A 40,385-nucleotide genomic window follows, 5' to 3' on the forward strand; every position below is an offset into this window, starting at 1 on the left:
CTTCGACCTGTTCGGCCTGGGCGACTATGCGGGCGCGGCGGAGCTGCTGGCTGCCGCCGGCCACTTCGACACGCTGGGCCCGGACCATCCGATGGCACTGTGGGCGGGGCGGTTCGCGGCGATGGCGGCGCGGCGCTCCGGGCGTACGGAAGCATCGGCCTTGGCCGCCGCCAACGTGGAGCGTTACCGGCAGAAGTTCGGCGACCTGAACGTGGAAACCCTGGGTGCGATGGTGTCGCTGGCGAACTGTGCCCGCGACGCGGGCGACCTGGACGAGGCGCATCGGCTGCTGGAGCGGGTCGTCATCCGTTACCACGCCGTGCTGGGCGATGAACATCCGTTCACCCTGGCCGCCGGCGCTGACCTGGCCGGCGTGGTGCGGGCTGACGGGCGGCATGCCGATGCCCGCACGATCGGTGAGGAAGCGCTGGCGGGCTTGCGCCGCAGCGTCGGCGCCGACCATCCGTTCACGCTGAGCTGCGCCAACGGGCTCGCGGCCGACCTGTTCGCCACCGGCGCGGCGCAGCGGGGCCGGGAGATCGCCCTGGACACGCTGACCCGGTCCCGCGCGGTGCGCGGCGCTGACCACCCGGACACCCTGGCCTGCGCCTTCAATGTGGCGTTGGACGGCCGTGACGACGAGTCGGCGCACGCGGCGGTCGAGGAGTTGCAGAAGGTCTACGGCGAGGGCCACCCACTGCTGAGCCGGGCGCTGGCAGGCGCCCGGCTCGAAACGGAGATCGAACCTCCGCCGCTGTGACAGCTCAGTTGGCGACCGCGGACTGCCGGGCCAGCAGGTCGGTGAGGTCACCGGCCGGCATCGGCCGGGCGAAGTGGTAGCCCTGCGCCTGGGCGCATTCCAGCTCGCGGAGCCGGGAAGCCTGGGTGGCGTCCTCGACGCCCTCGGCGACCGGCGACAGCTTGAACGTCCGGGCGATCTGCAGGACGGCCTCGGCCACCGAAGCGCCGTTGTTGCCCTCCATCGCCTGCACGAACGACTTGTCGATCTTGACGACGTCGACCGGCAGGGTGCCCAGGTGGCTCAGCGACGAGAAGCCGGTGCCGAAGTCGTCCAGCGCGATCCGGACGCCGAGAGTCTTCAGCGCCCCCAGCACCCGGGCCGATTCGACCAGGTCCACCAGGGCGACCGACTCGGTCAGTTCCAGCACGAGCAGCTCCGGCTTCAGGCCGGTGCTTGCGAGGACGCTGCGGACCTCCTCGACCAGGTTCGGGTTGCCGAGCTGGCTGGCCGACAGGTTCACGTTGAGCTCGAAGCCGGGGTTGTCGCGCTGCCAGACGGCCGCCTGCCGGCAGGCCTCCTCCAGGACCCAGCCACCCAGGCGGGGCAGCAAGCCGAGGGACTCGGCGATGTCCAGGAACGCGATCGGCGGGATCATGCCGCGCTCGGGGTGGTTCCAGCGGATCAGCGCCTCGACGCCGACCGTACGCTCGCCTTCCAGGTCCACGATGGGCTGGTAGTGCACCTCGAACTCGCCGGCGTCCAGGGCGCGGCGCAGGTCGGCCTCTTCCCGGCGGCGGGCTTCGGCGGCGGCGAACTGCGCCGGGTCGAAGCGGCGGGCGACGTTCTTACCGTCTTCCTTGGCCTGGTAGAGGGCGAGGTCGGCTTCCCGCATGACCTCGTCCAGGGCGCGGCCGCTGCCGCGGGTGATGGCGATGCCGGCGCTGGCCGGGATGGTGAGGACGAAGTCGCCGATGAGCAGCGGCTGGGCCAGGTCCTGCAGGATGCGGTTGGCGACCGTGTCGGCGATCTGGTCGTCGGTCAGGCGGGGCAGCAGCACCACGAACTCGTCGCCGCCGAGGCGGGACACCGTGTCGTTGGTCCGGACGTTGGCGAGCAGCCGGGACGCGGCGGTCCGCAGCAGCTCGTCGCCGGTGGCGTGGCCGTAGTTGTCGTTGATCTCCTTGAACCCGTCCAGGTCGAACAGGATCACGGCGGTCATCGTGTCGTCGGCGTCGGCCAGCGCGTCGGTGGCGTGGTCCAGGAAGAGCTTGCGGTTGCCGAGCTCGGTCAGCGGGTCGCTGTTGGCCTGGCGGGCCAGGACGGCACGCTGCCGGGTCAGGTCGCGGACCAGGTCTTCGGTGGAGCGGGCGCCGAGGAACTGGCGGCCCAGCATGATCGCGGCGACGGCGACGGTGAGCCAGGTCAGTGCGTGGCTCACCGCACCCTGCCCGTGCCAGAGGCCGGCCATCAGGACGGCGACAGCGACGGGGGCGTAGCGCACCAGCGGCCAGCGCCGGGTCAGCCTGATCACGCCGGCGCTCGCCGCGATCACCGCGGCCCCGCCGGCGAGCCGGCCGGCCGTGCCGGCGTCCTCGAAGAACGGCGGCCAGGCGAGCAGCGAGAGCGCTGCGACGATCATGGCGTCGTCCACGCCGCGACGCACGCGATCCATGGTCATGCCGGTCCGATCCATGATTCACCTCCCACGGGCAGCTTGATCGGCCCTGGGCTCGGCGACTTTAGGAAAGCCAGCGCAGGATCGCCAGCGGGTCGGGATTTTCCGCGCGCACCGCGTCCCAGGTCGCCACGGCCAGCTCCGGCGCGGCCCGCAGGCCGCTGGTCAGCAGCATCCCGGCCCAGGCGGTCCGGTCACCCGGATTTCTCCGGTACGCGCTCAGCGCCGCCGCCGCATCCCCCCGCACGTACGCGAGATCGCCCGCAGAACCCGCCAACGGCAGCCCGCGCAGCAGCCGGTGCGACAGATCCAGCCGGGCACTGGCTTCCAGCGCCCGTTTCGGTGCCCGGCGCAGTTCCGCCGTGACCGCCGGGGGGCGTTCGCCGCGCCGCCACGCCCGGGCCAGAGCCGCAGCGTCCGCCGGGTCCACGTGCAGGTTCCGCAGCCGCCAGCGCAGGTGATGATCGGTGTTGGCGCCCTCGGCGAGCCGACGAATCCGCGCCGGAACCGGCTCGTCCAACCAGGGCCGCACCTCGGCACGCAACGCCCCGATGAACCGAGCGCCCGCCGGGGTCAGGTCACCCAGCTCGTCCGCCGCGGCGGCCACGGCAGACCGCCACCGGGCAAACTCGAAGCAGGCCAGCGGATCATCCGGCTGGGTGCGCCAGAACCGGGTCACCGTCAGGTACGCGTACCCGCCGTGTAGGACGCCGGACGCCGGTCGCGGGTCGTCGCGCCACGGCGAATAGCCGAGGGTGCCCGGGGCGGCGAGCAGGTCGAACAGATACAACACGCCGTTGAGGATGCTGTGCTGCGTTTCGTGCAGCAGCCCCACGGCGAAAGCGGCCGGGTCGGCGGGCTCCGAGATGGCGACCGCCCCGAAGGCATCGGCTGACGTGGCGCTGATGCCCCGGGCCGCAGGGTCTGCCCGGACCGGGACGATGCTGTCCAGCACCCCGGTGAGGACCTCGGCGTCGGGGCGTACCCGCTCGACCAGCAGCCGCCACGCCGCCGCGAACGACTTCTGCCAGCGGGCGAGCTCGGCCGGGGTGAGCGGGTCCGCCGGCTGCAGGCCGAGGCCCTGGCGCAGCGGATCGGTGTCCTCCAGCCGCACCGAAATGCGCAGCCCGTCATGCTCGGCGCGCAAAACCCGGCCCGGATCCCGGCGCGGGTGCGGCGTCAACGCGAGTGCTGCCAGCTCCCGCAAGTGGCTGACGCCGGCCCGATCCGGTGCCTTGCCAGCCCGCAAAGCCGTCAAGCAGCCGACCGCCCACACCCCGAACAGCGGCCGGGCCAGCAGGTCGCGGACCCGCTGCCCGGCTGTGCGCTCGGCGGCGGCAAGAACAGCGAAGTCGTCCGTACGCGCGGCCGCGGCGATCTCCCGCAGCAGGAGGAGATGCCGGCTCAGCCGGGCGCGGCGCAGCTCGTCGAGGGCGGCCCGGTCCGGTCGTCCGGCGCCGAGAGCGGTCAAGGCGGCATCGCTGAGCTGGTGCCGGCGGGGGGCCGGCAGCGCGGTGGATCCGGTCATCGCGGCGTGATCATGGTCTGCGGCGTGGTCATGCGGATCGTGGCTCAGCCATGTGGTGCCGCTACAGGGCCGAGTTGAAGCCGGCGATGGGCTCGCCCGGCCGGGCAAGGTCATCGGCGAGCCGGCGGAGACAGTAGGCGAGCGGACTCTCCTGGGGAAGATCCGCGCCGACGCCCGCCGCGAGATCGGTCAGCGACAGGCTGGAGACGTCGAGCATCGCCGATCGCCACTGCGTCACCGCACCCGTGCCACCCGTGCGCCCGTCCACGATCGCCCGCCTTCGTTCGAGGTATTCCTGCCACGATCGGTATTGCCGTCACATTACGGCGGTCGCCGGGTCGGGTGATGTCCGGGCGTGTCCGCGGGCGGGGTCGCCCCCGATACGGTGGCGTGTTCTCATAGAACGCCAACACCGCGAAAGTCGGCAACGGAGGACAAACAGTGCTGGGGCAGGACACCGGAGAGACGGGGAAGCGGGTGCTGGAGCCCGCCGAGGACGAAGTGGTCGAGGAGGGTGCCGCCGAGGACGCGCCCGAGTCACCGGTGATGCCGGCCCCGCCGTTCCCCACCTTCCAGAGCCGACCCACCCTGCCGCACCAGGTGCCCGGCGTGGGTTTCGAGAGCGGACGGGACAGCCGTGCCCGCTGAGGACTCCCGGCCGCAACTCCCGCGGCGTGGTCCCGCGCCCGCCGTCGATCAGATGGACAACGCTGAGCTGGCGCGGATGATCGAGGCGGAACACCCGTACCGGGGGAAGGCGCTCTTCGAGCTCTCGGACCGGGTTGCGCACGACGACGACGCGGCGACCAAGATCGCGATGCTGAGTCGGTTGACGTCGCTGCGGCAGGCGCGGCTCTTCGACCGGGTCTCGCTGGCCTGGTCGGCGATCATCGCGCTGCTGGCAGCGGAGACGCCGCACGCCCGGGCGTCGGCCTATGAAGCGTTCGCCGCGCTGGAACCCGCCGAACAGCGGGACATGCTCGACTACCTCGAAGTGACCGCGATCGAGGACGCCCACCCGCGCATCGGCTGAACCACGGGCTGCTTGCTGCTTGGCCTGCGCTTCTTGCTCGGGCGGGCCGAGCCGGGGCTTCTTGCTCGGGCGGGCTGAGCCGGGGCTTCTTGCTCGGGCGGGCTGAGCCGGGGCTTCTTGCTGATCGGTGCCGGCGCGAGCGTGGCTCGCGCCGGCGGGCGGAACTCAGGCTTCGACCTTGACGTCCTTCCAGAACGCGACGCGGTCCCGAACCGCCTTCGCGTCCGGCTTGGGGTCGGGGTAGAACCACACGGCGTCCGCGGTGGTGTGCTCGCCGGACTCGAGCGTGTAATAGGAGGCCTTGCCCTTCCACGGGCAGACGGTGTGCGTGTCGGAGGGGCGCAACACGTCCTCGCGCACGGAAGCCCGCGGGAAATAGGTGTTGCCCTCGACTACCACGGTGTCGTCGCTCTCGGCGATGATCTCGTCGTTCCAGATGGCCTTCGGCATACTCCGAACGTAGCGCGCCGACCGCGAGCCGTGGCGATACGCAGGCTTTATTCGCCTCCCGGGGGTGAAACGCCGTCGGACAACCGGACATTGCCCGCGCACCGTACGAGGATCTAAGGTCGATCCGCCCGCTGACCCCCACCTCTCGGAAGCGCCGCCATGATCGGTTCAATGACCCTCCCGGGCGTCCGTGAACAGGCCCGACACGCGCTACTGCTCCTCGGCGCGCCCGCACCGGCCCGGCTCATCGTGGACGTGCACACCGCACTGTTCGACGGTGACCTGTCCATGCCCGGCCTCGCCGCCGTGCTGCGCGAAGAGGAACGGCGCTACGACCCGCACGCGTTGACGGCGTACCGGATCTGCCCCGCCCTGCACCACGACCTGACGGCGGCCCGCGGGCTGATCACGCTGGCCGGGTGGCCGCTGGAACGGCGGCTGGTGTCTCCGGCCGCGAGTCGGGCGCACGCGCTGGCCGCGGTCGTGCGTGTCGCCGAATTCGTAGCCATCCGCGCGCAGGCCGGCCCGGCTGCCGTGGATCTGCTGCGCCGGCTGGCCGACACCGTGCCCGGTGGCCCGGAGGCCTTCCTGATCCACGACCCGCGAGCCCTCGCAGACGCGGCCCGATCGGCACTCGCGGACCTCGCCACCAGCTCCGTCAGCGCTGTGGCCGGTGCGGTGACCGACGACGGCGCCGGTGGTGCGGTGGGGTCGAGGACGGTTGGTGTGGTTGCTGAGGCGGTGATGCGTCGGTGGGAGCGGCTGGACGAGCGGCAGCGGCTGTTCGGGGTCATGAGCCTGCCGCACCAGCGGGGCCGCGGGTGACGGCGCTCGACAGGTTGCGCGGCGGGCTGCCCGCCAAACGGCACAATGCCCGGACCATCGCCGCGCTCACCGCCAACCCGGGCTGCACTCGGCGGGCCGTGCTCGACGCCGCCGGGGTGGACAAGCCTCGGCTGGCGGAAAGGATCGGCCACCCGGGCAACTTCGGGCAGTCCCGGTTCGCGCTGGCCCGCGGCAACGGCTTCGAGGCCATGCTCAAGGCGGACGACTGCGCACTGCTGATGTCAGTGCTGCGCGACGCGCTCGACCAGGAGACCCTGCCGGACGCCGCTTACACCGATCTCGGCGCGGATGACGACGCGACATTGGGCGCGCGCCACGGGCGTACCCGGGAACTGCTCGCGGCCGCTGCCGGCGCAGCCCTGATCGACCACCCGTTGCTCACGCTCGAGGTGGCGGGACGGCAGGTATTCCTCGAGCCAGACCTGATCGCCTTCCAGGCCGGTGGTCGGCTGCACGTCGTGGAGATCAAATCCTTCGCGATCGTGGACGGCCAGGCGGACAGCGCCAAGGTGTCGGCCGCTGCCGTGCAGGCCGCCGTGTACGTGCTGGCCCTGCGCCGCCTGCTCGCCGAGCTTGGACATGACCCCACCCTGGTCAGCCACAACGCGGTGCTGGTGTGCCCGCGCGACTTCTCGTTGTCACCCGCCGCGGCGCTGGTCGACGTCCGTAAGCAGCTTTCCACTTTGACCCGCCAACTCACCCGACTCGCCTCGGCCGCCGACTTAGCCTCCGCGCTGCCCGCCGACCTGTCCTTCGATACGACCCTGCCGCCGGAGCAGCTGATCGCCGCCCTCGGCCGGGTCGAGGCCCGCTATGCGCCCGAGTGTCTGTCGGCGTGCGAACTCGCCGTCTATTGCCGGCACGAGGCCGCGGGCAGCACCACCGCCCTGGGCCGACCGGTTCGCGACGCGCTCGGCGGCATCGACACGGTCGCCGAGGCACTGGCCCTGGCCGCGGGCACCCGCCAACCCACCGAGAACCAGAGCGAAGCAGCGGCGCTGCTGCAAGCGGCCGACCGACTCCGGTCCGAGGCGCTGGCCGCTCGCCGTCCCGGTGCCGAGTCGGACGATCGACGCCGAGCCGAGGCGCTGTCTTGAGCACGCTGACCGCGCTGGCTCGGGCGCAGGCGTTCGCTGCGGGGCGGGCGCAGCCGGTGGCGACCGTGCGGCACCTGCACCTGCATGACCGGCCGCTGGTGCTGATTCCGTACGCGATGGCGGGTGAGGCCAACGCGCCCCTCGCCGCGCTGGTCGGCACCGCCGAGAACGAGCCGGAACTGCTGGTGGTGGCGCAGCCCCGCAACCGCGACGACCGGTTCGCCTTCGCGGCTCGCCTCGCGGACATCCTCGTGCCGTACGTGGACTCGTTCACGGTGACCACCGAGGCGGTGGCGATCGACCGCGGTCGGGACGTGCGCTACCGCTACACCGACGCGCCGCAGGTGTGGGTGCCCAATCCCGGCGGCGTCGACTTTCTACGGCTGTTCGGCCGGTCCACCCGGTTCCGCAGCGTCGACGGCGAGTACGCGGTGCCCGCCTCGGTGCCGTTGCTCGGTCGCTGGCTGACGTTCTTCGCCGGGACTGCCGAGGTGGCGGGGTCTGCGCTGCTGCTGAACGCCGTACAGTCGCTGGCGTCGCATTGGGTGACCGGGCAGAGCAGTGCCGAGGACGCGCACCTGGCCGCCCTGATGGCCTGGCTGGATCCGCCGGCGGGCCGGACCGTCTTCGAAGCCGCGGCAACGGCCGAGGATCCGGCGTTGACCCCGCCGCCCGGCCCGGCGACCGATCCGGCCTTCGACAATCATGTGCTGGCGCCGCTGCTGTCGTCGGCGCAGCCGGACGTCGCAGAGCTGTCCGGCGTGTTACGGGCGCAGCTGATGCCCACGTGGGCGCTGATGTGGCGGGCGTTCGACCTGCTCCGGGCGTTGCCGCCGGGCTCGCGGGTCGGGGCGCGCTGGGACAGCGACCGCGACGCATTCTCGGCATTCGCGCAGCACCTCGCCGAGGGCGGCCCACCGCAGCCCCGCCGGGACGGTGCCGTGGCAGCTGCCGCCCGACTCGCCCGGCTGGAGAACGCCGCCACCCGGTACGCGGTCCAGCGGGCCTTCGACGATCCGTTGGTGATGGCCGAGCACCGGCTGACCGGCGCCGCCTTCGCCGCCGACGTCACCCTGGCGAAGGCTGACCGGATCGACGACAGCGGCAAGCGGCCGGTGCTGCGCCCGCGCATCATGGTCGCCACCATGGAACCGGTCCGGGTGGCGCCGGGCACCGCACTCACCAGCCCGGCCCGGCCGGCCCAGAAAGCGACGGTCATTTCGGTGACCAGCACCGCGGATCGCACGGAGGTGCTGCTGGAACTGTCCGGGGGGATGGGCCGAAAGCTGGTCGCCGAGCCGGGCAGTGTGCCGGAGGTGGGGGAGCGGCTGCTGCTCACCACGCTCAGCGAGGCCTACCGGCCGGGTGGCGCGTTTCCGGAGCCGGACCAGACACCGTGGACGCACGGCGGGCCGCCGGTGCCCCGGGAGCCCGCCGACGAACCGTGAGACCTTACGGAGCGGGGTCGGTGGCGGTCGTGACCCGGGCCTCGCCCGCGAGGGGCTTCCACCGTTCGGTCCAGCGCTTACGGACCACTTCGAACGCCGAGTCGTCCAGGCCGTACGTGGAAATCACGACCTCCTGGTAGCCGGTTGCTGCGCAGTCCAGCTCCTGCCGCCCGGCGACGACGACGAGGTGGCCGTCGGAATCCACCAGCCAGGCCACCCGGCGCCCGACCCGGGTGGGGGTGCCGCCGGCCATCTTCAACGTCTGCCGGCCGGTGGCCGTACCGGTCAGGTAGATCGTGCGGCGCGCGCCCTGCGGCTGCTCTTCGAGCAGGTAGCGCAGCTGGATCAGGAAGGACCGCCAGCCCTCCTCGATCGCGCAATACCGGTCGGAGGCGGCGGCGGGTTTTCCTTCCCGGACTGCGCGGATCGCGGCATTGTCATCGTCGCCGGTGACCTCCAGATAGGACCCGTCGGCCCAGCCCATTCGCTCCGGCGCTCGGAAGGCCGCCTCGTCTACGAAGATGTGCTTGATCTCGGCGTCCAACCCGTCGTAGTCCCAGCCGAACCAGCGGCGCAGCACGCTCGGTTGGGTGACGGCCTCCCAGACCCGGTCCCGGCCTACTTTGACGGATATCTCCACACTGTACGGCTTAAGTGTTGTTTCATCGGTCACACTGACTATCTTGCGGTAGTCCCGCGATCACGCCAAGCGACCCAGGTCGATGGCCTGCCCGCCATCCCGCGTCGAGCCCGGAGCGGATCGTGCGAGTCGTCTCCGCCCGACCCAACCCCGCCCACGCGCCCGCGGCGCGAAGCTCCCGGGTGACCGTCGCCGCGTCCAGCAACCCGGCGCGGACGAGACGACCGAGTGCGAACGCGGCCCGATTCAGGGTGTCGTTGCGCGTGCCGACCGCGGCGTACGCGACCCGGTGCGTCGCCGCCTCCAGAGCGGCTGCTGCGTACCGATCTGGATGGGCTACGCAAAGGGTGCTCTGGGTGGGCGGGGTCGGCCCCGCAATGAGCTCACGCAGCGGCGCGGGAGCCGCCGGCTGCTCGACGTCCGGTCGCACCACCCAGCGATACCGGGCGCCGCTGGCGTGCCGAGACGGCGGTGCGATCACATAGCCGCCCTGGCCGCGCCAATCGACGCCGGGCAACAGGTGGACCCGGTTGCCGAAGCCGGCCGGGCGGAACCAGAAATGCCAGCCGCCGCCACCGCTGCGGACCTGCGGGCCGGCCGGCAGCTCGCCACCCAGCAGGTGCCGAAGCGCGTGCCGCCCCTGCAGCGAGTCGACGTCGGCCACGTCCATGGTGACGCCGGTGTGCAGCCCGATGTTCGCCTCCGGCCAGCGCCCCCACCACCGCTCGATCCGCTCGGGATCCACGCTGGCCTCGGTCAGGCCGTGCCGCAACCGTGGATGCTTCCCGGGCCGATCACACCGCGCCCGGCCGCACGAGCACGAGCCGCCGGGCGCTGGCGAATGCACCGGCAGGACGGGAATCCCGTGCCGGGCGTACGCGAGCGCGGCGTCGACCATCATTAGCACAAATGTACTAGGTTGCGACCTGTCGGGCCGCGCCACGTTCGCATGCACCAGTCTGACCCGATCAACGACCCGGCACCGACCGCCTTGCGCGCAGCCGGTGTTGACCTTGACCCTGGGGAAAGCCCCAGGGTGGCCCCTGGCGGCCTGGCCCTGGCGGCCTGGCCCTGGCGGCCTGGCCCTGGCGGCCTGGCCCTGGCGCACATTGGCGACACCCGGGCGTATCTGCTGCGCGGCGGCGAGCTCCTTTCGTTGACGCAGGACCATGCCTGGGTCCAGGCATCAGGTCGATGCCGGGAAGCTCGGCTGTATGACCAAGGAGAACTGGACAACATTGCCTGCGTCGTCGCTGACGTCATGGCCGGCTGAGATCGGGCCGGGACGGTGCCCGCCGGGAGGACCGGCGGGCACCAGACGTGCCCTAGGGGAACTGCATGCGACGGGGCCGCGGGATGACCGGCGGCGGCAGCGGCAGGTCGTCGAGGTGGCTCCAGCGCAAGGCGCCGTTGTCGGTGGACTGGAGCTCGCCGAGGCAGGCGCGGAGCAGGCCCAGGTGCGGTGCGCCGGCGAAGCCGGCGATCACCACCTCCGGGGTGGGGGTGATCCGGGCGATCGCGGCGCAGATCTTGGCTACCTCGCGCTCGTCGACGGCGTCGAGCGGAAGGGGGGCCTCGGCCTGGGAACGGCGCCACGGCGGGCCGAATCGGCGGAGGAGTTCGCGAGCCAGCCGGCCGAAGGAGCGGCCGACCGTGGCGTCGCGCATGGAGTCCCGTGCGGTCTGCCCGTAGCACCAGGGAACGACCACGTGCCCGTTGATGACCACGAGTTGATACACCGACTTGGGGACGCTGATGATCTCAGCGCCGGGCAGGGTGCCGAGGAAGAGGACGAGCTCTTCGTACGGCAGGGGCCAACGCGGGTTGGCGAGAACTCGTTCTGTCGTCTGTGTCGTCGCGGGGTGCGCATTGACTTCCCGGTCGATGGCCGTGCTGAAGGCCTCGGGCACCCGGGTCCAGAGCTCGGCGGCGACTTTGTCACCGAACTGCTCGACGACCCACTCGCTAGGACCGACAAGAACGTCTGGACGCATTCGCTACCACCACCGTCCGTGTCGCTGGCGCTACGTCTGGCTAGAAGAGTTCCACCTCCGGAGATCGACAGGAAGGGTCTTCCGCCGACATCTCAAAAACGTCCGTGAATGAAACTCGTCGGAAATCGGTAATCTGCCGCCGCGGCGCCGGAGCAGCAGGTCCGCGACCCGCGAACCTGCAACTCGCACGGCGAACCGCTCGTGCAAGTTGCAGGTCAGCTCGCGGATCAGTCCGCTATTTGACAGTGAACCCGGCCCGTATTTCGTGCGCATTGCGCGGATGCGAACATCAGCGGACGGTGATCATTTCTGACCCAGCCCGGCCAGGTGCGCCAGCACCGACTGATTCGCCTCCCAGCCGTCCGGGAATTTCACCGGCACGCCCAGATGCACCGGCTCGGTCGACGGGTGCGCGTCCAGCAACTCGGCGATTCCGGCCCGTGCCACCACCACACACGCGTGCCGGTGCCGAGACGTCAACACGCACAGCCGGCCGGACTCCAGATGGAAAGCAGTGGCGTCCTGCCGGCCGGAGAGCGGGTGCAGCACCACGGTCAGGTCGTACTCACGGCCCTGCAAACGGTTGGCCGTGTCGACCGTGATGTCCGTGGCATCCGGCGGCAGGAACGAGCGGATGGCGGCCACCTGATCGCGGTGCGCCGCGCCGATGGCGATCCGCTCGGCGGTCAGCGGGTGCGTGCCCGACTCCGAGCCGGTGACCCCGTCCCGGGCCAACGCCCGCACCGCGAGATCTGCGCAGGCCGCAGCAGCCTCCGCGTCCGTACGCACGGTGAACCGTGCGGGCAACTCGTGCAGCCCCCACCCGGTCGTCGCCGCCATGTCGAGGACCGCATCAAGCTCTCCCGCCGCGGGTGCGCCGAAGGCCAGCGTGCGATCGCCCGGCTCGGTGCCGGCCCGGAAACCGGTGAACGGATAGAACGCCTGCGCGACCACGGGCGCCGCGGACGCCGGCAGTCGCCACGAAACCGGCAGGCGGTGCACCGGCAGGTCGGGGTTGTGTCGCAGCAAGACCGCCACGGCGCTCCGCATCGGATCCCAGGACAGGCCGGTCCACCGGTCCACCTCGACCGTGGAGAACGGGTCGAGCTGCCCGGGGTCACCGACGAACAGCGCCCGCTCGAAGCGCGGCGCCACGCGCAACAGCGCATCCGAGCGCATCTGGTAGGCCTCGTCCACGATGGCCCACGGCCAGGTGCCGTCGGTGACAGTCGCCCACTTCGCCGCCGTGCCGATGACGACCCGGGAACCACCCAGGTCGGCGACTTTCGGCGCGACCCGGCAGGCTGGATGCGACCGGACCCGCTCAGTGGCCGCGTAGTCGACCGCGGACAGCCGCCCCACGCTTACCTCGGGGGAGGCCTTGCCGAGCCGGGCGATGAGATCGTCCACCTGCTCGTTGGTCTGCGCCACGATCATCAACGGCTCGCCCTGCGCGGCAAGGACCCCGGCGGCTTTGACCACCAAGGTGCTCTTGCCCGCCCCCGGCGGCGAGTCGACCACGATGCCCCGGTGCGGTGAGGTCGCGAGATCGTGCAGCACGGCATCGACAACGCTGGCCGCCGCAACGGCGGGGCTGTGCAGCGGTGGATCGACGACTCGCGTCGCCGCGGAGGCGGGGCTGTGCAGTGGTGGTGAGACGGTCACGGCGACCACCGTATCGCTGGCGTCCGACACAATCCGCCAGGCGCAAACTTCACCTGAAGTAGGGATTGCCTCCTGCATCGGCACATGTCGCAGAGATCCAGCTACTTTGAGTGAATGACCGTATTCACGGGGGCCGAGGTCGCGGAGGACGGTGTGTACCGCCCGATCCTGCGCCCTCGCCGGGGCGAGCTCGCCGCCCTGCACCACCTCGACGCGGCCGCCGCCCGCCGGGTCACTCCGCTCGTGGAGGCCGCACCCACGGAACGGCTGCTGCCCCTCGTGCGCCAACTCCCGCCGCGGACCGGCGCGATCGCGGTGGACCTCGGCGCCGTGCCCGACCCGACGGACCCGCTGCGGTCGCCGCCGCTCGATCTCGCCGAGGATCTGGCGGCGCTGGGGGTGGCGATGTTGCCGGTGCTGCGGGCGTACGACAGCCGGCGTCGACTGGTGGAGAACGGGCTGGCCGCGCGCATGCACCTGATGCGGGCGGTGCTGCGGTTGCAGCCGCACGTCGACGTGCGTACCGCGGCCGACGCGACCGCGACCACCGGCCGGCTGCTGGCCGGGGCGGGGCTGGAAGCGGAACACGTCGACCTGTTGATCGACCTCGCCGAGACGGCCTGCGCCGCGCACGCCGATGAGTTCGAGGAGCGGGCGCGCCACGTGCTGCGCTGGGCGCGGGCTACCCCGTGGCGGTCGGTTACCGTCGCGGCCGGGGCAATGCCGCCCAATCTGGACGACCTGCCCACCGACGAACCGGTCACGGTCGGCCGGCTCGACGCCCGGATGTGGTCCCGCCTGTGCGAGCCGGGCGTCGGCTACGCGGACTACGGAGTGACGTCACCCGTACGCCGCTATGGCATCAACCACCGCCAGCTGCCCACGCTGCGCTACACAGCGGAGCGTGACTGGTGGATCTACCGCTGGGCCCGACGCGGCGGTCGCAGTGACGACCGCTGTGCTGACCTGTGCCGAACGCTGGTCTCCTCGCCGCACTGGCCCGCCGCGGGCGCCCGCTTCTCGTGGGGCGATGCGGAGATCGCCCGCCGGGCGCGCAGCGCGCGTGGGGGCGGCAGCCCGGCAAGCTGGATGGCGTGGAGCACGTCCCACCACATCGCGCACGTCCTGGAGACCCTGGACCGCCCGTCAGCCGCCTGACCGCTCCCACCGCGAGACTCCGAGCAGAGTGTTGCCGGGCTACGGGGATCTGCCGTCGAGCAGTGCGGAAATGCCGAGTCCGAGGACAGAAGCGCCGACGCTGAGGAACAGCGCCGCAAGGCGGTGGTGGTGCGGAGAGCGGTCCCGCGGCTTGCGGGACCGGCCGAAGTCGTGCCATCCCGGGGAGCTGGCGGCGGCGGAGGTCACCTCGTCCGACCACGGTGCGGGGTGGTAGTCGGTCGAGCCGTAGGCCGGGCTGTTGTTGATGGAGCCGCGATATCCCGGCCCGCCGTTGCCGGACCCCCCGGGGCCGAACATCGCGCCATTTCCATGCATGACGCGCAGCGTAGATGACTGGCACCACGCGAGTGACCCCTGGAAAAACACGGTTGGGTCACGGCTGGTCGGCGACGCCGTGCGCGTACCCGACAGCGGTGGGGTCGGCATCCGATAGCCTGCGAAGAATGCCCGACCAGGAGTCGCCCACCGTCATTCGGGACCGGGCCGTCTCGGTCGCGGACTATCTGCTCGGCGTACGGGCGCACCTGGAACGTCCCGCCCGCCTGGTGCCCGACCCGGCGTGGTGGCTGCACGAGCTGCCGGAGCATCCCGCCTGCGGGCGCGGTCCCGCCGGGGACGATCCGGCCTGGCTGCGAGTGGGCCTGCCCGACCTGCCCGGACCGCCGCCGGTCCCAGCCGAGCTGCGCCGTCGCCTCAACGAGATCACCCCGGTTGCCGAACCGGCCCTCGGCGCAGCGACCGGGACAGAAGGCGCAGCGGCCGGGACAGAAGGCGCAGCGGCCGGGATCGAGGGCGCAGCGGCCGGGATCGAGGGCGCAGCGGCCGGGATCGAGGGCGCAGCGGCCGGGATCGAGGGCGCAGCGGCCGGGATCGAGGGCGCCCCGGCCGGGGCGGAGCAGGACGGTGGATTCGCCGCGTGGCGGGACGAGGTGTGGCGGCCGTGGTCGCTGCTGAGCCACCGCGCGGAAGACGCCTGGGCGCTGCACCGCCAGCTCTTCGACCTCATGCACCAGGCCGACATGGCCGCGGCCACGATCGAGCTGGTGTGGGGTCACGGCATCCTCGACACGGTCGTCGACGGGCAACGGGTGCGGTATCCGCTGGTGGCGACGCCGGTCGTCATCGAGTACGCCCCCGACCAGGCTTTACTCACCGTCTCCCCGCAGGGGCCGTCCCGGTTGCAGACCGACGCCCTCGCCGGGCTGGACGAGCGCTATCTCGCCCAGGTGGTCGCGCTGGCCGGCCCGGCGGGCACGATCGAGGTTGACCTGTGGGACGACCTGGAGCGGCGCGAGCTGTTCGAACGGGCGCTGGGCCGGCTCGGGTACGACCGGACCGTCGTCGCGCCGGGGGAACCCGCCGCGGGACCGCACATCGTGGACACCTGTGTGCTGTTTGCCCGGCCGAAGCAGCGTCTGCTGCGCGCCTTCCTCGAAAACCTGCGTGATCGCCTGCTCGCCGGTGACTTCGCCAGTATCGGTGCGCTGGGCGCGATCGTCGCGCACGAGCCGAGCCGGCTGCAGCTGCCGGGAGATCGGCCGGAGGACTGGCAGCGGGTGGGGGAGCGGCTACTCATGCCGTTGCCGACGAACGAGGCGCAAGAGTCGATCGCGCGTCGGCTTGCCCGGCATCGCAGTGTCGCCGTGCAGGGGCCACCCGGCACCGGCAAGACGCACACTATCCGCAACCTGATCTGTCATCTGCTGGCGAACGGCAAGCGCGTCCTGGTCGTCGCGCAGAAGGAAGACCCGCTGCGGGTGCTGCGTGACGGGCTGCCCGCGGACGTACGGGCACTGTGCCTGGCGGTGCTCGGACGGACGACCGACCAGTTGGTGCAGCTGCAGATCGCCGCCCGCGAGCTGTCCGACCGGGCCGCCACCCTGGACAAGTCCGCGGAGGCGGTCCGGGTGGAACGGCTGACCGGCCGGTTGGCGGAGGCGGAACGGGAGCTCGAGGATGCGCTGGCCGGGCTGCGGGCGATCGCGGCGAGCGAGTCGGCCACCTTCCGGATCGGGGATGCCGAGCTGGCACCCGCTGACGTGGGTGTCTGGTTGCGCGAGCGGGCGGCCACGCACGGCGGCATTCCGGACGCCGTTGACGCGTACGCGCCGCCGCCCCTCGCCCCGGACGAGTTCGCCGTGCTGTTGGAACTCGCCGCCACCCTGTCGGCCACCGACCGGGCTGCTGCGCTGGCGGACCTGCCGGAAGTGGCCGAACTGCCCGCAGCGGCGGAGGCGAAGCAGCACCGGGCGGACCGGGCGTCGGCTGCGGACCGGGTCGCCCGGCTGGCAGCGGCCGGGATCGACGTGGCTGCGGTTCGGGCGCTCGCCGAGACCGGGCTGGCCGAGCTCCTCGACGGTTTGCGCGATGCGGTGGCGTGGCTGCGCCGGCGCGAGGGCACGTGGACGGACCGGCTGGGCCGGCTGCTCGCCGACCCGCACTGGGCGAGGGTGTGGGCGGACCACGTCACCGCCACCGAGGAGCTACTGCGCTCGTTGGCCGACCTGGCGCGGCGACTCGCCGGGCATCGGGTCACCGTGCCACCGGCACTCGCCGTCGAACCGAAACGCCTGCTCGCCGCGCTGGCCGAGGTCCGTGAGCGGTTCGCCGCGGGTAAGGGCCTCAGCCGGCTGCTGCAGGCGTCGCTGTGGAAGCTGGCCGACGAGATCCGGGTCGACGGCGAACCGTTGCGCACTGTCGACGACGTCGACCTCGCCAGCGCCTGGGTACGCCGAGCCCAGGCACAGCGGCGGCTGGGCGAGCACTGGGCGGACTGGCTGACGCGCCTGGCGATCCCGGCGCGCGAGGGCGAGCCCGAGGTGTGGGCGGGTGGCCTGCTGACGGAGGCGGCACAGTCGCTGGGCTGGGATGCCCGGCAGTGGCCCGAGGTGTCGGCGCGCCTTGCTGTGCTCGTACCCCAGGAAGAACTGGATCTTGATCCGGCCCGGCTGGCGGACATCGCGGCCCTGTTGGACGACGGCCCGGTGGTCTTCGCGCTGGACCGGCTGGCCGCTGCCGACCGGGCGGTGGCGGACGGCCTCGTCCGCTGGCCGCGGGCTGCGGCGGCCTGGGCCACCCTCGACGGCTGGGACGAGCACCTCGCGGAGGTACGGCGGCTGCGGGCGTTGCGACCGCACGTGACGCGTTACCTGGAGCTGCATGACCGGCTGGCGGTGGCCGCCCCGGAATGGGCTGCGGAGATCGAGGCGGGGACCGTGCCGGCGGTGTCCGGCAGTGCTTGCGTGCAGGCGTGGCGGTGGCGGCAGGCGCAGACCTGGTTCGACGACGTGGTCGGCAGCGTCGACCCCGCCGTGCTGCACCGCCGTGTCGAGCAGGGCCGGGACCGGATCCGCACGCTCACCGGCGACCTTGTCGTCGCGTCGGCGTGGCTGGAAGTCGCCCGGGCGCTGGACGACCGGCGGCGCGCCGCCCTGGCGGACTGGACCACCGCGCTGCGCAAGATCGGCAAGGGCACTGGGCGCAACGCCGCCACCTGGGCCGCGCACGCCCAGCGGGCCCTGGCCGCCGCGGTCGAAGCCGTGCCGGTCTGGGTCATGTCGGTGGACCGGGCGATCGAGCAGTTCACGGGTGGCGCCCACTTCGACGTGGTGATCGTGGACGAAGCGTCGCAGGCCGACCTGTTCGCCCTGCCGGTGCTGTCGCTCGCCGACCGGGCCGTCGTGGTCGGCGACGATCAGCAGATCGGCCCCCAGCTCGGCTTCATCGGTGCGGTCGCCGGACTGATCCACAGCCACCTCGGAGACGTCCCGTCCGCCGAACACTTCGACCCCGAGTCGTCGTTGTATGACCATGCGGTGCGGCGGTCACCCGAGCGGATCCTGCTCACCGAGCATTTCCGGTGCGTACCGCAGATCATCGAGTTTTCGTCCCGCCACTACTACGACGGCAAGATCCAGCCGCTGCGCGCGGACCGCCCAGCGCTGGAGCCGGTCACGGCCGTGTTCGTGGCCGACGGGACACGGCAACCGGTGCCCGACTTCGGTGACGTCAACGTGCCCGAGGCGGAGGCGCTCGTCGCCAAGGTCGCCGAACTGGTGGCCGACCCGGCGTACCAAGGCAGGTCGCTCGGCGTGATCAGCCTGCTGAGCAGCAGTGGGCAGGCCGGCTACCTGCTGGCCCGGTTGCGGGAGAGCATCGGCGAGGACGAGATCCAGGCGCGGCGGCTGCGGGTCGGCGACGCGTACACCTTCCAGGGCGACGAGCGTGACGTCGTCCTGGTGTCCATGGTGGTCTCGGACGCGGACGGCCGTCCGGCCGCGTTCACCAAACGCGACTATCACCGCCGGATCAACGTCGCCGCGTCCCGCGCCCGGGACCAACTGTGGGTCTTCCATTCCGTACGCCCGTCGTCCCTGCTCGCCGACGACGCCCGGGCCCTGCTGCTGCACTACGCGCAGAACCTGGCCGCCTTCGGTGCCGCGTCCGGCGCCGACCAGGCCTGCGAGAACGAGTTCGAACGCGAGGTGTTGCGGCGGTTGGTGGCCCGCGGCCACCAGCCGATGACGCAGTTCCGGATCGGCGACCACCGCATCGACTTCGTGCTCAACGCGCCGGATGGCCGCCGCCTCGCGATCGAGTGCGACGGCGCCGGCTCCGACGGGCCGGAGCAGTGGGAGCGGGACATGCGCCGACAGGCGGTGCTCGAACGCGTCGGCAACTGTGTGTTCGTCCGGATCAGAGGCAGCATCTTCGCCCGCGAGCCGGACGCGGCACTGCGCCCGCTGTGGCGGCGAATCGAGGAACTGGGAATCTAGGCCGCTTCGTCCTTCTCGATGCGGGCCTTGATCCCGGAGTGTTCGGCCAACAGATTCAGCAGGGCCGGGCCGTCGAGCAATTCCAGCGGGCGGCCGGCCACCGCCTCGTGCGCCTCGGGTTCATAGCCTTCCGTAGCCACCAGAATGCCTTTGGTGGCGCCGGAGTCGGCGACCGTGGCGGCCAGGGCGACCGCCGTACCGGCCGGGACGATCCGGCCGCGCACGGCGTGGATCACCACCGGGCCACCGAAGACCGGCCGGGGGTCGACGGCCTGCCAGCGCCCCTCGGCGGCGGCGCCCATCGACAGACCCATGTTGCTGAACAGGTCGGCGAGGGTCTGCTCCCATTCCGCCGGCGCCATCGTCGCCAGGTTGGGCCGGTGGTCGATGTCGGCGAGCACGTTGAACTCCCCGGTGAAGTCCTGGTCGGCCTCGCGGTCGAAGTCGAGCACCGGCCGGACACCGTCCAGCTGGTCGGGCGTACCGGACAGTCCCGCCTGCAGGTGTTTCAGGCAGGCGACCGGGTCGACGCGGCGCAGCTTGATCGCGGCGAAGGTGTCTCGCGGGGTGTGCACCGAGACCAGGCAGGGTCGGACGAACCGGCCGGTCCGCCGATCGATGGTGTCCACGATCCCGTTGAACAGCACCGCGGCGACCAACTCGCCCCGGTCCGCCTCGATGATCTCGTGCACGGTACGCAGCGCGACCATCGAGATGATCTCCGTGTAGCGGCGGCGGATCTCGCCCTCGTCCCGCGGCACCGCCATCAGCTCGTCGCGAACCCGGTCGTAGCGGTACTCCTTGACGACCGGAATGACCTCGACCGGCGGCAGGTGGTACTCGACCAGGAGACGCTGCTCCTTCGGCAGGTACGCCAAGCGGAAGTGCTGCGGGAAATCGTCCGGGTACACCGAGTTGCCGAGCACCATGGCGAAGTACTCCACCACTGACGCCGGCTCCGCGTTGGCTACTGCCGCTGCGAAGCGGTCCACCTCCGTGTTGTACGCGATCAGCTTCGCCTCGTACCGGCGGCGGTTTTCCTCGTACTGCTCGCGGCGGGCCGCCAGTTGTCGGGTGCGCCGCCGTTCGCTCTCGCTCCACTGCGCCTTGGCCTCATCGAAGGCCCGTTTTGCCTGGTTGAGCTGTTGCTGATGGATCCGGTCCCCGCCGAGAATCTTGCCGACGCCACGCGGGGCCGGCGGGGCGTAACTCTGCCAGGAGGGTTCGGGTGCGGCCCGGCCCAGCCGGCCCGGGTCGAACGGCGGGGCGGCGACCGGCTTCTTGAACCGGTCCAGGTCGATGTGATCGTCGACGTCCAGAGTGGACAGCAGCAGCGCGTCCAGGTCGACCAGGCGCGCCCGCAGGTCGGCGTTCGCGGAGGCGGCGTCGGCCGTACGCGCCTCGGCGTAGAGCCGCCGGTGCTCGCGCTGCCGTTCGACGTCGGCGGCGGCCTGCTGTGCCGCGACGATCGCCAGGTCGGCGTTGCGTCGGATCAGTTGGCGTTGCTGGGCAGCGGCTGTGCTCGCCCGAAGCTCGGCGTGCGCCTGCGTCGCGTGCGCCCGCTGCATGTCCCGAATGATGCCCATGCGTCGTCGTCCTCGCTCACGTGTCCGAAGGGCCACCATATCTACCGGCTCGCGATCTCGTTACGGCGAGCATTGCCGTAAATGCGATCCGTGTATGTCGATCGTGGTCATCGGGTAGGTGTCGCACATGGTTCCCCGGCGGGCACAGGTTGTAACTGTCCGTCATGGAATCTCGGCCGAACGGGCCGACCCGATCAACTCCACCGAACGGTCGGATTCACTCCACTGATCGGAGGAAGAATGCCTGTTCATTGTTTTGTTAAGTGGGCTGCATAAACATTGACGTCGCCGTCCCCTGTTACAACGAGCGGTGACCCGTCGTAATAGGCAGGGGTAACGGTGTCCTGAGCGAGGAGGTGGCGGCGGCGCATGACGGCACCCGACGAGCACTTTCCGCGTCCGCGCGCCCTGCGCGACCGGCTCTCCCGCCGTCCCCGGCTCAGCCCCAACGCCGCCCCGCGGCCGGCCCACCTGCCCGAATCGCGCAGCCCCGCCGACGATGAGGCCTCCTTCACCTATCTCGCCGACGGTGACCGCATCGTCTGGTCCGACGGGCTCGCCGCGCTGCTCGGCCGCCCACCCCGGGAGAACGAGGTCAGCCGCCAACTCTTGGCCCGGCACGTGCACTGCGACGACCAAGCCAAGGCGCTCGGTGCGATCACCCGAGCCTGGACCGCCCGGGAAACCGTCCGAGTCACGCTGCGTCTGATGCGCGCCGACGGTGGCTGGTTCGACGTCGACTGCCGGCTGGCACCCGTCGAGAACCCCGACGGCTCGGTCAGCGGCATCAGTGGCGCGCTGCGCGACGTCTCCGCGCGGGAACGAGCCCGCCGCGAGGTGGCCCGGCTGTCTCGTCGCGGAGAGACCGTCCAAGCATCCGTTGTCGACCCCGACCCCGCGACGGGTCTGCTCACCCGAGCCCGCTTCGCCGACGAGATCGACCGCGCCCAGCGCAGCGGCGGGGGAGCGGTGCTCATCGTCCGGATCGAGCCGGACCGGACCGATGGCGTGCGCTTCGACCTCAACGCCGACCTGCTGCACCGCGCCGCCCGGGTCCTCGAAGGACTGGTCCGCACCGACGACCTGCTCGGTCGAGTCGGGCCGAACGAGATCGGCGTCCTGCTCCCCGGCGCGTCCTGGGTGCTGGCCCGGCGCCAGGCCGACCTTTTCGTCGAGGCCCTGCGCACCCAGCCCTTCGTCCTCCCCGACGCCTGGGTGCACGCCCGCGCCTGGGCCGGCCTCGTCCGGTTCCGGCTCGGCGCCGACGAAGGCAGCCACGACCTGCTGATCGACGCCGAACACGCCTGGCGGCAGGCCCGCGAGGCAGACCGGCCGGTCACCCTGGTGCCCGACCCCGTGCCGGTCAAGGCCCGCCAGGGCTCCTACCGCCACCGGGTCGCCGACGCCCTCGGCACCGACCGGTTCACCCTCTTCGCGCAGCCCATCCTCGAACTGCAGACCAACCTCGTGCTGCGCCACGAACTGCTGCTGCGCGTGCTGGACGAGCACGGCGAGCCGCAGTCGCCCATCCACGTGCTCGACACCGCCGAACGCCTCGACGCCGTCTACGACATCGATCTCTGGGTGGTCGAGCGGGCGATGGAAGTGGCGGCCTCGCTGCCCGGCCACGCCTTCCAAATCAACCTCTCCGGACGTACGGTCGGCGACCCGCGCCTGACTACCGAGGTCGAAACACTGATCGAGCGGTACGGCGTCAACCCGGAACAACTCACCTTCGAGATCACCGAAACGGCGCTGATCGGCAACCTGAGCGAAGCTCGCCACTTCGCCGACCGGATCCGGGACCTCGGCTGCCAACTCGCGCTGGACGACTTCGGCTCGGGCTACGCCTCCTTCCGCTATCTCCGCCTCTTCCCGATCGACCTCGTGAAGATCGACGGCGAGTACGTCCGCAACCTCGTGCACAACCCGCAGGACCAGGTGCTCGTCCGCGCGCTCGTGCAGGTCTGCCAGGCGTACGGAATCCACACGGTTGCCGAATTCGTCCAGGACGAGGCGACGATGCGGATGTTGCGGGAGTTCGGGGTCGACTTCGTGCAGGGCTACCTGATCGGCCGTCCCGAGCCGCTGTCCGCGCTGGGCTCCGTGCCTCGCCTACGCCGCTTCTGACAGTCCCGGCACACCACGATTGCGGACGGCCGGATCCGGGTATCCGGCCCTCCATGGAGCACTACACGATCGCTACGGTTGCCGAGAAGAGCCCGGATTTCCGCCGCGTGCTCTGGACGGGCAAGCACACCCAGCTCGTCATCATGACGATCCCGCCCGGCGGCGAGATCGGCGAAGAGATCCACGAGGTCGACCAGATCCTCACCTTCGTGAGTGGGACCGGCGAGGCCCGGGTCAGCGGACAGACCCGCAAGGTGAACCAGGGAGACCTGGTCGTGGTGCCGGCCGGGCACACGCACAACTTCGTCAACGAGGGTCCGAACCCCATGGTCCTCTACACCATCTACGGCCCGCCGGAGCACGCCGACGGCGCGGTGCACAAGACCAAGGAACAAGCGGACAAGCTCGAAGAAGCCGGCAAGGACGAACCCCCGCAGTCCTAGGGGTATGGCGCCGGGCCGGGCGTGGCCCCCCAGCCCGCCCGGTCGCCGGCGCCGCGCGGAACGATACGCCCGCCGGTTCCCGGTTGTCGATCAAGACTTTGGGCAAGCCCGGCGACCCGGTCGGTGGCCGAGTTCCGGACGGTCACTAACCTGCTGCCATGGACCAGCCGCGGTGGTTGACGGACGAGCAACAGCAGGCCTGGCGCGCTCTGGTAGAAGTGCTGGTCAAAGTGCCGGCCGCCCTGGAAGGCCAGTTGCAGCGCGAGGCCGGGCTGACCCACATGGGCTACCTGGTGCTGGCGACGCTGTCCGAGCGGCCGGACCGACGCCTGCCGATGAGTCGCCTGGCGCGCAAAGCCAGCGCGTCGCTGTCTCGCCTGTCCCACGTCGTGGCCCGGCTCGAGGCGCAGGGCTGGGTTCGTCGCGAACGCGACCCCGAAGACGGCCGCGTACAAATTGCCGTACTGACCGACGAAGGCTTCGCGAAGGTGGCCGAGTCGGCGCCCGGCCACGTCGAAGCGGTGCAGCAACTCGTCTTCGACCGGCTCACCGAAGCCCAGGTGCGCCAACTGCACAAACTCTGCGAAACCCTGCTCGACAACCCCACCGGCTGACCCGGCCCACAACCGGTGGCAAGGTGGTTGCCATGAGTCAGCGAGTCAAGGGAGTCATCGCCCGGGCCAAGGGCGCACCCGTCGAGGTCACCACCATCGTCGTGCCGGACCCCGGCCCCGGCGAAGCAGTCGTCAAAGTCCAGGCCTGCGGCGTCTGTCACACCGACCTGCATTACCGCGAAGGCGGCATCAACGACGAATTCCCGTTCCTGCTCGGCCACGAGGCCGCCGGGATCGTGGAGTCGGTCGGCACCGGGGTCACCGACGTCGCCCCGGGTGACTTCGTCGTCCTGAACTGGCGGGCCGTCTGCGGCAACTGCCGGGCCTGCAACCGTGGCAAGCCGTGGTACTGCTTCGCCACCCACAACGCCACCCAGAAAATGACCCTGGAAGACGGCACCGCACTGTCACCCGCGCTCGGCATCGGCGCCTTCGCGGAGAAGACCCTGGTGCACGCCGGCCAGTGCACCAAGGTCGACCCGGAGGCCCGGGCCGCCGCCGTCGGCCTGCTCGGCTGCGGCGTCATGGCCGGCGTCGGCGCGGCCATCAACACCGGCGGCGTCACCCGCGGCGACTCGGTGGCGGTCATCGGCTGCGGCGGCGTCGGCGACGGTGCGGTGGTCGGCGCGGCCCTCGCCGGCGCCACCACGATCATCGCCATCGACACCGACGACCAGAAGCTCGAATGGGCCAAGGGCTTCGGCGCCACCCACACCGTCAACGCCCGGGACGCCGACGTGGTCGAAGCCGTCCGCGCACTCACCGGCGGCCACGGCGCCGACGTCGTCGTCGAGGCAGTCGGCCGCCCCGAGACGTACAAGCAGGCGTTCTACGCCCGCGACCTGGCCGGCACGGTGGTCCTGGTCGGCGTACCCACGCCCGACATGACGATCGAACTGCCGCTGCTCGACGTCTTCGGCCGCGGTGGCGCCCTCAAGAGCAGCTGGTACGGCGACTGCCTGCCATCGCGCGACTTCCCCCTGCTGACCGAGCTCTACCGCCAGGGCCGGCTCGACCTCGACGCCTTCGTCACCGAGGAAATCCACCTCGACCAGGTCGAAGACGCCTTCGCCAAGATGCACGCCGGCGGCGTCCTGCGCTCAGTGGTGATCCTCTGATGGCCGTACGCATCGACCACGCCGTCACCAGCGGCACCTTCTCCCTCGACGGCGAAACGTTCGACGTCGACAACAACGTGTGGGTGATCGGGGACGACACCAGCTGCGTGGTCATCGACGCGCCGCACTCCGTACCCGACATCCTGCGCGTGGTGGGCGGCCGCAACGTCGTCGCGATCGTCCTCACCCACGCGCATGACGATCACGTCCGGGTCGCTCCGGAACTGGCCGCCGAGACGGGTGCGCCGCTGCTGCTGCACCCGGCGGAAGAAGTGCTGTGGAAGCTCACCCACCCGGGCCTGCCGATGCCAGCACCGCTCAGCGACGGCCAGGAGATTCAGGTGGCTGGCATCTCCCTCACCGTGCTGCACACACCAGGCCACAGCCCGGGCGCAATCTGTCTGTCCGCACCGGACCTGGGCTGCGTCTTCACCGGTGACACCCTGTTCCAGGGCGGCCCGGGCGCGACCGGGCGCTCCTACAGCGACCGCCCGTTGATCGAACAGTCCATCCGGAGCCGGCTGCTCAGCCTGCCCCCGGAAACGGTCGTGCACACCGGCCACGGCGACGACACCACGATCGGCGCCGAGAAGTTCTAGTCCGTCTTCTCTTCCGCGCCGATCGCCAGCCACATGCGGCTGCGGCGGCCGGGTAGGTAGGGCGAGTCGAGACGCTTCGCGACGATGCCGTCCAGGCCCTGGGCTTGGGCGGCAGCCGTCGCGAACTCGCCGCCGCCGGAGAAGAACGGCGGGGTCTGCCAGTGGTCACCGGCCACGTTGAGCCCGTCCAGCAGCTCACGCCGCTCGCTGTAGCGGACCAGTTCCACCGTGGAATGTCCTTCCAGCCACAGCAGGTCGTAGATCAGGAACTGCAGCGGCGTGCGTTCGGCGGCCCGGCGCGCGGCAGCTGAGTCCCGTGGCTGCTTGCGGCGGGCCAGCCGTTCCGGGGAGATCGCCGTCCCGTCGAAGGCGACGAGCTCACCGTCGAGGACAGCCTCCAGCGGCGCGAGTGCCGCGCCAAGGGGCCGAATCTCCGGATACCACGAGGTCACGTCGGTGCCCTCGGCGTCGGTGAGGCGGACTCGACCGCCGGCCACGGCGGCGATCGTGCGGCGGCCGGCCCAGCTGAGCTCGTACCCCCAGTCGGCGTCGTCCGGCGGTAAGCCGGCGGCCCTGGTCGCGAGCATGGGCGCGACCGCATCGGGCATGGCTTCCCAGCCCGGCTCGGGCGGATCCATCCGGCGGACCAGCCAATCCGGCCCACCCGTCTGGAAGAAGACGTAGCGGCCGTGCGTCCGGTCGCCGTGGAACGTGACGCTGATCTCGTCGTCGCGCCACTTGTCCGTCTCGTAGGTGCCGTGGTCGTGGATCGTCATCCGGCCGCCGCCGTATTCACCGGCCGGGATCTCACCGTGAAAGCGAAGATATTCCAGCGGGTGGTCCTCGGTGTGTTTCGCGAGGTGGTTGCGGGCGCGATCCCGGGGCAGCCCGCGCGGCACGGCGAACGACACCAGCACGCCGTCGCGTTCGAGGCGAACATCCCAGTGCAGGCTGCGGGCGTGGTGCTGCTGGATGACAAACCTGTTTCGGCTGGTCGGGCGCGGGCGCAGCCGGGACACCGGTTCCGGCGTGCGGCGGGCGTCCCGCTTGCGCCGATACTCGTCCAGTCGGTCGGCCATCTCCCGATTGTCCGCCGGACTTACACCACTGTCATTTCGAGCCGGCTGATTGTCAGACCCTCGTGCCAGGGTTGACCCATGTATGCCGAACGGTCCTCGGCCCTGCCGCATGTCGTCGCCTGGACCAGCGTCACCCCTCCGGGCGGCACCGCCAAGCGGATCTTGCCGGACGGCTGCCTGGACGTGATCTGGTCGCAGGGCGCGGTGTTCATCGCCGGTCCGGACACGTCTGCCCAGCTCACGACGTCGCCGTCGGGCAGCCGACATGCCGGCCTGCAGTTCGCCGTGGGCACCGGAGCGGCCGTGCTGGGCGTCCCCGCCGACGAGCTCACCGACCGCCGCGTGCCGCTGTCCGATGTGTTGGCGCCCACCCAGGTCCGCCCGTTGGCCGAGGCGGAGAATCCGCTGGCCGCGCTGGAAAGCTTTGCCCGCCGCCGGTGGCGAACGCCGGATCCCACGATGGTGGCGGTCACCGTGGGCGCGCGGGCGGGGCGACCCGTCAGCGCGATCGCCGCTGCGTGTGGCCTCAGCGAGCGACAACTGCATCGCCGATGCCAGCCCGTTTTCGGGTACGGCCCCAAGACGCTGGCCCGGATTCTGCGCCTGGAGCGGGCGATCGGCTTGGCCCGGCGTGGCCGCCCGTTCGCCGAGGTGGCGGTGACGACGGGTTACGCCGACCAGGCCCACCTCGCGCGAGACGTCCGGGCGCTGGCCGGGACGACCCTGACCGAGCTCATGAGCTAAGTGGTGCGAAGAGGTCGACACCGTTGCCGTCCGGGTCGAGGACGCACGCGTAACGCTGTTCCCAGACCGCGTCCCAGGGGGCCAGATGGGACTCGTGACCCGCCTCGATCAGGTCGGCGTACACCCGGTCCACGTCGGCCGGTCCGGCGCAGGCGAAGGCGAAGCTGATGCGCCCCTCGCCGGTGGGTGGGGTGAAGTTCGGGTCAAAGGAGCGGATCGTCTCGTGGGTATCCCAGAGGATCTTGACGCCACCAGGCAGGGTGGCTTCCACGTGCGGCGCGTCCTCGGCGCCGGGCGGAATGTCGAGACCGAGGCGACGATAGAACGCGAGCGACTTGCCCATGTCGGCCACCGCGAGGCCGACCGCAGCGAAGGTAGGTGTCATGCGCCACACGCTACGAGCACAGGAGAGTGTCCGTCTTGAACAATTCGGACGGGTCCTTGATCGCGGGTTTCGAGCCTCGGTGGCGCCGGGTAGTGTCTTGGCTCCGACGCGTATCGAACACCCCTCGGAGGCGTTGCAGCGATGACCTTGCGCATCCTGGTTGCAGGCGCTGGAATCAGCGGTCTCGCCGTCGCCAGGGGACTGCGGATCGCGGGCTTCCGGCCCGACGTGGTCGAAGAACTGCCCGCGACCATGAGCCCCGGCGCCGGCATCTATCTGCCCGGTAGCGCGTCGCGCGCGCTGCGCCAGCTGGGCCTCGACGCGCCACTGCGCCCACTCGGTGACCTGATCTTCCGACAGGTGTTCCAGGACGCGGCCGGTCGCGAGCTGTTCGAGCTGGACGTCGCCGCGCTGTGGGCCGGCGTGGGTGAGTCCCGCGCCCTGTCCCGGGCAGACCTGCAACAGGTGCTGCTCACCGGGGTCGGCGGCGTGGTGCGCTACGACACCGCCGTCCGTGACCTGGCGATCATCGACGGCGCTGCCAAGGTCGAGTTCGGTGACGGCAGCGTCGCGGAGTACGACCTGGTCGTCGGCGCGGACGGCCGGCGCTCCACCATCCGGGAAAAGGCCGGGCTGGGCGGCGCCGCCGTCCCGACCGGTCAGATCGTCTACCGCAGCGTGGTCAGCGGTGGCCCCTCGCTCAGCGACTGGACGGCACTGCTGGGCGACCGTGCCCAGTTCGTCGCCATGCCGATGGGCGGCCGCCGGCTGTACTGCTACGCCGACGAGACCGCCGGCCCCGACGTGCCCAACCCCACAGACCCCCGCGCCCGGCTGCGCGAGCTGTTCGGCAGCTTCGGCGGCTGCGTCCCGGCCATTCTGGACGCGATCGAGAAGGTGCAGGTTGCCCGGACCGACGAGGTGACGATCGACGCCTGGTCCACGGGTCCGGTGTTGCTGGTCGGCGACGCCGCGCATGCCACCGCGCCGAGCCTGGCCCAGGGCGCAGCGATGGCCCTTGAGGACGCCGTCGTGCTCGGCGAGGTGCTCAAGGCGGCCGGCGGTGACGTTCGCGCAGGTCTGCACGCCTATGAACAGCGCAGGCGGGACCGCTGTGGCCGGGTCCGCGAACAGACCCACGAGCGGGACCGGACCCGGGACGTCGACCCGGCCGAGCGCGACCCTATGCTGCGCAGGCGGGGCCAGCGGATCTTCACCGATCACTACCGGCCCCTCGTGGAGCCATTCTGAGACCTGGGTGGTCTTTGGTCACCCCGCGCCCGCCGGGGGTCGGCGGGGGACTATTCTGCCTGCGGAGTACGCCGTTGATCTCAGGCGTACGAGTGGGACGAAACGAGACACCGGAGGACTTCCGTGACGACCGTTGCGCCTAAGCCGATCGTGACTAGGCCTTGGCCGGTCAGGCAGCAGGTCAAGGGCTCGGCCCTCGCGCGGATCCTGCGGACCACGGACGCGAAGCAGATCGGGATCATGTACATGATCACCGCCTTCGTGTTCTACATCCTGGGCGGGTTCATGGCGCTGCTGATGCGCACCGAGCTGGCCCGCCCGGGCATGCAGGTCCTGTCGCCCGAGCAGTACAACCAGATGTTCACGATGCACGGCACGATCATGCTGCTGTTCTTCGCGACGCCGATCGTGTTCGCCTTCGCGAACTTCGTCGTGCCGATCCAGATCGGCGCGCCCGACGTGTCGTTCCCGCGGCTCAACGCGTTCGCCTACTGGCTGTACCTCTTCGGCGGCACGATCACCATCAGCGGGTTCCTCACCCCCGGTGGTGCCGCCGACTTCGGCTGGTTCGCGTACACGCCGCTGAGCAACTCGCTGCACTCGCCGGGCGTCGGCGGCAACATGTGGGTCGTCGGCCTGGCGCTGTCGGGTCTGGGCACCATCCTCGGTGGCGTCAACATCATCACGACGATCATCACGCTGCGCGCCCCGGGCATGACGATGTTCCGCATGCCGATCATGACGTGGAACATCCTGGTCACCAGCCTCCTGGTGATCATGGTCTTCCCGTTCCTGGCCGCCGCGCTGTTCGCGCTGGCCGCCGACCGGGTGCTCGGCGCGCACGTCTTCGACGTCGACACCGGTGGCGCCATGCTGTGGCAGCACCTCTTCTGGTTCTTCGGCCACCCCGAGGTCTACATCATCGCGCTGCCGTTCTTCGGCATCATCACCGAAGTCATCCCGGTGTTCAGCCGCAAGCCGGTGTTCGGCTACAAGGGCCTGGTCGGCGCGACCCTGCTGATCGCCGCGCTGTCCATGAGCGTGTGGGCGCACCACATGTTCGTCACCGGCCAGGTGCTGCTGCCGTTCTTCAGCTTCCTGAGCTTCCTCATCGCGGTCCCGACCGGCATGAAGTTCTTCGTGTGGATCGGCACCATGTGGCGCGGCCAGATCAGCTTCGAGACACCGATGCTCTTTGCGATCGGCTTCCTGGTCACGTTCCTCTTCGGTGGCCTCTCCGGCGTGCTCCTCGCGGCCCCGCCGATCGACTTCCACGTCTCCGACTCGTACTTCGTCATCGCGCACTTCCACTACGTGCTCTTCGGCACGATCGTGTTCGCGGTGTTCTCCGGCATCTACTTCTGGTTCCCCAAGATGTTCGGCCGGATGCTCGACGACCGCATGGGCAAGGTCCACTTCTGGCTGACCTTCCTCGGCTTCCACGCCACCTTCCTGGTGCAGCACTGGCTCGGCGCCGAGGGCTTCCCCCGCCGCTACGCCGACTACCAGGAAGCGGACGGCTTCACCACGCTCAACATGATCTCCACGGTGGGTGCGTTCGTGCTCGGCGCCTCGACCCTGCCGTTCATCTACAACGTGTGGAAGTCGTACAAGGTCGGCCAGCTGGTGACCGTCGACGACCCGTGGGGCGCCGGCAACTCGCTCGAGTGGGCGACCTCCTGCCCGCCGCCGCTGCGCAACTTCGACCGCATGCCCCGCATCCGCTCGGAGCGCCCGGCGTTCGACGCGAAGTACCCCGAGCTCGCCGCCGGTGACCAGTCCATCGCCGGCCCGCCGGAAGGCGGCGCTCGCCCGCTGACGAGCGAATCCGACGGCGGCGCGACCTACCAGGAAGACCTGAGCGACCGCAAGTAGGTCTCCCGCACTGACGGAAAAAGCCCGCCCCGGCAGCGACCGGGGCGGGCTTTCTGTTGTCCCGGTCTTGCAGTGAGCTCGGTCAAAACCGGTGGGGAATGTCGTACCCCTGGCGGAGACTGTCGGGCGGAGGTTAGGACCGAAAATGACACTCACGCCTTACCGGGAGACGCTGGCTCTGCGCGGCATCCCATCGTTGCTGATCGTGGCGACCCTGGCTCGGATCCCCATCACGGCCGGCGCGGTCGTGCTGACCCTGCACGTCACCCAGGACCTGCACCTCGGCTACTTTCAAGCCGGTCTGGCCGGTGCCGCACTCACCATCGGCAGTTCACTCGGTGCGCCGGTCATGGGGCGGTTGACCGACCGCAAAGGGCTCCGGCCCGTCCTGCTGCTCACCACCATCGCCGAAGTGCTCTTCTGGTGCACGTCGCAGGCCATGCCGTACTGGGCGCTGGTCGTTGCGGCCCTGATCGGCGGATTCCTCAACCTGCCGGCGTTCTCAGTGGCCCGCCAGTCGATCGCCGCGCTGACCCCCGAGTCACACCGGCTGCCCGCCTTCGCGCTCGACTCCATCACCACCGAGCTGTCGTTCATGACCGGTCCCGCCCTGGGTGTCCTGATCGCCACTACGGCAGGCGCCCGCGCGGCGATGGTCGCTGTCGCCGTCGGCATCCTGCTCGCCGGCGTCGGCCTCTTCGTGCTCAACCCGCCCATCCGGGGCACCGACGAGGCCCCCATCTCCGCCGGCGAACGGGTGCCCCGCAGCGCCTGGCTGCGACCTCGCCTCATCGCCGTCCTGGCCGTCACCAGCGCCGTCACCCTGGTGCTCAGCGGCACCGACGTGGCGGTGGTGGCCGTGCTCCAGGCCGGCGACGAGGTGCATTGGACCGGTGCAGTGCTCGCCATGTGGGCGGCGTTCTCGCTGCTGGGCGGGCTTGCCTACGGCACGTTCAAGCAAGGCTTCTCACCCGTGCGCCTCCTCGCCCCGATGGCCCTGTTCACCATCCCGGTGGGGTTGGCCGGCGGAAACTGGTGGTTGCTCGGCCTGCTCCTGCTGCCCGCGGGTGCTCTGTGCGCGCCGGCCATCACCGCCACGGCCGATGCTGTGAGCCGGATGACCCCCGCCGCCGCCCGGGGCGAGGCAATGGGCTGGCACAACTCGGCCCTGACCGTCGGCGTCGCCCTGGGTGCGCCACTGGCGGGCGTAGTGATGGACGCCCAGACTCCGGCCTGGGGATTCGCCGCGGTCGGCGGCGTCGGCCTCCTGGTGGCGATCCTGGTCCTCCCCACCGAACTGCGCCGCCGCCCCCACGACGGAGCCGCCGCTGAGAGCGAGAGAGCGGACGCTCAGGCCCCAGCGGAAGAGCCCGTGCCGGTCCGGTGAGCCGCTCCGCGCGCCGCGGCTCGGGCTAGGGCTGGGTGCGGTTGGCTAGCCGAGCGGGCGGGTCGGGGCTCAGGCTGCGGGGGCGACGACCGGGGAGCCGGTTGTCGCCACGGCGGCTTCGTCGAGCTGGGTCAGGGCTGCGGTCGTTGTCGCCTGCGCCACGCCCGCGGTCAGGCCCAACAGCACGGTGGTGGCGAAACCGGCGGCCTTGGCGTCCAGCGCAGTCGCGCGTACGCAATGGTCGGTGGCGATTCCCACCACCTCGACCTCGGTCACGTCGCGGGCGCGCAGCCAATCGGTCAGCCGGTCACCCGTTTCCGTGGCGCCCTCGAAGCCGGAGTACGCGGCTTCGTAAGCGCCCTTGTGGAAGATCGCCTCGACCCGATCCGTGACCAGCGCCGGGTGGAAGTCCGAGCCGGGTGTGCCGGCGACGCAGTGGACCGGCCACGAGTCCACGTAATCAGGTGTGGCGCTGAAGTGCGGTCCCGGGTCGATGTGGAAGTCCTTCGTCGCCACCACGTGATCCCAGCCCCGCCGCGGGTCGGCCAACGCCTCGGTGATGGCTGCGGCCACGCCCGCCCCTCCGGTGACGGCCAGGGAGCCGCCCTCACAGAAGTCGTTCTGGACGTCAACGATGATCAAGGCGCGGGTCATGGTTCCTCCGACTCGGGTGCGACGGTGCCGACGCCGCTGATGCGACGGCGCCAGCGGCAAACGCAGTTCAGGTAGGCAACGCGCAGGTCAGGCGGTGATGACGGTGACCGGCACCGCCGGGTCGCCGGCGGACAGCTTGAGACCTTCCCACGGGATCGAGATCAGACACTGCCGCAGGTGGTCGCGTGACTCGGCCAGCGTGGGGGTCTCGAGCACCTCGCCGTTGACGACGAGCGAGCGCTGCAGCAGCCGGTCGTTCGGCTGGTGGTCGGGCACGCCCTGGGAAACGATGATCTCCTCGGTGGCCGTGCCGGTGGGCTTGTGGCGGCGGATCGCCGTCTTGCGTCCGCCGACTGTGGCCTTGTTCTCCGAGCGCTTCACCACCGCCCGGCCCTCCACCTCGACCAGCTTGTAGACCAGGCCAGCGGTCGGCGCTCCGGAACCGGTGACCACGGCGGTGCCGGCGCCGTACATGTCGACCGGCTCGGCGGCGAGGGTGGCGATCGCATACTCGTCCATGTCCCCCGAAACGACGATCTTCGTCTCGGTGGCCCCCAACGAGTCCAGCAACTCGCGCGAATGCTGGGCCAGCACCGACAGGTCACCCGAGTCGATGCGGATCGCACGCAGGTCAGGGCCAGCGACCGCGATGGCGTTGCGGATGCCCTGCGCGATGTCGTACGTGTCCACCAGCAGTGTGGTGTCCTTGCCCAGCGCGGCCACCTGCGAGGCGAACGCCGCTGGCTCGTCGTCGTGCAGCAACGTGAACGCGTGCGCGGACGTGCCCGTGGTGGGGATCCCGTAACGGCCACCCGCCGCCAGGTTCGACGTGGAGGCGAAACCCGCGAGATAGGCGGCCCGGGCCGCGGCGACTGCGGCTTCCTCATGGGTACGCCGGGAGCCCATCTCGATGATCGGACGGCCCCGGGCGGCGGTGACCATCCGAGCCGCCGCCGAGGCGATCGCGCAGTCGTGGTTGAGCACCGACAGGATCAGTGTTTCTAGCACGACGCATTCGGCGAAACCGCCGGACACCGTGATGATCGGGGAGCCGGGGAAGAACAGCTCGCCTTCGGCGTACCCGTCGATGTCGCCGGTGAATCGGTAATCCGCGAGCCAGGTCGCGGTGGTCTCGTCGACGATGCCCGCCTTCCGCAGGAAGGCCACGTCCGCCTCGCGGAACCGGAAGTCGCGGATCAGCTCGACGAGTCGGCCCTGGCCGGCGGCCACGCCGTAGCGGCGCCCGGTCGGCAGCCGGCGAGCGAACACCTCGAAGACACTGCGCCGGTGTGCCGTGCCGTCGCGCAGGGCCGCGCTGACCATGGTCAGCTCGTACTGATCGGTCAGCAGCGCGGGGGAGAATGCAGCAGTCACGCCCCCCACCTTATTGGGGAAGAAGCCGCAGTGCGGGGGCTAGCTCGTTGCGGCCCCCGACCCCTAGCTTGGTGTAGACCCGCTGTAAATGGTTCTCCACCGTCCGTGGCGACAGGAAGAGCCGGTCGGCGATTTCCCGGCTGCGTGCCCCGTCCGCGGCCAGCTCCGCCACCTGCCGCTCCCGCACGGTCAGCGTCGGCTGGATCGCCGCCAACGCCGGCGTCCGCAGGGCGTCGCACCGGGCCAGCAGGTCGGCCAGCAACGCGCTCGCGCCCAACGCCCGCGGGTCCCGGGCCGCCCGGAAGAGCTGCACCGCACCCGCCGCCGCCTCGGCCGCGAACACCAGGTAGCCCCGCACGGCGAACTCCCGGGCCACCGCAACGTGCGCCTCGCCATCAGCTCCCGCGCAGGCGTGCCGGACCAGCAGCGGAGCGGCCCGCCCGCCGACGAACGCCCCCAGCTCGGCCATCCGCTCGGCCGCCGCCTCGGCCCGCCCCAACCGGACCAGGTCGTAAAGCATCAGCAGCTCCAGCGCATGGAAGCCGGCAGCGCGCAGCCGGGACGCAACCGCCAGCAGCACGCGTACGGCGCCAGCAACGTCCCCCGCGCAGGCACTCGTCCAGGCGCGGGCCTGATGATGCCAGGCGTAATAGAGCCCGGTGGCATGTCCGACCGCCGCATCGGCGATCTCCAGCGACGCCTGGGCCAAGGCAAGATCGCCGCGCTGCGCCGCGATGGTGGCCCGGGCGAAATGGGCGCAGCCGTCGTACACCCGGGTCATCGCCAGCGCCGCACACGCCTGCTCCACCGCGCGGATCGCCTCGTCCGTGCGCCCCGCCAGCAGCGCGCCCCGGGACTGCAGCAGCGATACCCACCCCGATCCGAAACCGAAGCCGCCGGTACGGGCCAGCGCCGCGAACTCGGCGGTGAGGATCCGGTCGATTCCCGGCAGGTCCATCGAGATGCTGACCAGCGTTCCCTCGCACATTTGCAGCGCGTACTGCAGAGCCGGGATGTCCCGCCGGCAGTCCACGGTCTCGGTGCTTGCGGTCGTCAGCAGCTCTCGCGCGCGACTCGGGTCACCGCCCAGCGCGGTCAGGAAGGCAAGCACACACATCGCCAAACCGCGCGCGGGCGCGCCCGCCGCCGAGTTGCCGAGAACTTCGCCCGCTAACGCCCTGGCCCGGGCAGCATCGTCGCACTGCAAGCGGAGAAAAGCCTCGACCGCCCGGACCCGAGCCTGGTCGGCGAGGTCGCTGTGTCGGGCAGCGGCGAGCGGGTCGACCGCCTCGGGACGGCCCAGCCCAAAGAACTCGATCGTCGCCCGTGCGGTGGCGCGCCGGGCACTGGCTGCCGGCAAAGCGTCCAGCACGGCAAGAGCCTCTTCCGGCTCGTCCGCGAAGAGCAACGCGGTCGCGAGCAGCTCGGCGGCGTCATGTCCGACCTCGTGCGCGGCTTGATCGGCGGCGTCGTGGGCGGCGGCGGCCAGGCGGCGGGCGAGGGCGATGTCGAAGCGGGCGAAGGCCTGGTTGGCCGCGTCGAGCAGCAGTGTCGGGTCCTGGGCGGTGCCGGAGTCGAGCCGCCACACGGCCACTCGCAACAGGTCGTCGCGGCGCCGCGCGCCAACGGATTCCACCAGGTCAGCGAGGGTGGCCAGCAGGCGGCGGGCGCGGGTGACCGGGCAGCGGCGGCGCACTACTTCGCCGTACAGCGGGTGGGAGAGGCTCACGTCGCGGCGGCGCTCGTCGCGGGTCACCCGGATCAGCCCGCGCTCCTCGGCGGCTTCCACGTCGGCCGGCTTGGCGGCCCGCAACAGCAGCGGCAAGCCGATCGGCTCCCCGAACGAGGCGAGCTCCAACACGTCGCGGACCCCGCTGGTCAGGCTGCCGACGCGGGCGTCTACCAGCTCGGACAGGCTCGGGGCCAGGGTCAGCCGGCCGGTCCAGCGCCAGAACCCGTACGTCTGCAGCAACTCGCCGCCCCGCACCGCGGCCATGACCAGCTCGCGCAGCAGGAGGGGGTTGCCGCCGCCGAGGCGGCTGAGCCGTTGCGCGGAGCCGGCCTCGACCGGGCCGCCGGTCAGCGCGGCGAGGAGCTCCTGCGACTCGTCGGTGTGCAGAGGGGCCAGCTCGGCGTGGTCGACCAGGCCTTCGGTCCACAGTGCGGTGATGGGTGGCGGCACCGGCTCCGAGGTCCGCAGGCTGGCGAGCAGCGTCGCGCCCTCGCGCACGAGCAGGTGCACCAGGGCCGCGGACGGCGGATCGAGCAGGTGCGCGTCGTCCACCGCAAGGATGATCGGTCGGTCACCGGCGGCGGCGTGCAGGGCGTCGGCGGCCCAGCGGAGCAATCCGGCGGGGGAGAGGCCTGCCGGCGGGTCCGGCGGGAGGATCTGGGCGAGGCCGCCGAACGGCAGACCCGAACTGGCGATGGTGGCCGAGGCGCACGACACCGCCCAGCGGTCCGCCGGGAGGGTGCTGACCGCCTCGCGCAGCAGGCGGCTCTTGCCGATGCCGGCGACGCCACTGAGGATCAGGCCGCGCTCAGAGTCGCTGGTCGCGGCGGTGCGGAGGCGCCCCAACTCGCCGGCGCGGCCGACGAATTCCCAGTGCTCCACCGGGCCAGCATATCGAGGCTCATGATATTTGCTGCACGGCACAGGTTACGTTCCGAATAAGTATCTGTGGGACAACGGTGAGTAATCCGACATCTGTCCCGAGCTGCCCGCGCCGTCTACGGTACGGCGGTGCCGGCATGACGTGCCCCGGGCCGTGCCTGGCGGGGTCGGCCCGGGGCACTTTCTCGCCCGTCCCTCGCTGTTTCCTGCCTCCGTGGCGGCGACATCCTTCGCCGGCCGAACTCTCGCCCCGGACGGCGTGGCACGATGGGGGGCATGGCGTTGCCTCAGGTCGCTCCCGTCGAGACGCCGCACATCGAGGAGGTACCGGCTGATGACCGGCCGTGGGTGACCATCGTCTGGGACGATCCGGTCAATCTGATGTCGTACGTGACCTGGGTGTTTCAGAAGTTGTTCGGCTACAGCCACGAAAAGGCCGAGGAGCTCATGATGGACGTCCACAACAAGGGCAAGGCCGTCGTCTCCACCGGCGCGCGCGAGCGCATGGAGATGGACGCTTCCCAGCTTCACGGATACGGTCTGTGGGCGACGGTGGACCGCTCGTGAGTCTGCGGGTCGGCAACAAGTGCGAGGGCTAGGCGGGGTGATCGGCTGATGTTCCGGCGCAACGGCAACCAATGCGTGGCCAGCTTCGCCGTCGACGAGGTGCGGGTGCTGCGCAAGGTGGCCGGCGAGGTTGTCGGCCTGCTGATGGACGGGTTCGACCACACCGACCCCGTCGTCACGCGGCTCTTTCCCGACATCTATCCCGACCGGCCGGACGACTCGGCCGAATTCCGGCTCTACACCGAGGGCGACCTCAAGACCGGCAAGATCGACCAGGCGGGTGCGATCCTTGCGGCCCTGCCGGACGACGGTCCCGGCGAGGTGCGGCTGGACGGCGAGGAAGCCGAGGCTTGGCTGCGGGCGATCAACGACGCCCGGCTGGCCATGGCTACCCGGCTCGACATCCAGAACGACACCGACCTCGGCGACGAGCTGGACGAGGCCGTCATCCACGATCCGGCTTCCAGCCGGGTCTTTCAGCTCTCCGTGTACGCCTACCTGGGCTACCTCCAGGAATCACTCCTCAACGCCCTGCCGGGGACCGAGCAGGCGTGACCACCGCCACCCGCAGCACTCGCGGGAGCGCGGTAATGTGAACGGCGTGCTGACCATCGACAGCGCGATCATCGACGCGATCGTCGCTCACGCCCGCCGGGACCACCCCGACGAGGCTTGCGGCGTGGTCGCCGGACCGGTCGGCCGCGACCTCCCCACCCGGCTCATCGCCATGGACAACGCGGCGCGTTCGATGACGTTCTACGAGTTCGACTCGATGGAACAGTTGCGGGTGTGGCGCGAGATGGATGACAACGACGAGGAACCCGTCGTCATCTACCACTCGCACACCGCCACCGAGGCCTACCCGTCCCGCACGGACATCTCGTTCGCCGGTGAACCGGATGCCCACTACCTCCTCGTCTCGACCCGTGATACGGATTCCGAGGAGATCCGGTCGTTCCGTATCGTGGACGGTGTGGTGACCGAGGAAGAGGTCAACATCGTGGATGCGACGGTGGACGCGTGAGGAAGAGTGCGGACGGTCTCGCCGTCCAGTCGTACATGTTCGGGCAGAGCCCTGCGTCGGTCTACTACGAGTGTCGCTGAGCGACGACTCCCGACCTTCCCCGAACGTCTTTCTCTTCTAGGAGCGGCACAGCCATGGCTATTGAAGTTCGCGTACCGACCATCCTGCGCAGTTACACCGGCGGCTCGAAGATCGTCGAGGGTTCCGGGACCACCCTGTCCCGCCTGATCGACGACCTGGACGCCAAGCACTCCGGCATCAAGGGCCGGCTCATCACCCCTGAGGGTGGTCTGCACCGGTTCGTCAACATCTACGTCAACGACGAGGACGTCCGGTTCCTCGGCGCGCTCGACGCCGAGGTCAGCGACGGCGATTCCGTTACCATCCTGCCCGCTGTGGCCGGTGGCGCGCTCGGCTTCGCGGCGGCCGCCGCCCTGCTCGGGCGCTAACCGCCATGGCTCGCTATGAGAGCCTGCTGGACGCCTGCGGGGGCACGCCGCTCGTCGGCCTGCCCCGACTGTCACCGACGGTGCCCGAAGGGGCGCCGCCGGTGCGGCTCTGGGCGAAACTCGAGGACCGCAACCCGACCGGCAGCATCAAAGACCGGCCGGCGCTGTTCATGGTGCGCGAGGCGGAGGAATCCGGCCGCCTCCGCCCCGGCGACACCATCCTCGAGCCCACCAGCGGCAACACCGGCATCTCCCTGGCGATGGTCGCCAAAACCCGCGGCTACCGCCTGGTCTGCGTCATGCCCGAAAACGTCTCCGCCGAACGGGTCCAACTGCTCCGCATGTACGGCGCGGAGATCATCTTCTCGCCGGCCGCGGGCGGCTCCAACCAAGCCGTCGCCGTCGCGAAACAGGTCGCCGCGGAGCACCCCGACTGGGTGATGCTCTTCCAGTACGGCAACAGCGCCAACGCCCGCGCGCACTACGAGACGACCGGCCCGGAACTGCTGCACGACCTGCCCACGATCACTCACTTCGTGGCGGGTCTCGGCACCACAGGCACACTCATGGGCACCGGCCGCTACCTGCGCGAAAAGGTCGACGGCATCCAGATCGTCGCGGCCGAACCCCGCTACGGCGAACTCGTCTACGGCCTGCGCAACATCGACGAGGGTTACGTCCCCGAGCTCTACGACGCCACCGTGCTCAACCGCCGCTTCTCCGTGGGCACCCGAGACGCGGTCCTCCGCACCCGGCAGCTCGTCGAGGTCGAGGGCATTTTCGCCGGCTTCTCCAGCGGGGCCATTCTGCACGCGGCGCTCGCGGTGGCCCACGAGGCGGTCAAGGAGGGGCGCCGGGCCGACGTCGCCTTCGTGGTCGCTGATGGTGGCTGGAAATACCTCTCCACCGGCGCATACGGTGGCACCCTGTCCGATGCCGAAGAGGCACTCGAAGGCCAGCTCTGGGCCTGAGCCCCTTCCGGGCCTGAGCCCCTTCCGAGCCTGAGCCCCTTCCGGGCCTGAGCCTGTTCGGGGCCTGAGCCCCTTCCGGGCCTGAGCCTGTTCGGGGCCTGAGCCTGTTCGGGGCCTGAGCCCCTTCCGGGCCTGAGCCTGTTCGGGGCCTGAGCCTGTTCGGGGCCTGAGCCTTTTCGGGGCCTGAGCCCCTTCCGGGCGTTGGCTGTTGGGAGCGGCGGTTCGCCCAGGCGTTGGCTCGTTGGGAGCGGCGGTTCGCCCGGGCGGTGGTTTGCCGGGGGCGGTGATTCGTTCGGCTTGCGTGCTTTGCGAGGGCGCCGCGTCTCCGCCGCCCCGGTGCTCTTCGCGCGAGGGCGGTGCTCTTCGCGCGAGGGCGGTGCTCTTCGCGCGAGGGCGGTGCTCTTCGCGCGAGGGCGGTGCTCTTCGCGCGAGGGCGGTGCTCTTCGCGC

At 70.8% G+C, this 40,385-nt stretch carries 36 protein-coding genes and 1 pseudogene (1 of these 37 only partly in view); 22 read left to right on the forward strand and 15 right to left on the reverse strand.

From position 1 onward, the window contains the following. Positions 1 to 760, forward strand: the final stretch of a protein-coding gene (fxsT, locus tag ACIA1L_RS10085; RefSeq protein ID WP_396072259.1) for an FxSxx-COOH system tetratricopeptide repeat protein. It extends 1,664 nt beyond the left edge of the window; only the last 760 of its 2,424 coding nucleotides appear in the window; the start codon falls outside the window, past its left edge; its stop codon occupies positions 758 to 760. A 4-nt stretch (positions 761 to 764) separates the two neighbouring features. Here the strand turns inward: fxsT and ACIA1L_RS10090 are convergent, their stop codons facing one another. From ACIA1L_RS10090 to ACIA1L_RS10100, 3 genes are all read right to left on the reverse strand, one after another. Further along, positions 765 to 2,420, reverse strand: a complete 1,656-nt coding sequence (locus tag ACIA1L_RS10090) for a putative bifunctional diguanylate cyclase/phosphodiesterase (protein ID WP_396072261.1) — start codon at positions 2,418 to 2,420, stop codon at positions 765 to 767. Positions 2,421 to 2,481: 61 nt separating this feature from the next. Further along, a complete protein-coding gene (locus ACIA1L_RS10095; RefSeq protein ID WP_396072262.1) occupies positions 2,482 to 3,945 on the reverse strand; it encodes an aKG-HExxH-type peptide beta-hydroxylase in 1,464 nt (487 codons plus the stop codon). Between the two features lie 61 nt (positions 3,946 to 4,006). Then, positions 4,007 to 4,213 carry an FXSXX-COOH protein gene (locus tag ACIA1L_RS10100; protein ID WP_396072263.1) on the reverse strand — a complete coding sequence of 69 codons (207 nt, stop codon included), beginning with the start codon at positions 4,211 to 4,213 and terminating at the stop codon, positions 4,007 to 4,009. A 173-nt stretch (positions 4,214 to 4,386) separates the two neighbouring features. Between ACIA1L_RS10100 and ACIA1L_RS10105 the strand changes: the two genes are divergently transcribed. Both ACIA1L_RS10105 and ACIA1L_RS10110 read left to right on the forward strand, forming a co-directional pair. Continuing rightward, a complete protein-coding gene (locus tag ACIA1L_RS10105; RefSeq protein WP_396072265.1) occupies positions 4,387 to 4,593 on the forward strand; it encodes a hypothetical protein in 207 nt (68 codons plus the stop codon). 52 nt (positions 4,594 to 4,645) lie between these two features. Beyond that, positions 4,646 to 4,978, forward strand: coding sequence for a hypothetical protein (locus tag ACIA1L_RS10110; protein ID WP_396072266.1), 333 nt, complete (start codon positions 4,646 to 4,648; stop codon positions 4,976 to 4,978). Between the two features lie 165 nt (positions 4,979 to 5,143). Here the strand turns inward: ACIA1L_RS10110 and ACIA1L_RS10115 are convergent, their stop codons facing one another. Then, positions 5,144 to 5,428 (reverse strand): DUF427 domain-containing protein, encoded by a 285-nt coding sequence (locus ACIA1L_RS10115; RefSeq protein WP_396072267.1) that lies wholly within the window; start codon positions 5,426 to 5,428, stop codon positions 5,144 to 5,146. Positions 5,429 to 5,599: 171 nt separating this feature from the next. Between ACIA1L_RS10115 and ACIA1L_RS10120 the strand changes: the two genes are divergently transcribed. From ACIA1L_RS10120 to ACIA1L_RS10130, 3 genes are read left to right on the forward strand one after another with little or no spacing between them, the layout of a single operon-like run. Further along, on the forward strand, positions 5,600 to 6,253 hold the full coding sequence (locus ACIA1L_RS10120; protein WP_396072268.1) for a hypothetical protein: 654 nt from the start codon (positions 5,600 to 5,602) through the stop codon (positions 6,251 to 6,253). Further along, positions 6,250 to 7,371, forward strand: a complete 1,122-nt coding sequence (locus tag ACIA1L_RS10125) for a hypothetical protein (RefSeq protein WP_396072269.1) — start codon at positions 6,250 to 6,252, stop codon at positions 7,369 to 7,371. The genes ACIA1L_RS10120 and ACIA1L_RS10125 overlap by 4 nt, the downstream gene beginning before the upstream one ends. Then, on the forward strand, positions 7,368 to 8,819 hold the full coding sequence (locus ACIA1L_RS10130) for a hypothetical protein (RefSeq protein ID WP_396072271.1): 1,452 nt from the start codon (positions 7,368 to 7,370) through the stop codon (positions 8,817 to 8,819). Before ACIA1L_RS10125 ends, ACIA1L_RS10130 begins: the two co-directional genes overlap by 4 nt. 4 nt (positions 8,820 to 8,823) lie before the next feature. Here the strand turns inward: ACIA1L_RS10130 and ACIA1L_RS10135 are convergent, their stop codons facing one another. The 4 genes from ACIA1L_RS10135 to ACIA1L_RS10150 all read right to left on the reverse strand — a co-directional run bounded on the left by ACIA1L_RS10135 (position 8,824) and on the right by ACIA1L_RS10150 (position 13,055). Next, entirely contained in the window at positions 8,824 to 9,459 is a 636-nt protein-coding gene (locus tag ACIA1L_RS10135; protein WP_396072272.1) for an activator of HSP90 ATPase, read from the reverse strand. Between the two features lie 22 nt (positions 9,460 to 9,481). Then, a complete protein-coding gene (locus ACIA1L_RS10140) occupies positions 9,482 to 10,360 on the reverse strand; it encodes a bifunctional DNA primase/polymerase (protein WP_396072273.1) in 879 nt (292 codons plus the stop codon). Between the two features lie 424 nt (positions 10,361 to 10,784). Continuing rightward, the gene (locus tag ACIA1L_RS10145; protein WP_396072274.1) at positions 10,785 to 11,453 is read right to left on the reverse strand and encodes a hypothetical protein; all 669 of its coding nucleotides are present in this window, start codon (positions 11,451 to 11,453) and stop codon (positions 10,785 to 10,787) included. 303 nt (positions 11,454 to 11,756) lie between these two features. After that, the gene (locus ACIA1L_RS10150) at positions 11,757 to 13,055 is read right to left on the reverse strand and encodes an AAA family ATPase (RefSeq protein WP_396072467.1); all 1,299 of its coding nucleotides are present in this window, start codon (positions 13,053 to 13,055) and stop codon (positions 11,757 to 11,759) included. Positions 13,056 to 13,232: 177 nt separating this feature from the next. On the opposite strand from ACIA1L_RS10150, the gene ACIA1L_RS10155 reads away from it, so the two are divergent. Beyond that, complete coding sequence (locus ACIA1L_RS10155) at positions 13,233 to 14,276, forward strand: beta family protein (RefSeq protein WP_396072275.1); 1,044 nt, start codon at positions 13,233 to 13,235, stop codon at positions 14,274 to 14,276. A 39-nt stretch (positions 14,277 to 14,315) separates the two neighbouring features. Here ACIA1L_RS10155 and ACIA1L_RS10160 read toward each other — a convergent pair whose 3' ends face one another. Continuing rightward, complete coding sequence (locus tag ACIA1L_RS10160; RefSeq protein ID WP_396072276.1) at positions 14,316 to 14,612, reverse strand: hypothetical protein; 297 nt, start codon at positions 14,610 to 14,612, stop codon at positions 14,316 to 14,318. A 128-nt stretch (positions 14,613 to 14,740) separates the two neighbouring features. Between ACIA1L_RS10160 and ACIA1L_RS10165 the strand changes: the two genes are divergently transcribed. Then, a complete protein-coding gene (locus ACIA1L_RS10165; protein ID WP_396072278.1) occupies positions 14,741 to 19,072 on the forward strand; it encodes an AAA domain-containing protein in 4,332 nt (1,443 codons plus the stop codon). On the opposite strand, the gene ACIA1L_RS10170 is transcribed toward ACIA1L_RS10165, so the two are convergent. Next, positions 19,069 to 20,658 (reverse strand): restriction endonuclease, encoded by a 1,590-nt coding sequence (locus ACIA1L_RS10170; RefSeq protein WP_396072280.1) that lies wholly within the window; start codon positions 20,656 to 20,658, stop codon positions 19,069 to 19,071. The genes ACIA1L_RS10165 and ACIA1L_RS10170 overlap by 4 nt on opposite strands. 369 nt (positions 20,659 to 21,027) lie before the next feature. Between ACIA1L_RS10170 and ACIA1L_RS10175 the strand changes: the two genes are divergently transcribed. From ACIA1L_RS10175 to ACIA1L_RS10195, 5 genes are all read left to right on the forward strand, one after another. Further along, on the forward strand, positions 21,028 to 22,788 hold the full coding sequence (locus ACIA1L_RS10175) for an EAL domain-containing protein (RefSeq protein ID WP_396072281.1): 1,761 nt from the start codon (positions 21,028 to 21,030) through the stop codon (positions 22,786 to 22,788). A gap of 53 nt (positions 22,789 to 22,841) precedes the next feature. Continuing rightward, positions 22,842 to 23,231: a cupin domain-containing protein gene (locus ACIA1L_RS10180; protein WP_396072282.1), complete on the forward strand. Its 390-nt coding sequence runs from the start codon at positions 22,842 to 22,844 to the stop codon at positions 23,229 to 23,231. A gap of 158 nt (positions 23,232 to 23,389) precedes the next feature. Further along, positions 23,390 to 23,845: a MarR family winged helix-turn-helix transcriptional regulator gene (locus tag ACIA1L_RS10185; RefSeq protein WP_396072283.1), complete on the forward strand. Its 456-nt coding sequence runs from the start codon at positions 23,390 to 23,392 to the stop codon at positions 23,843 to 23,845. Positions 23,846 to 23,877: 32 nt separating this feature from the next. Beyond that, on the forward strand, positions 23,878 to 24,963 hold the full coding sequence (locus tag ACIA1L_RS10190; RefSeq protein WP_396072285.1) for an S-(hydroxymethyl)mycothiol dehydrogenase: 1,086 nt from the start codon (positions 23,878 to 23,880) through the stop codon (positions 24,961 to 24,963). Beyond that, a complete protein-coding gene (locus tag ACIA1L_RS10195) occupies positions 24,963 to 25,562 on the forward strand; it encodes an MBL fold metallo-hydrolase (protein WP_396072287.1) in 600 nt (199 codons plus the stop codon). The genes ACIA1L_RS10190 and ACIA1L_RS10195 overlap by 1 nt, the downstream gene beginning before the upstream one ends. On the opposite strand, the gene ACIA1L_RS10200 is transcribed toward ACIA1L_RS10195, so the two are convergent. Continuing rightward, entirely contained in the window at positions 25,559 to 26,641 is a 1,083-nt protein-coding gene (locus ACIA1L_RS10200) for a DNA polymerase ligase N-terminal domain-containing protein (protein WP_396072289.1), read from the reverse strand. The two genes, ACIA1L_RS10195 and ACIA1L_RS10200, sit on opposite strands and share 4 nt — an antisense overlap. Positions 26,642 to 26,719: 78 nt before the next feature. Here ACIA1L_RS10200 and ACIA1L_RS10205 point away from each other — a divergent pair, with 78 nt between their 5' ends. Then, positions 26,720 to 27,385 (forward strand): helix-turn-helix domain-containing protein, encoded by a 666-nt coding sequence (locus ACIA1L_RS10205; RefSeq protein WP_396072290.1) that lies wholly within the window; start codon positions 26,720 to 26,722, stop codon positions 27,383 to 27,385. On the opposite strand, the gene ACIA1L_RS10210 is transcribed toward ACIA1L_RS10205, so the two are convergent. Continuing rightward, positions 27,375 to 27,770, reverse strand: coding sequence for a VOC family protein (locus ACIA1L_RS10210; protein WP_396072292.1), 396 nt, complete (start codon positions 27,768 to 27,770; stop codon positions 27,375 to 27,377). The genes ACIA1L_RS10205 and ACIA1L_RS10210 overlap by 11 nt on opposite strands. A 141-nt stretch (positions 27,771 to 27,911) precedes the next feature. On the opposite strand from ACIA1L_RS10210, the gene ACIA1L_RS10215 reads away from it, so the two are divergent. The 3 genes from ACIA1L_RS10215 (at position 27,912) to ACIA1L_RS10225 (ending at position 32,283) form a co-directional block, all read left to right on the forward strand. Beyond that, positions 27,912 to 29,021, forward strand: a complete 1,110-nt coding sequence (locus ACIA1L_RS10215) for an FAD-dependent monooxygenase (RefSeq protein ID WP_396072293.1) — start codon at positions 27,912 to 27,914, stop codon at positions 29,019 to 29,021. A gap of 123 nt (positions 29,022 to 29,144) precedes the next feature. Continuing rightward, positions 29,145 to 30,896, forward strand: a complete 1,752-nt coding sequence (gene ctaD, locus ACIA1L_RS10220; protein ID WP_396072294.1) for a cytochrome c oxidase subunit I — start codon at positions 29,145 to 29,147, stop codon at positions 30,894 to 30,896. A 145-nt stretch (positions 30,897 to 31,041) separates the two neighbouring features. Continuing rightward, on the forward strand, positions 31,042 to 32,283 hold the full coding sequence (locus ACIA1L_RS10225; protein WP_396072295.1) for an MFS transporter: 1,242 nt from the start codon (positions 31,042 to 31,044) through the stop codon (positions 32,281 to 32,283). A gap of 69 nt (positions 32,284 to 32,352) precedes the next feature. On the opposite strand, the gene ACIA1L_RS10230 is transcribed toward ACIA1L_RS10225, so the two are convergent. From ACIA1L_RS10230 to ACIA1L_RS10240, 3 genes are all read right to left on the reverse strand, one after another. After that, entirely contained in the window at positions 32,353 to 32,937 is a 585-nt protein-coding gene (locus ACIA1L_RS10230; RefSeq protein ID WP_396072296.1) for an isochorismatase family protein, read from the reverse strand. An 87-nt stretch (positions 32,938 to 33,024) separates the two neighbouring features. Then, complete coding sequence (locus ACIA1L_RS10235; RefSeq protein ID WP_396072298.1) at positions 33,025 to 34,311, reverse strand: nicotinate phosphoribosyltransferase; 1,287 nt, start codon at positions 34,309 to 34,311, stop codon at positions 33,025 to 33,027. A gap of 10 nt (positions 34,312 to 34,321) precedes the next feature. Continuing rightward, a complete protein-coding gene (locus ACIA1L_RS10240) occupies positions 34,322 to 36,925 on the reverse strand; it encodes a LuxR C-terminal-related transcriptional regulator (protein WP_396072300.1) in 2,604 nt (867 codons plus the stop codon). Between the two features lie 276 nt (positions 36,926 to 37,201). Here ACIA1L_RS10240 and clpS point away from each other — a divergent pair, with 276 nt between their 5' ends. The 5 genes and pseudogenes from clpS to ACIA1L_RS10265 all read left to right on the forward strand — a co-directional run bounded on the left by clpS (position 37,202) and on the right by ACIA1L_RS10265 (position 39,936). Next, positions 37,202 to 37,492, forward strand: a complete 291-nt coding sequence (gene clpS / locus ACIA1L_RS10245; RefSeq protein ID WP_396072301.1) for an ATP-dependent Clp protease adapter ClpS — start codon at positions 37,202 to 37,204, stop codon at positions 37,490 to 37,492. A gap of 48 nt (positions 37,493 to 37,540) precedes the next feature. Next, positions 37,541 to 38,047, forward strand: coding sequence for a DUF2017 domain-containing protein (locus tag ACIA1L_RS10250; RefSeq protein ID WP_396072302.1), 507 nt, complete (start codon positions 37,541 to 37,543; stop codon positions 38,045 to 38,047). 46 nt (positions 38,048 to 38,093) lie between these two features. Then, positions 38,094 to 38,596, forward strand: a pseudogene (locus ACIA1L_RS10255) (Mov34/MPN/PAD-1 family protein). Positions 38,597 to 38,650: 54 nt separating this feature from the next. Continuing rightward, positions 38,651 to 38,965, forward strand: a complete 315-nt coding sequence (locus tag ACIA1L_RS10260) for a MoaD/ThiS family protein (protein WP_396072304.1) — start codon at positions 38,651 to 38,653, stop codon at positions 38,963 to 38,965. A gap of 5 nt (positions 38,966 to 38,970) precedes the next feature. After that, positions 38,971 to 39,936: a PLP-dependent cysteine synthase family protein gene (locus tag ACIA1L_RS10265; protein ID WP_396072306.1), complete on the forward strand. Its 966-nt coding sequence runs from the start codon at positions 38,971 to 38,973 to the stop codon at positions 39,934 to 39,936. Positions 39,937 to 40,385: the final 449 nt, after the last annotated feature.

Origin of the sequence: Actinoplanes sp. NPDC051859 (genome assembly GCF_044452725.1) — a bacterium.
Classification (GTDB): domain Bacteria; phylum Actinomycetota; class Actinomycetes; order Mycobacteriales; family Micromonosporaceae; genus Actinoplanes.

Excerpts from the sequence above, each read along its gene's own strand:
- ACIA1L_RS10090 (WP_396072261.1), bottom strand. The coding sequence starts at position 2,420 with ATGACCATGGATCGCGTGCGTCGCGGCGTGGACGACGCCATGATCGTC.
- ACIA1L_RS10095 (WP_396072262.1), bottom strand. The coding sequence starts at position 3,945 with ATGACCGGATCCACCGCGCTGCCGGCCCCCCGCCGGCACCAGCTCAGC.
- ACIA1L_RS10110 (WP_396072266.1), top strand. The coding sequence starts at position 4,646 with ATGGACAACGCTGAGCTGGCGCGGATGATCGAGGCGGAACACCCGTAC.
- ACIA1L_RS10115 (WP_396072267.1), bottom strand. The coding sequence starts at position 5,428 with ATGCCGAAGGCCATCTGGAACGACGAGATCATCGCCGAGAGCGACGAC.
- ACIA1L_RS10120 (WP_396072268.1), top strand. The coding sequence starts at position 5,600 with ATGACCCTCCCGGGCGTCCGTGAACAGGCCCGACACGCGCTACTGCTC.
- ACIA1L_RS10140 (WP_396072273.1), bottom strand. The coding sequence starts at position 10,360 with ATGATGGTCGACGCCGCGCTCGCGTACGCCCGGCACGGGATTCCCGTC.
- ACIA1L_RS10145 (WP_396072274.1), bottom strand. The coding sequence starts at position 11,453 with ATGCGTCCAGACGTTCTTGTCGGTCCTAGCGAGTGGGTCGTCGAGCAG.
- ACIA1L_RS10155 (WP_396072275.1), top strand. The coding sequence starts at position 13,233 with ATGACCGTATTCACGGGGGCCGAGGTCGCGGAGGACGGTGTGTACCGC.
- ACIA1L_RS10160 (WP_396072276.1), bottom strand. The coding sequence starts at position 14,612 with ATGCATGGAAATGGCGCGATGTTCGGCCCCGGGGGGTCCGGCAACGGC.
- ACIA1L_RS10165 (WP_396072278.1), top strand. The coding sequence starts at position 14,741 with ATGCCCGACCAGGAGTCGCCCACCGTCATTCGGGACCGGGCCGTCTCG.
- ACIA1L_RS10170 (WP_396072280.1), bottom strand. The coding sequence starts at position 20,658 with ATGGGCATCATTCGGGACATGCAGCGGGCGCACGCGACGCAGGCGCAC.
- ACIA1L_RS10175 (WP_396072281.1), top strand. The coding sequence starts at position 21,028 with ATGACGGCACCCGACGAGCACTTTCCGCGTCCGCGCGCCCTGCGCGAC.
- ACIA1L_RS10180 (WP_396072282.1), top strand. The coding sequence starts at position 22,842 with ATGGAGCACTACACGATCGCTACGGTTGCCGAGAAGAGCCCGGATTTC.
- ACIA1L_RS10185 (WP_396072283.1), top strand. The coding sequence starts at position 23,390 with ATGGACCAGCCGCGGTGGTTGACGGACGAGCAACAGCAGGCCTGGCGC.
- ACIA1L_RS10190 (WP_396072285.1), top strand. The coding sequence starts at position 23,878 with ATGAGTCAGCGAGTCAAGGGAGTCATCGCCCGGGCCAAGGGCGCACCC.
- ACIA1L_RS10195 (WP_396072287.1), top strand. The coding sequence starts at position 24,963 with ATGGCCGTACGCATCGACCACGCCGTCACCAGCGGCACCTTCTCCCTC.
- ACIA1L_RS10200 (WP_396072289.1), bottom strand. The coding sequence starts at position 26,641 with ATGGCCGACCGACTGGACGAGTATCGGCGCAAGCGGGACGCCCGCCGC.
- ACIA1L_RS10205 (WP_396072290.1), top strand. The coding sequence starts at position 26,720 with ATGTATGCCGAACGGTCCTCGGCCCTGCCGCATGTCGTCGCCTGGACC.
- ACIA1L_RS10210 (WP_396072292.1), bottom strand. The coding sequence starts at position 27,770 with ATGACACCTACCTTCGCTGCGGTCGGCCTCGCGGTGGCCGACATGGGC.
- ACIA1L_RS10215 (WP_396072293.1), top strand. The coding sequence starts at position 27,912 with ATGACCTTGCGCATCCTGGTTGCAGGCGCTGGAATCAGCGGTCTCGCC.
- ACIA1L_RS10225 (WP_396072295.1), top strand. The coding sequence starts at position 31,042 with ATGACACTCACGCCTTACCGGGAGACGCTGGCTCTGCGCGGCATCCCA.
- ACIA1L_RS10230 (WP_396072296.1), bottom strand. The coding sequence starts at position 32,937 with ATGACCCGCGCCTTGATCATCGTTGACGTCCAGAACGACTTCTGTGAG.
- clpS (WP_396072301.1), top strand. The coding sequence starts at position 37,202 with ATGGCGTTGCCTCAGGTCGCTCCCGTCGAGACGCCGCACATCGAGGAG.
- ACIA1L_RS10250 (WP_396072302.1), top strand. The coding sequence starts at position 37,541 with ATGTTCCGGCGCAACGGCAACCAATGCGTGGCCAGCTTCGCCGTCGAC.
- ACIA1L_RS10260 (WP_396072304.1), top strand. The coding sequence starts at position 38,651 with ATGGCTATTGAAGTTCGCGTACCGACCATCCTGCGCAGTTACACCGGC.
- ACIA1L_RS10265 (WP_396072306.1), top strand. The coding sequence starts at position 38,971 with ATGGCTCGCTATGAGAGCCTGCTGGACGCCTGCGGGGGCACGCCGCTC.